Genomic DNA, 55,297 nt, shown 5'->3' with positions numbered 1-55,297 from the left:
TGCCATGTTCGAATGGCCATTCGGCGCCCGGGTTCGCCCGCACCGCCTGGTTGAGCAGCATTTCGATCTCGGGGCTGAAGGTCACGACGGGCAGGGGCATGCGGCTCGGCACGATCGTCTGGACGATCAGCGCACCGATGCGCTGGCGTACCGCCTCGACCAGATCGGCCTCGCCGAGCTGCTGCGACGCCAGCGATACCATCGCCTCGGCGATCTTGCGGAAATCGCGCAGCGGAACGCGTTCGATGAGCAGTGATTTGCACAGGCTGGCGATGCGCGGCAGCGCATAATTTTGCGGGCTGAGATTCTGGGCAAGTTGCGGATAGTGAATCTTCAGATTGTCGATCAGCGCCTGCGCATCGTCGATGCCGAACAGGTCTGATGCCGATCCGACGATGCTGTTGTTGAGGTGGGTCGCGACGACGGTCGCCGGATCGACGACGGTATAGCCCGCCGCGATCGCGTCATTTTGCAACGCCTTGGAAATCCACAGCGCGTCGAGTCCGAAGGTCGGATCCTTGCACGCCCGTCCGGCGACCTTGGTGACGAGGTCACCCGAATCGAGCGCGAGCATTTCATTGGGGTATACTTCGTCCTCTCCGACGATCACCCCGGCGACTGAAATGCGATAGACGTTGCCGGGCAGCGACAGATCGTCGCTCACCTTCACCGCGGGGACGACAAAGCCCAGTTCCTTCGACAATTGCTTACGGATGCCGGTGATCCGGCCCATCAGCGGCGCGCCCTTGCGTTCGTCGACGAGCGCGACGAGCGCATAGCCGATTTCGAGCTGGCAGGCGCTCGCATCGCTGACGTCGGCCCAATCGATATGATGCGGGTCGGGCGCCGCGGCGACGGGTTCTGGCGCGGCGGCGATTTCGGCGGCGGCGCGCTTGAGGTGCCAGCCAAGTCCCAGCGCAATCGCGGCGGCGGGCAGGACCAGCATCTGGGGCATTGCGGGGACGAGGCCGAGGATGAACAGGATCGCACCGACCGCCATCCACACCTGCGGCGAGGCGAACTGGCTGCCGATCTGATCGCTGAGGTTCAGCGGTGAGGTGACGCGGGTGACGATCGACGCGGCGGCGATCGACAGCAGCAATGCCGGTATCTGCGCGACGAGCGCATCGCCGATGGCGAGCGTGACATAGGTCGCGCCAGCTTCCGAAAAGCTGAGGCCGTGGCTGAAAATGCCGAGGATCAAACCGCCGACGATGTTGACGAACAGGATCAGCAGGCCCGCGATCGCGTCGCCCTTCACGAACTTCGACGCACCGTCCATCGAGCCGTAGAAATCGGCCTCGGTCGCGACTTCAACGCGGCGCGCCTTGGCTTCTTCGGGGCTGAGCAGCCCGGCGTTGAGGTCGGCGTCAATTGCCATCTGCTTGCCGGGAAGTGCGTCCAGGGTGAAGCGTGCCGACACTTCGGACACGCGCCCGGCGCCCTTGGTGATGACGACCATGTTGATGATCATCAGCACGACGAAAACGAACAGGCCGACGACATAGTCGCCGCCGATCAGCACCTGACCAAAGGCTTCGATGACGTGCCCGGCTGACGCGGTGCCTTCATGGCCATGGACGAGCACGACGCGCGTCGAGGCGACGTTGAGCGCGAGGCGAAACAGCGTCGCGAGCAGCAGCACGGTCGGAAAGGACGAGAAATCGAGCGGCTTGGCCGCCGACAGCGCGACCATCAGGATCGCGAGGCTGACCATGATATTGGCGACAAAGCTGATATCGAGGATCAGCGGCGATACCGGGATCACCATCAAGCCGACGAGAATGAGCATCCCGGCGGGCAATACCGCGGCGCCCACCATGGGGCCGAGGCTGCGGAGGTTGAAGCCTGCGGTCATGAGGCGCCTCCCGACATATTGGCAAGTCGCCGATAGGCATCTGCGGCAAAGCCCATCGACAATTTCCGTGGCATCGGCTGGATATCCATCATCTGCAGCGGCGGGCGTCCGCCGCCGACACTGCCAGCGGCGCTCGCGGTGCTGTTCGCCGCCATTTGCCAGCTAGCGGCGGGCACAATCTTGATATTCTCGGCCTTGCCGCCGTCCTCAAGCTTGACGCGAAAGCGCTCGCGGATGTCCGCGAGGCTGCGCATGCTGCCGTCGGGGGCATAGAAAACCGAACGGTTCGCCGCCGCGGCCTCGGGCATCATCGATGCGCCGGGCTGGTCGGGGTTTGCGTTCATCGCCGACAGAAATTCGACCGCGCCGCCGCTGCCGAGGAAATGGGCGAGATACAGATCGACGGGCTCGGCCGTGCGGCCGATCCGGCTTTCCAGATGGTCGCGGTTGTCGGCGGTGAGCGCGGCGGCCATGCTCGACGAGGCGGCCGGATCGTCGCGCAGGTCGAGAATCTGCTGGCGGAGCGCCGGGTCGGAAACCGACAAACGGCCCGATGCGTCGCGGCCGATCGCGTCGGCGGCCCACGCCATGCCATGATCGGCGCCGTGCTTCCGCAGCGTCGCCAGCCAGGTCTGCCGGGTGAATTGGAACAATCCGCGCGCCGACGAGGTCGCCGCTTTCGCGGTCGGATTATAGGCGCTTTCGACGCGCGCGACATCGAACAGATAGTTGAAGTCGATGCCCGATCGCGCCGACGCATTTTGCACCGCACTCAATACGGGTGCGGCGACGCGGGAGCTTTGGGCAGGGTCGTTGATTGCATACATGATTTTGGTTCCGCTGGTTCAGCAGACCAAAAGCAATCATCGTGCCATTTTTGGATTACGACACAAAAATGTCTATTATTAATAGCTTAGTGCGATGCCCCGGGGCTGGCTGCCGCGAAGGGCATGGCCTTTGTCAATCCTCTGACGCGTCCAATGCTTCAATATATTGACGCGCATCGCAGCCGCCTCGAGCTGGGCGAGCGTCTGGGTCATCAGCGCGCGGGCGCGATGTTCGGTGCCGTCGGCGATGGTCGCGCCGCGCATCAGGATGACCGCGGTCGCGAGCTCCTCGGTCGCGGCGATGATCGCGCCGGCGTCATGGCCGTCAAGCGCGCCGATCAGATGGTCGAGCTTTTGCTGCACATCGTCCATTTGCGTCAGCATCAGGCGTTGCCCCGATGGAATTGGACCATCGCCTTGGCGATGACTGCGGGATCGGCGGCATAGCTGCCATTCGCGATCGCGGTGCGCAGCGTCGCGACGCGCGACACGTCGATGGTCGGATCTTGATCGGCGAGTGCGCCGGTAAGGCCGATCAACCGCGTCGCGGGAAGGGAATCCCGTGCAGCGAGCGCTGGGGTTGGCGCGCGCATCGGCGCCGCCGCTTCCCCGGCGATCTTACGCGGCGCGCCGGTGCGGACATATCCGCTGACGGCTTGCAGCCCAATCTTGCTGTCACCCGACATTTTCGCCTCCATGTCGTGCCGTCAGAAAAGTGACGACCTTGTTCGAAGGGGTTTAACGGACGCCGCGCCGGACGATTAAGGCGAAGAGTAAGAAAAAGGTAAAAATAAGCCCGGCGGCGTCGGAAAGTCGACGGCGCCGGGCGGGCCCGCGATTAGCGGGGCAGATATTTCGTGGTTGCGGCGGGCCTAATTGTCGAGGCGCGCGCGTCCCGGGCCAACGACGGTGGCGCTCAACATGCTCTTGGCGTCGTTACCGCGCAGCGCGATGGTTTCGCCGATGCGCCCGTCCTGGGTCGCGATCGCGGCATAGCTGATTGAATAGCTGTCGGTCTCGATCGTCACGCGGACATTGTCGCCGCGGCGGATCGCCGGGGCGCCGCTGGGCTTGGCGGGGGCGGCGGCCATGGGGGCGGCGTCGGCGGATCCGGCTGCGGGTCCGGTCATCGGCACGCGCAGGCGCCAGCCGAGCGAAGGGCAACGGACCGCGAGCGCCTGACCGTCGATCGCGGTCACAGTCGCCTGTTCAGGGCAGCGAGCGAGCTTGATGCGGCGGTCGATCGGGGTTGCCGATCGCCCCATCGCCTGCGCGACCATCGTCGTCAGTGCGTCGATCCGCTGCCAATCCTCATGGCCCTGCTGGGCCTCGACGGGGATTGCGACGGCGAGCAGGCCAGCGGCGAGCCCGGCGCTTGTCTTGCGATACATGTCCATCTCCTGTGGTCCAAATAGGTCGCCCGCCGATAAGCAGGAAGCGTGCCAGTCGCGGTTGTGGGCCGATATTGCGGGCGTGGGCCGGGCGTCGTCAAACTTTTGACGAGCGGCGCAGAGGCTGTGGCGACGAGCGCGGGGCTCGTGGAAAAACCCGCTGAAAATCAACGTGCAGATCATTTTGGCACGGCGATTGCATCATTCCCTGTGTTCCGCACGCTCGGGCCGGTCAGGCCGGATCGGGCAAGCGGAAAGAAGGCCCGTCGCCGGCCAGGCGGCAAATGAAGGAATGTGATGATGGCATCCGAGAAACTCTTTGGCGTGCATGCGACGGCGCTTCAGTTGCGCAGCCAGCGCATGATGATGCTCGCGTCGAACATCGCCAACGCCGCGACGCCCAATTACAAGGCGCGCGACCTCGATTTTTCCAAGGCGCTCGATCTGGCGCGCCAGGGCGGCTCGACCGAGGGAGCGGTGCTTTATCGCGTTCCCGTCCAGTCGTCGCTCGATGGCAATACGGTCGAAATGGCGACCGAGCAGACCGCCTTCGCCGAAAATGCGCTCGCCTATCGTTCGAGCCTTTCGTTTCTCAGCGGCCGGGTCAACACGCTGACCCGCGCGATCAAGGGCGAATGACGATGAACGGTTCGTCCTTTTCTGTCTTCGACATTAGCGGCCGCGCGATGTCGGCGCAGCTCGTCCGGCTCAACACCACCGCGTCAAATCTCGCCAATGCGGGAACGGTTGCGGGTAGCGAAGCGGGCGCCTTCCGCTCGCTCAAGCCCGTGTTCCGCACCGTGATGGACGATTATGGCCGCGCGACGGTTCAGGTCGATCAGGTGACGGCGGCGAAAATGGCGCCATCGAAACGGCATGATCCGACCAATCCGCTCGCCGACAAGGACGGCAATGTCTGGGAGGCTGCGGTCGATAGCGCCGCCGAGCTGGTCGAGATGGTCGAAACCGCGCGTCAATATCAGAACAATGTCCAGGTCCTCGAAACCGCGAAGGGCCTGATCAACGAAACTCTCAGGATGGGACAATAATCATGGCCGTCAACGGCGTAACCAACACCAACCCGGTGATCCAGCCCAAGGGAAGCAGCGGCCAGATGGGCCAGCAGGATTTCCTGCGCCTGATGACCGCGCAGCTCAGCCAGCAGGACCCGTTCAACCCGGTCGATAACCAGCAGATGGTTGCGCAGATGGCGCAATTCTCGAGCCTCGCCGGGATCAACGACACCAATACGGTGCTCGCCGAAATTTCCAAGCAGATCGCGGCGCAGACCGAATTGCTCAAGGACATCAAGACCGGGGGCGCAATCCCGGTTCCCACCCCGACACCCACTCCCACGGAAGGATAATCTCATGTCATTCTACACTTCGCTTTCGGGCCTCAAGGGCGCCCAGACCGACATGTCGGTCGTCTCGAACAACATCGCCAACGCCGGTTCGGTCGGCTTCAAGCGCAGCAAGGCACAGTTCGGCGATATCTTCGCCGCGTCGCCGAACCAGTCGACCAAGACCATTGCGGGCCAGGGCACGCGCCTGAACGGCATCACCCAGCAGTTCACGCAGGGGTCGTATGAGGCGAGCGAAAAAACGCTCGACATGGCGATCGTCGGCGAGGGCATGTTCATCGTCAAGGGCGCGCCGCCGACCAATGCGGTCAGCTATTCGCGCAACGGCGCCTTCACCCCGCTGCCCGACGGCCGCGTCGTCGACACCACGGGCGCGACGCTGCAGTTGCTGCCGGTCGATGCCAATGGCGACGTCACCAACCGCACGCTCGCGGGGGCTTTCGACCTCGTCCTGCCGCCGCACGCACCGGGCCTGCCCGACGTCGCATTGATCAACATGTCGGTTGGTCTCGACGGCCTCGTCACCGCGACCTTCGCCGACGGGTCGAACCAGAAAATGGGCAAGATCGCGATGGCGACCTTCCCCGCGATGGAAGGGCTGCGCCCGACCGGCGACGCGCATTGGCAGTCGACCGGCGACAGCGGCGCCCCGAAAATCGATTCGCCCGGCAGCGGCGCAATGGGCGCGGTGCGTTCCGGCGCGCTCGAGCGCTCGAACGTCGATATCACCGAAGAACTGGTGATGCTGATGGCGGCGCAGCGCAATTTCCAGGCCAATGCCAAGGCGATCGAGGGTGCGTCACAGCTGACCCAGACGATCATCGGCATGCGCTGACGTTTCGCTGATCGCTGCCTGCCAGGAGAATTTCGATGGACCGCGTTATCTATACCAGCCTCTCCGCTATGCGGGGCAGCTCGGCCCGGCAGACGGCGATCGCCAACAATCTCGCCAATGCGCAGACGCCCGGCTTTCGCGGCGATCTGGCCGAGGCACAGACTTTGTGGCTGCACGGCGGCGGGCTCGATGCCCGTGCCGTGTCGTCCGAAGAGGTGATCGGCGCTGACATGCGTACCGGTACGATCACCGCAACCGGGCGCGACCTTGACGTCGCGATGGAGGGCGAAGCGATGCTCGTCGTCCAGGCACCCAATGGCGAAGAGGCCTATACGCGGCGCGGCGATTTGCAGCTGTCGTCGAGCGGTCTGCTCACCACCGGCGACGGTCATCCGGTTCAGGGCACCCAGGGCCCGGTGACCGTTCCGCCATCGGACTCGGTCAAGATCGATACCGAAGGGCGCATCTGGGCGGTTCCCGCTGGCGGCGATCCAGAAAATCCGATTGAGGTCGACCGGCTGCGGCTTGCGGTCACGACCGGGTCGGACATCGTCAAGGGCCTCGATAATCTGTTCCGCGTCAAGGGCGGGGGCATTTTGCCCGACGACCCCGAAGCGCGGCTCGTCACCCGTTCGATCGAAGGATCGAACGTCGCCGCCACCACCGCGCTCGTCGAGATGATCGAAGCGAGCCGGAGCTGGGACAATCAAATCAAACTCGTCAGCGACGCACGCGACATGGACAGCGCGACCGCGAACCTGATGCAGCTGCCCCGTTAAGGAGAATATGACATGAGCTTCGGTGCCTTGCACGTCGCGCGAACCGGTCTGGATGCCCAGGGCTTCCGGATGCAGGTGATCGCCAACAACCTCGCCAACGTAAACACCACGGGCTTCAAGCGCGACCGCGCCAGCTTTGAAACGCTGAGCTATCAGATGATGACCGCGCCGGGCGCGCCGTCATCGGCCGAGAACCGCTATGCGACCGGGCTCAACCTCGGCACCGGCGTCTCGCTCGGCGGCACCGCGCGGATCGACACGCAGGGCAGCTTCGCGGCGACGGGCAATGCGCTCGACATCGCGATCGACGGCGCCGGCTATTTTCAGGTCGAGCTTCCCGACGGGCGCACCGGCTATACCCGCGCCGGCAATTTCAGCCGCTCGCAGGATGGCACGATCGTGACCTCGGACGGCAAGCCGCTGACCCCCGCTATCCAGATCCCCGACGATGCCACCGGCATTTCGATCGGCGCCGACGGCACTGTTTCGGCAAGCGTTCCGGGGCAGAATGAGGTCACCGAACTGGGCCGGATCGAGATTGCACGCTTCCCCAATTCGGGCGGGTTGCAGGCGATCGGCGGCAATATGCTGGTCGAAACCGCCGCTTCGGGCGCGCCGCAGGTCGGCGCCGCCGATATGGAAGGCCGTGGCAGCCTGCGTGGCGGAATGCTCGAGGGATCAAACGTCAATGTCGTCGAGGAGCTCGTCGACATGATCGAGACCCAGCGTGCCTATGAGGTGAATTCGAAGATGATCCAGGCCACCGATGAAATGATGAAAAATGCCGCGCAGACGCTCTGATCTCGCAGGGCTGCTGATGCTGTCCGTCGCGCTGGCCCCGATGGGGGCAGCTGCGAAGGAGGCACCGGTGCCCGATGCCTTTGCCGCGACGATGCCGATGCCCTCGGCGCCGCTGCCGGCCAATGGCTCGATCTTTCAGGGCAGCTACACGCCGCTCACCTCCGGCGGGCGGGCGGGGCAGGTTGGCGATATCATCACGATCCAGCTCGTCGAACGCACCGCCGCGACCAAAAGCAACGCGGCGGGCACCCAGCGCGACGGCAGCATCGGCCTGACGCCGCCCGCCACCGGGCCGCTGTCGCTGTTCAACCCCAGCGACATCGGCATGGGCGGCGGCCAGCAGTTCAAGGGTAAGGGCGATGCCTCGCAATCGAACGCCCTGTCGGGCGAAGTCAGCGTGACCGTTGCTCAGGTTTTCCCCAACGGGACGATGCTGGTGCGCGGCGAAAAGCTGCTGACGCTCAACCGCGGTGACGAACGCGTCCAGATTTCGGGCCTGGTCCGCGCCATGGACATCACCCCCGACAATCGCGTCCTGTCGACCCGCGTCGCCAACGCCAACATTCGTTACGTCGGCAAGGGCGAAATCGCCCGTGCCAGCCAGCAAGGCTGGCTCCAGCGTTTCTTCGCGATCATCAGCCCGTTCTGAAGAGGATAATGAAGTGATCCAGCGTTCCACCTTGCTCGCGCTTCTGGCGTTGCTGCTGGCCAGCCTTGGTTTTGCGGCGCCGGCCTCGGCCGAGCGCATCAAGGACATGGGCCAGTTCCAGGGCCTGCGCGCCAACCAGCTCACCGGCTACGGCATCGTCGTCGGCCTCGCGGGTACGGGCGACGACAGCCTCGACTATTCGACATTGGGTATGAAGGGTGCGGTGTCGCGCTTTGGTCTGACTCTGCCCGCCGGGGTCAATCCGGCGCTCAAAAATGCCGCGGCGGTGATGATTACCGCCGAACTGCCGCCTTTCGCCAAGCCCGGTCAGCGTCTTGACGTCACCGTGTCGGCAATCGGCAAGTCGAAAAGCCTGCGCGGCGGGACGCTTGTCCTCGCGCCGCTTTATGGCGCCGACGGACAGATTTACGCGATGGTGCAGGGCAATCTCGTCATCGGCGGTCTCGGCATCGACAGCGCCGACGGGTCGAAGCTGACGGTCAATGTGCCGTCGAGCGGCCGGATCGCCGGCGGTGCGACGATCGAACGCGCGGTCGATACCGGCTTTGCCACCGGCGACTGGCTCACCTTCAACCTCCACCAGTTTGACGCCACCAATGCCAAGCGCGTGACCGACGCGATCAACCTCGCGATCCCGGGCAGCGCCTCGATGATCGACGGCGCCAGCATCGCGATCCGGTCCGCCGGCAATGGTGACACGCGCATGCGGCTGATGTCGCAGATCGAAAATCTGGGCGTCCAGCGTGCCGAACCGCCCGCAAAGGTGATCGTCAATGCGCGCACCGGTACGGTCGTGATCAATGGCGCGGTCCGCGTCGGCACCGCCGCGGTGACGCAGGGCAAATTGTCCGTGTCGATCAAGGAATCGCCGATGGTGGTCCAGCCCGCGCCCTTCAGCCGCGGCGAGACCGCGGTTGAACAGTCGAGCGAGATCGAGGTGAAGGAGGATTACCGTCCGGTGATGCTCGTAAAACCCACCGCGTCGCTGTCCGAACTGGTCGATGCGATCAACCGCATGGGCGTTCCCCCCGGCGATCTTGTCGCCATCCTCGAGGCGCTGAGCCAGGCCGGCGCCCTGACCGCAGAATTGGTAATCATATGACGACCCCCATTTCTTCTTCTTCCCTATCCGCCACGGCGCCCGCGCCGGGCGCGGGTGGCGGCGATGCGGGCCTCCGCAAGGCGGCCGAAGCCTTCGAAGCCGTGATCCTGCGCCAGATGATGGCGTCGATGCGTCAGGCCAAGCTTGGCGAGGATGTCTTCGGATCGAGCGCGACCGAAAATTTCCGCGAAATGGCCGATGCGCGCACCGCCGACAGCATCGCCGCGATGCGCCAGTTCGGCATCGCTGACATGGTCGACCGGCAGTTCCGCGGTCTCGCCGGAGGCAAGCCATGAGCGATCTTCTCAGCATCGGCTATAGCGGGCTCAAAGCCTATTCGCGCGCGCTGTCGACCGTCGGCGACAATATCGCCAATGCCCAGACGCCCGGATATGCGCGCCGCCGCCTCGAATTGATGGAAGCACTGGCGGGCGGCGACACGACGCTGACGCGCAGCAGCATCCGGCCGGGCGGGGTCGAGATCCGCGGCATCGACCGGTCGGTCGATGCCTGGCTGATCGAGGATTCGCGTATCTCCTTTGGCGGTGCCGAACGTTCGGCGACGCGGCTCGACTGGATGAACAAGGTCGAGGGCGCGCTGAGCGACGACACCAACGGCATCAAGACCGGGCTGACCAAGCTGTTCACCACCGCCGATCTGCTCACCGCCGATCCGTCGAACCAGACGCTGCGGACGCAGTTTCTGCAGGCCGCCGATGACGTTGCCTCTGGCTTTCGGACCGCCGCCGGCCAGCTTTCGGATATGGCCGAGGGGGTTTCCGGGGCCGCGACGAGCGAGGTTGATCAGTTCAACACCAATCTTCAGGCGCTCGAAGAAATCAACATTGGCCTTCGCAAGGCGCGGCCGGGATCGAGCAACGAGGCGAGTCTGCTCGACGAGCGGGATCGTCTCCTCGACCGTTTGTCGGCGCAGGGCGGGGTCAAGGCGAGCTTCGACGAACGCGGCGCCGTGACCCTCCGGGTCAGTGGCTCGGGCGATCTGCTCGTCGGCGGCGGTGTCGTGACGCCGATCGCGGTGACCACGGCTGCCGATGGACGTCTGTCGCTCACTGTCGGCGGCGGTGCGCCTTTCACCACCACAACCGGCTCGCTCGCGGGTCTGGCCGAGGCCGCCAATCATATCGCCGATCAGCGCGCCGGGCTCGATGCGATGGCGACGCAATTCGCGAACCAGCTCAACACCGCGCATCAGGGCGGCCTCGACGCGACGGGCAACCCCGGCGCTGCCTTGTTCACCGGCACCGGCGGAGCAGCATCGCTGACCGTCGCGCCGCTGACGGCCAATCAGGTGGCGGCCGGCAATGCGACGTCGGTGAACGGCAATATGCTGGCGTTTGGGGCACTGCGCGGGGCAAATGATCCCGAAGCCCGCTGGTCGGGCCATCTGGCGACGCAGGCGCAGGCAACGGCTTCGGCGCGGGCGCAGGATGCCGCCGCAGCGACGCGGGCCGACGCATCGGCCGCGGCGCGCGATTCGGTCAGCCAGGTCGATCTCGACAAGGAAGCCGCCGAACTGCTGCGCTTCCAGCAAGCCTATCAAGCCGCGGCGCGAACGATCCAGGTCGCGCGCGAAACCATGCAAACATTGCTCAATTCGATCTAGAAAGACAAAGATCATGATTAATGCCGTGGGCAATCGCATGACGCGCGAAATCGCGCGTCAGCAGAAACTTTCCAGCCAGCTCGAACGCACGATGGTGCAGATATCGAGCGGCAAGCTGATCCAGCGCATGTCCGACGACCCGGTCGCGGCGCGGCGCATCGCGACGATCGGCAAGACGCAGGCGAGCATGAAGACATGGTCGACCAATATCAAATCGGCCGAGGCGCTTGTCTCGCAGGCCGACGGCGTGCTGAAATCGACCGGCAATATGCTGGTCCGCGCCCGCGAATTGATGCTGTCGGCGACCAGCGATTCGGTGAATCCCGCCGACCGCGCGACGATCGCCGCCGAACTCAGCGCGATTGCCAACGAGATAGACGGGCTTGCGTCGACGCGCGATTCGAATGGCGAGCCGCTGTTCGCGGCGGGCAGTGCCAAGGTCGTGCGTTTTGATTCTGACGTCAGCTTCGCCCCAGTGCCATCGGCGGGCGACGCCTTTGTGATGGGCGGCAATAGTCTCTCGACCGGGCTGCGCGACGCTGCCGCCGCGCTCGCTTCGGGTGACAAGGTCGCGATGGGTGCCTCGCTCACCACGCTCAATGCGGCGATCGGCCATGTCGCCGACCAGAATGCGGCGCTTGGCCTTTCGGCGGGGCGTCTCGAGCGGATCGGCGACGGGCTGGAGAGTCGGGGGATTGCGCTGGCGGACGAACGTTCGGCGGTCGAGGACACGAATTTGTCGGTCGCGATCGCGCAGCTCAACGCGCAGGATTTGACGCTGAACGCCGCGCAGGCGGCCTTTGCGAAGATCAACCGGCAGAGTTTGTTCGATCTTTTGAACTGATCGACTCAACTTCGCGGCATCGCTGCCGTTAAGCATCAAGACGCACCTGAATTTTGCGGGCCCCGGTTCCAGAAACCGGGTGCCCGAATGGAGTTGACCCTGCATGTTTCCCGTTGTCGGCATCGTCGTATTGATCCTGCTGGTCTTCGGGGGCTTTGCGCTCACCGGCGGCAACCTCGGCCCCGTTATGCACGCGCTGCCGCACGAAATGCTGATCATCGGTGGTGCCGCTATCGGCTCGCTGATCATCGGCAATTCGGGCAAGGAACTGAAAGCGCTCGCCGGCGGGCTCGGCAAGGTGTTCAAGGGGCCAACCTATCAGAAGGCCGACTATCTCGACTGCATCCTGCTCGTCTCGACGCTCATGAAGATGATGCGCACCGACGGCCCTGTCGCGGTCGAGCCGCATATCGAGGATCCGGCGAATTCGCCGATCTTCCAGCAATATCCGAAGCTCCTGAAAGACCAGACGCTGGTCCATCTGATCTGCGACACGCTGCGCCTCGTCGTCGTGTCGTCGGGCACGCTCGACCCGCACGCGGTCGAGGAAGTGATGGATAGCGCGCTGAAGAGTCACCACCATCACGCAATCAAGCCTGCCGATGGTTTGCAAGGCCTTGCCGACGCGCTGCCCGCGCTCGGGATCGTTGCTGCGGTGCTCGGCGTCGTCAAGACGATGGGCTCGATCGACCAGCCGCCGGCGGTGCTTGGCGGGATGATCGGTTCGGCGCTGGTCGGTACCTTTCTGGGCGTGTTGCTTGCCTATGGCCTTGTTGGTCCGTTCGCGACGCGCGCGCGCACCGTGATCGAAAGCGATGCCGCCATCTATCATACGGTGAAGCAGTTGATCATCGCCTCTCTCCACGGCCATCCGCAGCCGCTGGTGATCGAGGCCGCGCGGTCCGGCGTCGACCATGCCAATCAGCCGAGCTTTGCTGAGGTATTTGACGGAATGCGCGGTCGCTGATGGCCGCGCGTCCCAACATGCCGCGGCCGATCATCGTCAAGAAGATCATCGAGGCCCCCCACGCCGGACATCACGGCGGCGCGTGGAAGGTGGCTTATGCCGACTTCGTCACCGCGATGATGGCATTCTTTCTTTTGATGTGGTTGCTCGGCGCGACTGACGAGAAACAGCGCAAGGCACTCGCCGACTATTTTGCGCCCACGATCGTTCAGACCAAGACCGACAGTGCCGGGTCGACCGGCATGTTCGGCGGCGACTCACTTGTTGCGGCCGACAAATATCCGCACGGCGCCGCGCAGACCGGAACGCGTTCGATGACCATCCCGCGCGATGCCGTGGGCGGGCCGAGAGAGGCTTCGGGGCGCGAGCGCGTGAAGGAAAATATGCGTTTTCGCCAGCTCGCCCAGTCGCTGGTCGATCGCGTGCAGGCCAAAGCCGATCTCAAACGCCTGGCGCGCAATCTGCGCTTCACCGAAACCGCCGAGGGGCTCCGCATCGATATCATCGACGACGCCGATTTCTCGATGTTCGTGATCGGCACCAGCCAGCTGACCCCCGAAGGCGCGCGTCTGTTCCGTGAGGTCGCGGCACCGATCGCGGCCGCGCCAAACCAGCTGATGATCCGTGGTCACACCGACGCGGCGCCCTGGTCGGCAAAGTCGGGAACGAACAATTGGCGCCTGTCGGTCGACCGTGCCGAGGTGGTGCGTAACTTTCTCGAGTATCGCGGAATCGTCTCGAACCGCTTTTCGCGCATCGAAGGGGTCGCCGATCGCGAGCCCTATTTCCCCACCAACCGATTCGATCCGCGCAACCGGCGCATCTCGATCACCCTGGGCTGGGGCGATGGTGGCGGCAACTAGTGCCAGTTTGGCCGTATCCAAAACCATTAAGAACGCAATGGAGCCGTCATTGCTGCCAGTTTGGCAATAACCCTTTGTTTTGAAAGGGTTATGATTCAATGGATAATCTTTTGTTTACCAATTTCGTCAATCTCTGGGGCATCGAAAAGACGCCCGGGGGGGCGATGGAGACAAAGATGATCGAGGGCGGGCACAACAACGCAATGACGGCGCTTGAGGCGTTGATCATCGGGCATAGCCCGGCGGCGCAGCATCTGCGCGAGATGATCCGGCGCGTCGCTCGCTCGAACGCCTCGGTCATGCTCTGTGGCCCGTCGGGTTCGGGCAAGGAACTGGTTGCCCGCGCGATCCACGACGAGGGCGTCCGTTCGGGCAAGCCCTTTGCCGCAATCAACTGCGGCGCTATCCCCGGCGAGCTCATCGAATCCGAACTGTTCGGTCATGAAAAGGGCTCGTTCACCGGCGCCACCGCCCGTCGCCTCGGTCATTTCGAGGCCAGCGAGGGTGGCACCATCTTTCTCGACGAAATCGGCGACATGCGCTTTGACATGCAGGTCAAACTGCTCCGCGTGCTCGAAGACCGGACGATCGTCCGCGTCGGCAGCAGCGAAGTGCGCGGCGTCGATGTTCGTGTCATCTCGGCGACGCACCAGGATCTGGATAGCGCGATTGCCGACGGCAAGTTCCGCGAAGACCTGTTCTTCCGGCTCGGCGTGGTTGTGTTGCAGGTCCCCAGCCTTGCCAGCCGCGTCGAGGATATTCCCGCGCTGATCCGTCACTTTCAGCGGAAGATGCCCGGCGAAGCCAAATGCCGTTTCGAGGACGCCGCGATGGCGCTGTTGATGCAGCATCGCTGGCCCGGAAATGTGCGCGAACTGCGCAATTTCGTCGAACGCGCCAGCGTATTGCACGGTGGCGAGACGCTTGGCGCCGACGATGTCGCGATGCTTTTGAATCCTACCGCAGCTTTTGCCCCGCGCTATGCCGCGCCCATCAGCTTTGTCCCGACGCCGACTGGTTTGGAAGAATCGGCTGCTCCGGCCGCCGCGCATGGCAAGGCACCGGCGCCGGGCCGCCCGATCGACCTCAAGCGCGAGATCGAAACGATCGAACTCGAACAGATCCACGTCGCGCTCGATCTCGCCGACGGCATTATTTCGGAAGCGGCGCGCCTGCTCACTTTGAAGCGCACGACGTTGATTGAAAAGATGCGCAAATATGGGGTTCATCAACAGGCTGCCTGACCGGTCCTGTTTCAGAGTTTCAGCACCCGCTGAAAAAATGGGGACTCTGGTCCGTCCCTATCACCCGGCTGCCCATCCCCACTGGGCGGCCGGGTAACCAGCGGGGACTTTTCCTGCCTTGCCCTAAAGACATCGGCCCGCGCCGCCATTCCCAGGCGGCGCGGGCCGATGTCTTTTTCTATGTTCTGGACGAACGCTAGCCCAATTGCCGCCAGGCGGAGCTGATCGTCAAAATTCCTTCGAGCAGGTCCGCCAGCGCTTCTTCGCTGTTCGCCGCGACGGCTTCGTCGAGCTTGCGGCGCATGCTGCGATAGACGCGCGAGAGGGCCCCTGCGACATCGCCGCCTGCCTCATGATCGAGCCCGGCGTCGAGCCCGATCAGGATCGCGCGCGCGCGGTGCGCGGGATCGGTCGCTGAAATGCGTTGACCCTGGCGCACCATCGCGCCGAGAACGCCGATCGCGGTTTCCAGCTCGTCATAGAGCATCGTCACCAGCTCGACGGGGCTTGCGGTCGCGGCACGGCTTTCATGCTGCAATCGGCGATAAAGCCCGGTCGCCCGGACGGTTGAAGCGGTAGCTGCCACGGTCAAAGCCCTTAGTCGTTACGCGAGTTGGTCCAGAGTTTGATCTGCTGCTCGAGATAGGTTTGCGTCGCCTTGATCGTTGCGAGCCGCGCCTCGAGCGAGCCATATTGCTTCTCGAGCCGCTTGCGATAGGCGTCCTCGCGCACCTCGATCTTTTCGAGCGTCTCGGTCAGCGTTTCGCGGCTTTCGGTCAGGGATTTCGACACGCGGTCGATGACACCGTCGGTGGCGACCGCCTTGTCGCGGATCGCATCGAGAGCGAAGGCGATGCCGGGATCGGTCGCCTCGGTGTGGGTCGCGTCGCGTCGCGGGTTGAACAGCGCCTCGACCGCGCCGGCATCGGATGCCAGCACTGCGTCCAGCTTTTTGCTGTCGATGGAAAGAAGGCCTTCCTTCGTCGTCGAAATGCCGATGTCGGTCAGCTTGTTGATGCTGGGATGGCTTGAGAGGACCTTACTGACCAGACTCGCCAGCTCGCGCTCGAGTTCCTGCAGCGACTTTGTCGGCCCCGACATTTTGGACGCCGACTCCAGGCTCTTTTTCATCTGGTTATAGACCGAGACGAAATCGCCGACCGTCTGTTTGATCATGTCGAGCGGGCGGCTGGCGCCAATGTCGACCGGCTGTCCGGGGGCCGCCTTTTTCAGCGTCAGCGACATGCCCGGAACGACGTCGTCGATGATATTGCTCGCGCGGCTGAACGCCACGCCGTCGATGGTGAACTGGGCGTTGGCGGCGCCCTGGCCCAGCGTCATGCCGCCGCCGGGACCATAGCCAAGGGTCGCCAGTCCGGGCTCTGCGCCGGCGTCGGCGGTCAGCGTGAAGGCGTTCGCTTCGCCCGAGGCGCCTTTCAGGATCATGCGATGTCCGCCTTCGTCGGCGATGATCGACGCGGTCACGCCGCTGCCGCTGGCGTTGATTGCATTGGCCAGGCCGTCGAGGCTGTTGTTCGCGGCGTCGATGGTGATCGTTTTGGCGACGCCCCCGACCGTCAGCGTCATTGTGCCGGTGCCGATGGCGGCGGTACGGTCGGCGACGACGCCGGTATAGGTGCTCTGCGCGCGGGCAAGCTGGTTGACAACAACGGTCGCGGCAAAGCTGTCGGCATGAATGCCGGCGCGTGCGGTCGCGCCGAGAATGCTGTCATCGGACACTGTCGGGGTGCTGCGCAATGTACCGTCGGCGACCATCTGGCCCAGCGAATCGGCGAAGCCGTCAAGGTCCGATCGCGCCTGTGCGACGGCGCTGATGCGCGCCTGATTTTGCTGCGCCAAGGTCGAAATACGCGCCACTTTGGGCGCGCGCGACGCGTTGGACAGGTCGGTGACCAGCTGCTTGATATCGATCCCGGATCCGGCACCGAGGCTGTTGATGATTGAGCTCATGGCAATTTCCTTCGCACCTCTTAACGGCAGCGCGAGGACGGCATTAAGCGAATTTAGCTTTGACGGCGCCCGTCGGGATCGAAGCGGTGCGACGCGGGTACATCGACGCTGGGCGGCGGCGTGCCTTCGGCGACGGCGCGTTCGAGGCGGAAGACGAAGGCGAGGACGGTCGCCACCGCGACGAACAATTCTTCGGGGATCACCCGCCCGGCGCGCGCGGTGAAATAAATCGCACGGGCGAGCTGCGGATATTCGAGGATCGGGACATCGACCGCGCGCGCGAGTTCGCGGATCGCCAGTGCGACGTCGCCGCGTCCGCGCGCGACGACGACCGGCGCGGCATCGACCCCGGGGCGATAGCGCAGCGCGACCGAGAAATGGGCGGGGTTGGTCAGGATGACGGTGGCGTCGGACACCGCCTTGCGTGCTGACCCGCTCATCATCTCGTGGGCGCGCTGGCGCTGGGCCTGTTTGAGTTCGGGCGCGCCGTCGGACTGGCGCATCTCTTCCTTGATTTCCTGCTTGCTCATCATCAGCCGCTTGTTGCGCTGGAACCATTGCACCGGCACGTCGATCAACGCGATGACGACCAACCCGCCCGAAAGGGTGAGCATCGCATGGCCGAGCGCCTGTCCGGCGAGGCCGATCGCGGAGGAGAGGTCGCTCGCGGCCATCGACATGATCGCGGGCAGGCTGCGCGCGATGAGCCAGTAACCGATGAGGCCCAGAAGCAGGACCTTGGCGATCGCCTTGCCCAGTTCGGCCAGCCCCTGCGTTCCGAACATGCGCTTGAGCCCGGTCATCGGGTTGAGGCGGTTGCCCTTGAACGCCAGCGCCTTGCCGCGCCAGCCGAACGAGCCGAGCAGCGCCGGTCCTGCGATCGCGGCGCCCAGCGCCAGCGCAAACAGACTGGCGAGCGGCAGCAATATCTCGACCCCGTTGCGCAGCAGCGCCTCGGCCGGGGCGAAATCGGCGACATCGGCGGCGGTCAGCGTCAGCCCGCGGCGCACCAGGTCGCCAGCCGACTGGACGAACCAGCCGCCGGCAGCGATGATCCACCCGGCTGCGGCGAGCATCATCAGCGCGGTCGCGAGTTCGCGCGACATCAGCACATCGCCTTCGCGCGTCGAATCGGCGCGCTTCTTCGGCGTCGCCTGTTCGGTTTTCTGGTCTTTTTCGGTCTGCCCCGCCATGGCTCAGCCGCCAGAGATCCGGCGCGCGGCTTCGAGCGCGTCCGACAATATGCGCGCGATCGCCTCGGCCATCACCGGCGTCCCGATCGCAAGCAGGATGACGCCCGCGAGAAGCGTCGCGGGGATGCCGACCGCGAACAGGTTGAGCGCGGGCGCCGAACGGCCGATCACGCCCATGATGATCTGCACCATGATCAGGACGAAGCCGACCGGCAGCGCGATCGTCAGCCCGGCGGCGAACATCAGGCTGCCGAAGCGCAGGATGCCGCCGATCGCCTCGAAAGACAGGCCGCCGCCACCGGGAGGTAGCGCGGTATAGCTCTCCACGACAATGTCGATCAGCAGCAGATGGCCATCGGCGGCGAGGAAGAGCGCGGTCGCGAGCATCGAGAGGAATTGTCCGATCGCCGAGCTCATCTGCCCGCTCATCGGATCGGCCATCGCCGCGAAACCAAGCCCCATCGCGTTGCTGATCGCCTCGCCGCCGAGCAAGGCGGCGGCCAGCCCCATTTGCAGCACGAAACCGATGCCGAGCCCGATCATCACCTCACCGATGATGAACAGCAGTCCGGGGACGGAAACGATGCCTTCGGGCGGCAGCGCCATCCCCGACGCCGCGACCGCGGGCACGCCGACCGCGAGCGCGATCACGAGGCGTAGCTGCACCGGGACATTGGCGGCACCGAACACAGGCGCGGCCAGAAAGGCGGCGCCGGGGCGGATCATCCCCAGCATCCACAGCTGAAGCATCGCCTCGACATTCGGGATGTCGGCGGGATTCATCCCCGGCTTACTTCACCAGGGCAGGAATTTGCGCGAAGATCTCGCGCGTGAAATCGGTGAGCAGCACGAGGATGCTGCTGCCGAAAATCGCGAGGCAGATTGCGGCGACGATCAGTTTGGGGACGAAGGTCAGCGTCTGTTCGTTGATCGAGGTCGCGGCCTGCACCATGCCGAGCAGCACGCCGATGACGAGCACGGGCAGCAGCAGTGGCGCCGAGGCGAGGGCGAGGATCCACAGCGACTGCTGCGCGACCCCGATAAAATAGTCGGCCTCCATCGCGCTAACTCACGAAGGAGGAAGCGAGCGAGCCCATCGTCAGCGCCCAGCCGTCGACGAGGACGAAGAGCAGTAACTTGAAGGGCATCGATATGATCATCGGCGATAGCATCATCATACCCAGCGACATCAGCGCCGAGGCGACGATCAAATCGATGACGAGGAAGGGCAGGAAGATCAGAAAGCCGATCTGGAAAGCGGTCTTGAGTTCGCTGGTGACGAAGGCGGGCAGCAGGATCGAGAAGGGCACGTCCTTCGGGCTCGCATAGCTTGGCGCCTTGGCGATCTTGGCGAACATCATCAGGTCCGACTTGCGCGTCTGTTTCATCATGAAGCCATGGAGCGCGACCCCCGAGCGTGATACAGCCTCGCCAATGTCGATCTGTTCCTGGCCATAGGGTTCGATCGCGACGCGGTTCACTTCGCTGATCACAGGTTGCATGATAAACAGCGAGAGAAAGAGGCTGAGCCCGACGAGCACCTGGTTCGGCGGAGTCTGCTGCAACCCCAGCGCGTGGCGCAGGATCGACAGCACGATGATGATGCGGGTGAAGCTGGTCATCATGAGCAGGAGCGACGGCAGCACCGTCAGCAGGCTCATCATCACCAGAATTTGCAGCGACAGCGACAGCGGGCGGCCATCGCCACCAATGTCGGCGACCGCGCGGTTCAGCCCGTCGGCCGCCTGCGCATAGGCAGCAGGCGCGGCGGCGAGCAACGCGAGGCCGCCCACCAGCGCCGCACCCCGCAGCCAGCGGCTGCGATCAGTCGACATGAAAGTCGCCCTGGCTGTCGTCGGCCAGGCGGGTGATGCCATTCCGCGATACCGCGATCAAAATCTGTTGCCCGCCGAATTCGACCACCGCGAGCTTCGCCCCCGGGCCGAGCGGCAGCACGTCGACCATCTGGATTGCACGGGCCTTGGCGGTGCCGCCGGTCAGCGGCACGCCCATCTGGACGCGCTTCCACAGCCACAGGCTGCCCCAGGCCAGCCCGCCGATCATCGGCAGCAGGATCAGCAGGCGGAGGATATATTCGAACATTATTTCCTCCGATCGAGGCCGCCCAGACCGCGGTCGGGAGCGACGACTTCGGCGACCTGGATGCCATAGCGGCCGTCGACGCTGACGATCTCGCCCTTCGCGATCAGGGTGCCGTTCGCATAAATGTCGAGCAGGTCGGTCGCCGCGCGGTCGAGTTCGATCACGCTGCCTTCCGACAAGGCGAGCAGCTCGGCGAGGGTCATCGATGTCGATCCGACCTCGACCGACACGCGCAGCGATACGCCGGCGAGCAGGTCGAAATTGGGCGACGATGCGATGTCCTTATTATCGCGGCGTTCGCGGCGCGCGGCCGCGGGGGCTTCGCTGATGTCAGTCATGGTCCGGTCCTTCTTCGATATGTTCGATCATGATGGCGGCGTTGCCATTGGCCTCGCCGATGCTGCCGACGGCAAAGTTACGGCCCGCGACGGTCACCGGTACATGGCGCGGCATGGTGAAGGGGATGACGTCGCCCACTTCGAGACCAAGCAATTTCACCAGGCTGATTTCGGGGCGCGCAAGCACCGATCGGACGGGCAGGCGGATATCGCGGAGTGCCTTATTCAGCGTCGCGCTCCATACCGGGTCGGCCGAATGCGTTTCGCGCACCTCGGGAACGGGTTCGGCGCCGGCGATCCCGCGCAGCGCCGCAAGCGGATAGGCGCACAGGACCGTGCGGCCCTCGAACGGCGCACCACGGAGGGTGAAGCGCTGGACGAGCAATTCGTCGTCGGCGCGCACCGCGGCGAGCTTCGCGCTGTCGCAGGTGACACAGTCGAGTTCGGGTTCGATCGGCAGCTTGTCGCCCCAGGCGGCGGCGAGCTGGATTCCCATGTCGCGGCCGAGCCGCGCGGCAAAGCGTTCCTCGGCATCGGTCAGGTCTTCGCGTTCGCCCGAAAGCTTGCCCTTGCCGCCATAGAAAATGTCGACCAGCTGAAGGATCAGCGGCCGCGCGGCGGAAAGCAGCACGGGGCCTTTCAGCGGCGGTGCGTGGTAGCGCCAGAAGATCGCCGGCGCGGCTACGCCGCACCAGTCAGCAAAGCTCATCTGCTCCGCCCCGGCGCGCTCGACCTGAATGGCCGTTGCGCCGAGCGCGCGCAACAGGTCGCGCAAGGATCGGCCAAACTGGTTAGCGACGGTATCAAGCGCCGGAAAGGCATAGCTGCCCTCCGTCTTGCGCAGCAGCAGCGACGCCTTGGCGTCGGACGCGTCCGACGCCGGCTGCTTCGCTGCCGGCGCCTTGACCGCCTTGACCGGTTTGGCGTCAGCTTTCACTGGACGACCAGGCTCGTGAAATAGACATTATCGATACCCCCAAAGCCTTCCTTTTCGCGCAGAACCCCATTGACTGCGCCGGTCAGCTGACGCTGTAATCGCTGTTTTCCTTGCGATGTCGAGAGCAAAACCGGATCCTGTTCGGCGAGTACCATAAGCACAACCGAGCGGATCGGCACCGCCTGACGTTTGATATTATTGATAACCTTGCCGTCATAAAAGGTGGAAAGGCTGATCCCCACCTGCAGGAAACCCGACCCGTCGGCAAGGTTTGTCGTAAACGCATCGGTAATCGGATAATATGTGATTTCATATTTGCGCGGATCGACCTTGAAACGGTCGTTGGGGACCGCGACGGTGCCGACCTTCGGTGGCGCCTCTTCCTTTTTGTCCTCGGCCGGGGGCGGTTCGTCCTTACTGCTGCGTACCACCAGCTTGGGATAGCTATCCTCGGGCTTGGCGGCATGCGCGGCCATGCCGACGCCGAAATACATGCCCGCACCGGCGCCTGCGCCGATCAGAACCGCGGCGCCGATGACGATCATCATCAGCTTCTTGAACTTGCCCTTTTTGGGCTCGGCTTCGATTTTATCCTTGGTCATGGTCGGATCTTTCCTGATCAGGCGAAGCGGCCGCGGCGGTCGGCGGCGCGGTCTTCGTCACGCGATTCTGCGTGTTCGGTGGCGGTTTCGATAAGATGTACGGCGTCCTGTGCGGCGCCGCGGCCCTGGCCCTGCTGCGACTGACGACCGGTTTCGCCCGGCGTGCAGGTCACTTCGGCGCCCGCAACGCGGACGCCCTGCTGGCGCAGGTCTTCGACGAGGCGGGTTTGCGCGGCGGTGACGATGACTGCGGTCGCTTCATGCTGGGTGTCGAGCTTCAGCGACACGCCCTCGTCGCCCATTTGCATCGCGACATCGAGACGGCCGAGGTGGCGCGGCATCAGGCGAAAGCTGACGTCACCGGTCGTCGATTTGGCCGCCGCAATGTCGTGCGCCAGCTGGTCGATCCAGGCGTCGTCGCTGCCAATATCAAGCGTGCGCTCGGTCACGATCGCGGGTTGCACCGCTTCGCCGAGGGCGGCTGGACCCTGCGTACCCGGCTGGGTGAACAGGACGGTCATTGACGCTTCGGCAGGCGCGGCTTTGGCGGCCTGCGGTTCGGTCGGAAGCGCGGCGAGCGTCGCGAGCGGAGCGGAAGCCTGTTTCGCGGCAACCGGGATAGATGACGTCATGTCGTCGGACGAAGCTGCGGCGGTACCCGTCGGCTTGGCGGATTTGCCGGCAGTCGGCGATGCTGCGACGATCGGCGACCAGGCAGCCACCGGTACGGCGGGTTCGGCGCTGGCGAGGGTGATCGCGGCCGCAGGTTCGGCGCTCGCTTCGGCGTCAGTCTCCGGCGTGGTTCCGGCGGGCTGGGTCGACGCCGGTTTCGTTCCAGGGACAGCGCCCGCGCCTGCGATCGCGATCAGCAGGCTGGCGGCCGTCGCGGCCGCGGTGTCGGCGGGTACGGCGTCTTTCGCGACCGCCGGCTTTGCGGCGGCTTCGACGTCGATCGCTTCGGCGGGGGGCAGGGTTATGCCTTCGCCGCCCTGCGGCAGTTCGAGCTTGGTGATGACCGGGATCGGGCCATCGCCAAGCATTGGCTGGGGCGTAGCGGCGAGCAGCTGGCTAAAGCTGCCGCCTTCGCCGCCGGTGGCAGGCGCCTGCCCGATCGCCGCGAGAAAGGTCGCGAGCGCCGGGGAGGTCGCGGGCTGGGGCAGAGCGCTCATCATGCCGCACCGCCTTCGATCAGGCGCAGGCGCATGCCGACGCCGGCGCGGTGCGGGCGGTTGGCATCGCTGCGCCGTTCCTGTTCGACTTCGGCTGCCTTGCGGCTGCGTTCGTAAAGGCGGACCGCCGATTCTTCTTTGACCATCGCGCTCTGGGCGAGCACGCCCATATGGTCGCGGCGCGCGCTGGCGTTGCTGAGCGGTGCGGTCAGATTTTCCTGCGCGATGTCGAGCCGCATCGCGAGCTCGCCGATCGTGTTGAGTGCGCCGGCCGCAACTGCGCCCTTGGCCATGGCCAGATCGACGCGCAGCGTTTCGAGACGCCGGGCGAGTTCGACCAGACTCGCAAGTTCGCCATTGGCGCGTGCGAGATTGGCTTCGGCCATCTGATGTTCGACGGAGCGCACGCGAATGATCCGTTTGCGGCGTTCGGTGCGGGCGTTCATGCGGTATATCCTTCGATCAGTATTTGGCGCGAGGCCTGGAAATCGACCTGCGCGGCGGCGGGTTGCGAAACGAAAGCGAGCTGGTCGGCGCGCCGGGAGATGGCTTCGTCGAGCACCGGATCGGTGCCGGCGACATAGGCGCCCATCAGCATCAGATCGCGGTTCTCTTCATAGGCCGACCACAGCTGGCGAAAGCGTGCGGCGGCGGCGGCATGGGGGGCGTCGACCGAATCGACCATCGTGCGCGACAGCGAACGCGCGACGTCGATAGCGGGATAGACGCCCTGTTCGGCCATGGTGCGTGACAGGATGATATGGCCGTCGACGATCGCGCGGGCGCTGTCGACGACGGGATCGTCAATGTCGCCGCCATCGGCGAGGACGGTGTAGAGCGCGGTGACCGAGCCGCCGGTTTCGCGGTCGATACCGGCGCGCTCGCACAGCGAGGGGATCAGCGCGAAGACCGAGGGCGGATAGCCCTTCATCGTCGGCGGTTCGCCCAGCGTCAGACCGATCTCGCGCTGCGCATGGGCGACGCGGGTCAGGCTGTCGATCAGCAGCAGCACCTTTTTGCCGTCGGCGCGGAAGGCTTCGGCAATCGCGGTCGCGCGCATCGCGGCGCGCAGACGTAGCAGCGGCGGATGGTCGGCGGGAACCGCGACGACGACGGCCTTTTTGCGGACTTCGGGGGGCAGCTTGGTTTCGACGAAATCGCTGACCTCGCGACTGCGTTCGCCGATCAGCCCGACGACGATGACATCGCATTCGGTACCAGCGATCATCTGACCCATCAGCACCGACTTGCCGACGCCCGAGCCCGCGATGATCGCGACGCGTTGGCCTTCGCCGACGGTGAGCAGGCCGTTGATCGCGCGGACGCCCATGTTGAGCGGCTTGGTCACGCGGCCGCGGCGCAGCGGATTGGTCTTGCGCCCGGCGAGCGGCCACTGGAATTGCGATTTGATCGGTGGGCGGCCGTCGAGCGGGTTGCCCTGCGCGTCGATGATGCGGCCGAGCAGCGCCTTGCCGCACGCGACCATGCCCGACGCGCCATGCGGTTCAACGGGTGCCCCCGTGACGAGCGGCATGTTGGCGTCGAACGGCAGGACGAGGCTGCGGTGGCCGCGAAAGCCGACGACTTCGCCGTTCACATATTCATTGTTCGCCGACTTGATGCGGACATTGCTGCCGAGCGGCTGGGGAAAGCCCGACACTTCGAGCATAATGCCTTCGTGCGAGACGAGCGTGCCGATGCGGCGCGGACTCGCGTCGGTGAGATCGATCGGATCGAGCAACTGGCGCGCCGACAGGGACAGGCGGCGGGTCATGCACCGTCTCCGGCGCCGCCGAGCGCGGCGCGCAGTTCGTCGAGATAGACGGCGCGGCCATGTTCGATCCAGCCCGCCGAGGTTTCGATGCGGACGGTGCCGCGCTTCATCGTGGCGTCGGCTTCGACGGGCAGGCGGAAGGGGCAATCGACGAGCAGCGCGGCGTCGGCGGGGTTGACCCACAGGGTGCGTGCCTTGTCGGCTTCGGCGACGAGCGCCGCAGCGGTTTCGGCCTGCGCCTGGAGCCAGGCGGCGTCGATCGGCGCGGTGTCGACGATCTGGCGAACCAGCCGTTCCACGGTTTCGGCGATCAGCTGCGCCAGTTCCTCGCTCGGTTCGTCCTGCAGCGCCTCGGCACCGGCGAGCAAGGCGAGCAGCTGGTGGCGTTCGGCGGCATAGGAGGATTCGGCGAGCCGCTGGCCTTCGGCGAGGCCGAGGGCATAGGGATCGTCGGCTACGATGATATCGGCCATTTCATGGTCCATATCGGCGTCGGGGGTTTCGGGTGCGAAGTTCAGCGGCCGGAAACCGCCCTTGCGCGCCATTGCATCACCGAGCGCGCCGGCGGCGAAGCCGGTTTCGGGAAAACGATCAGACATAATCGTCGCCTCCGCCTGCGATCATGATTTCGCCCGCGGCGGCCATCTGGCGCACGACCATCATGATCGCCTTTTGCGCTTCGTCGACGTCGGTGCGCTTGACCATCGTCATTTCGGCCATTTCGTCGCGGATCGTTTCCGACGCGCGCTGCGACATGGTGGCGAGGCACAGGTCGACCATCTCTTCGTCGGTGCCCTTGAGCGCGATCGCGAGTTCGGCGGCTTCGACTGCGCGCAGCACTGTGCTGAGGCTCTTTTTGTCGAGATCGCGGAGGTTCTCGAAGATGAACATTTCTTCCTCGATCGCCTGCGCAAGCAGCTTGTCGGTCTTTTTGAGCGCGCGGATCGTGCGTTCCGAAAGCTGCTTCGGCATTTTCTTCATGATCTTGGCGACGTCGCTCGGGCCGCCGATCGTCTGCTTGGCAACGCGCTGGCCGTCGGCATTGGCGCTGGCGAGCACCGATTCCAGATCCTCGATCGCCGCGGCGGGGACCGAGGTCAGCTGCGCGGCGCGCAGCACCAGATCGGCCTGCAGCACTTCGTCGAGGGTTTCGATCGCGCGGGCGGCGACATCGGGGATCAGCACCGACAGGATCAGCGCGCCGACCTGCGGATGTTCGCTGGCGAGCAGCCCGCTGATCGCCTCGACGTCCATCCAGCGCAGCATTTCGAGCGACGCGGCGCTCGACTGCGGCGCGACGGCGGCGAGGATATTGTCGGCGCGGACATTGCCGACCGCTTCGTGGATCACGGTGCGGATGCGGCTGTCTGCGCCGATCGCGAGTGCGCTGACGTCGCGGCTGCGGAGCACGAAGCGGTCGAGCGCCTGTTCGATCTGATGTTCGCTGGCGTTGGCCGTATCGAACATCGCCTTGGCGAGGTGGCGGACTTCTTCGGGGTCGAGTTGTTTCAGGATCGTTGCCGCTTCGCTTTCGTCGAGCAGCATCAGGAGGATGGCGGCGGCGGCCGATCCTTCGATCGCGGGTTTGGCTTTGGCGGGCATGCCCAATAGGGTGTCGGCGGCGTCAGGCACGGGCGCCCTCCTGCATCAGCTGGCGAACGACCAGCGCGGCGCGAGCCGAATCCTGGCGGACAAAGGCACGAACGAGGTTGGCGCGGGCTTCATAGCTCGGCGCGGCTTCGATCATGTCGAGGGTGATTTCGCGGCGGCCGTTTTCGAGCGCAGGACGGCCGCTGGTCGCGGTGAGCAAGGTTTCCTCGATCGCGGCGGTCTGTTCGGCGCGGGCTGCGGCACGCGCTTTGGCGGCGCGGATCAGCGGGCGGCCGATGAACAGGAAGACGAGCAGTGCGGCAAGGATGGCGCCGACCTGCGTGATCAACGGCATGAACCAAGGGGCATCGTAGAATGCCGGGGTGGTGTCTTCGACTTTCACGAACGGGCGCTGGCTGATCGCGATCAGGTCGCCGCGTGCGACGTCGAAACCCACTGCGCCCTTTACCAGGCTGTCGATCTTCATCATGTCGGCCTGCGTCAGCGCCTTCGTACCCTGATTGAGCGCAACGGCGACCGAGACGCGGCGAACGCGACCCTGCGGCTGATGGGTCACCGAAATCTCGCGGCCGACTTCATAGGCACGCTGGGCATTTTCATTGCTCTGCGTTTCGGGCGCACCGGCGGGCGCCGGAACCGGGGCCGTCGCCCCGATCGTCGTCGCCTGCGGCGGCTGGTTCGACAGCGCGCCCGGGATGCCGACGGCGGGGGGCGGAGCCTGACCGCTGACCTGCCGAGTGATTTGTTCGCTGGTGAGCGCGCGATCATTTTCGGGGAAGCTTTCGCGTGTCGCCTGGCTTTCCGACATGTCGACGTCGGCATGGACCTCGACGCTGAAATTTCCGGCGCCGAGCATCGGGCTGAGCAACGTGTCGAGCGCGCGGCGGAAGCGGTCCTCAATCTGGGTCTGGAGCTGGAACGCTTTCATGTCGGTCGATGTCGCAGTGTCGGACAACAGCGCGCCGCGCTGGTCGATCACCGACACCTGATCGGCGTTCATGCCGGGAACCGACGAAGCGACGAGGAAGCGGATTGCCTGCACCTGACCTTCGCTGAGCGATCGGCCGTTTTGCAGCGTCAGCATGACCGACGCGGTAGCGGGTTTGTCCTCACGGACGAACAGGCTGGGTTCGGCGGCGGCGACATGGACGCGGGCGCTTTTCACGGAATCGATGGCTTCGATTGTGCGCGACAGTTCGGCTTCGCGCGCGGCGCGGAGCGTTTCTCCCTCGATCGCGCGGCTCGACCCCATCGGCAGCGCCGCGATCAGGCTGTCGCCGTCGGGCTGCGCCTTGGGCAGGCCCTGACCGGCAAGCGCGATACGTGCCTGATGGAGCTTGTCGGCATCGACAGTCAGCGCGCCCGTCACCGGATCGATGCTGTGCGCGATGCCGGAGGTCTGGAGCGCGTCGGCGACCGCAGATTTGTCGGCGTCGGCCAGACCGGCAAACAACTGGGCCTGCGGCGCCGACTGGCTGAGGAAATAGGCGAAGGCAGCGATGCCGATCGCGGTGGTGGTGGCGATGGCGGGCAGCGCACGCTGCACCGCCGGTTGCTGCGCGAACTGGCGCAGCGGCGCGAGGCGATCGCCAAGCGTCGCGCCGATCAGGCGGTTCGCATGTCCGGCATCGATCGGGGTGAGCATCTGTGCGTCGGCCATCGGATTATACCGGCATGTTCATGATGTCGCGGTAAGCGGAGAGCAGCTTGTTGCGCACCTGCAGCGTGGTTTCGAAACCAAGCGAGGCTTTCTGCCGTTCGATCATCACGCTGACGATGTCATGCGTGTCGCCGCGCTCATAGGATTCGGTCAGCTCGCTCGCCTTGGTCTGCTGGGCGTTGACCTGTTGCAGTGCATTGTTGATCGCGGTGCTGAAATCGGCGCCTCCCTCGGCGCCTTCGGCTCCACCCGCCGCGCCGCGGCCGGCGGCGCGTTGCAGCGCTACATTCTGATTGAGGATCGAACTGCGCATCAACAACAGCCGGCTCTGGTCAATCGTGCTCATTATCTTTTCATCCGTTCTGGGGTGCAGCTGTGCGCCGCTCGCAAAGAACAATGCAAAGGCCGTGCCAGAATGTTTAATGACGCATTTTCAACGGTATGTGCGAAACCTCTCTCAACTTGCGCGGACGCATGGCATTTTTTTGACGGGGCGGGCTTAAGCGCTGCCACCGATCGCCGTTACTGACTTTCGTGACCGCTCCTCGAGCCCTCACATTACGGGAATGGCCATCGAGGCCGGAAAGGATCATTATGACCGTCATCAACACCAATGTGAGCGCGCTTCGCGCCCAGAACAACTCGCGTGTTGCCAACAAGATGCAGTCGCAGGCGATGGAACGCCTGTCGAGCGGCAAGCGCATCAACAGCGCGAAGGACGACGCCGCCGGCCTCGCCATCGCAACCCGCATGGACGCCAATGTTCGCGGCCTGAACCAGGCTGTGCGCAACGCCAACGACGGCATTTCGCTGTCGCAGACCGCCGAAGGCGCGATGGGCAATATCTCGAACATCCTCGTCCGCATGCGCGAACTGGCTGTCCAGGCGGCCAACGGTACCAACGGCGACGACGATCGCGATGCGGTGCAGACCGAAATCACGGCGCTGATCGCGCAGATTGGGGACATTACGGACCGCACCACCTTCAACGGCACCAAGCTGCTCGATGGCAGCGCGACGACGACACCGATCGACATCCAGACGGGCGTCAACTCGGGTGAGAAGGTAACGATCACAATCGCCGACCTCAGCGCCTCCGCTCTGGGCCGTGCGGCCGCTGCGGGCCCGCCGGCCGTCACCGCCTTGCTGGTTGAGGATATCGACCTTTCGGATGTCGCGGGTGCTTCGGATGCGCTCAGCGCTCTCGATGCGGCGATCCAGACGGTTGCCACGCAGCGCGCCAACCTCGGTGCGCAGCAGAACCGCCTTGAGGCGACTGTCGACAATCTGACGTCGACCGTCACCAATTTGGCAGACGCCAAGTCGCGCATCGAAGACGCCGATTTCTCGGCCGAATCGACGAAGCTTGCCGCCGCTGGCATCCTGTCGCAGGCATCGACCGCGATGCTCGCTCAGGCAAACCAGAGCCAGCAGGGCGTGATGAACCTGCTCCGCGGCTAAGCCGAGCCACTCCAATTCAGGCTATATCTGGTTGATCCCTTTGATAGCCTGATCCGACGCCCCGGTCCCCCACGACCGGGGCATCTTTGGGGCCGTGTCTTGCAGATTTGGGCGAAGAGAGGGTTCTGCGGCTTTTTATGCGTGCCGCTTAATCGCTGCCGCTGTCTGCCGTTACTGGACGGCAGAAGCGTACCCACTCGCACGCCATGCGAATGGCCTTCGGGCCGGAAAGGAACATCATGACCGTTATCAACACCAATGTGAGCGCGCTTCGCGCCCAGAATAACTCGCGCGTTGCCAACAAGATGCAGTCGCAGGCGATGGAACGCCTGTCGAGCGGCAAGCGCATCAACAGCGCGAAGGACGACGCCGCCGGCCTCGCCATCGCAACCCGCATGGACGCCAATGTCCGCGGCCTGAACCAGGCCGTGCGCAACGCCAACGACGGCATTTCGCTGTCGCAGACCGCCGAAGGCGCGATGGGCAATATCTCGAACATCCTCGTTCGCATGCGCGAACTGGCGGTTCAGGCCTCGACCGGTACCAATGGCACGGAAGATAAAGAGGCGATCCAGGTCGAAGTGGATGCGCTGGTAGCGCAAATCGGCGACATCGCCACTCGCACAACCTTCAATGGTACCAGCCTGCTCAACGGCACGACCGATCTTGACGGCGCCGGCGCCGGTACCACCCTCGGTACCGTGGTCTCGATCCAGACGGGTCTCGACACGGGCCAGACGGTCGAAATCGGTATCGCCGATCTTCGGGCGACGGCGCTCGGTGTCAATGCGCTCGACTTCGAAACCAACGCCTCGGGCGCGCTGGCAACGCTTGATCTGGCGATCCAGACGGTTGCCACGCAGCGCGCCAACCTCGGTGCGCAGCAGAACCGCCTTGAGGCGACTGTCGACAATCTGACGTCGACCGTCACCAATCTGGCAGACGCCAAGTCGCGCATCGAAGACGCCGATTTCTCGGCCGAATCGACGAAGCTTGCCGCCGCTGGCATCCTGTCGCAGGCATCGACCGCGATGCTGGCTCAGGCAAACCAGAGCCAGCAGGGCGTGATGAACCTGCTCCGCGGCTAAGCCGAGCCACTCCAATTCAGGCTAAATTTGGCTGGTCCCTTTGATAGCCTGATCCGACACCCCGGTCCCCCACGACCGGGGTGTCTTTTTTTGCGTCTGGCATCGGGCGGCAAATGGCCCTTCAATGAAAATCGCGTGACTTGGGCAGGATGCGGACGTCGCGCGGATGGCCGTGACGTTGCGCATGCCCGCGCGGCGCCTGTGGACGCGCGATCTCGTCGGCGTGGGCCAGTTCCGGGCGCACGGGTACTCCGTCGCCCAGACCGTCGAGCATATGGGTGCGATCGACGATCCGCGTCGCCATCAGATGGACGACGCCCTCCTTGCTCCGCTGCACCTCGCCCTCCGCCAGCATCAGCCGCGACGCCATGACGGCGCGGCGATAGCGTTCGAAATGGCGCGCCCAGAGCAGGATGTTGACGATCCCGCCCTCATCCTCGATCGTGATGAAGACCGCATTGCCCTTGCCGGGCCGCTGGCGGATCAGCACGACGCCAGCGGTGCGGACGATCGAACCATTTTTCGCCGCCGAGGCCGCGGTGCAACTCAACACGCCTTCCGCCGCGAAGGCAGGGCGCAGGAACGCCATCGGATGCCCTTTCAGCGACAGGCGCGTCATTTGATAATCGGTCAGCACCTGTTCGACGAGCGGGGTGGCGGGTAACTGCGCGTCGACCTCGATGCCCAGTTCGTCGGCTTCGGCGGCGCCGAACAGGGGTAACACCCCTTGCTGTACCCGCCGCGCATCCCAGAGCGCGGGGCGCCGATCGAGCCCCATCGAGCGGCAGGCATCGGCATCGGCGAGCAGGCGCAGCGCGCGCGAAGGGAGGTTCGCGCGGCGGGCGAGTTCCTCGACACTGGCGAAGGGGACGGTGCGAGCGGCGACGATCTGCGTCGCCCAAAGCTCGCGAAACCCGTCGATCTGGCGAAATCCGAGCCGCAGCGCGAGCGCGCCGTCATCGCGGCGCTCAAGACTATTATCCCAACCGCTGGCATTGACGTCGACCTCGCGCACCTCGACCCCATGCTCCTGCGCATCGCGAACGAGCTGCGCGGGGGCGTAAAAGCCCATCGGCTGCGAATTGAGCAGGCCGCAGGCGAAGACGGCGGGGTGGTAATGCTTGATCCATGACGACACATAGACGAGCCGCGCAAAGGATTGGGCGTGGCTTTCGGGAAAGCCGTAGCTGCCGAACCCCTCGATCTGCTTGAAACAGCGCTGTGCAAAATCCTGTTTATATCCGCGCGCGACCATGCCGCCGACCATCTTGTCGCGGAAATTCTCGATTGTGCCGACGTTGCGGAAAGTCGCCATCGCGCGGCGCAAGCCGTTCGCTTCCTCAGGGGTAAAGCCCGCCGCGACGATCGCGAGCTTCATCGCCTGTTCCTGAAACAGCGGAACGCCAAAGGTGTCGCCTAGAACTTCGACCAACTCATCCTGGGGATATTGCGGAGCGGGCGAGGGATATTCGATCTCTTCCTCTCCATTCCGCCGGCGCAGATAGGGATGCACCATGTCACCCTCGATCGGGCCGGGGCGAACGATCGCGACCTGAACGACCAGATCGTAGAATATCTTCGGGCGCAGACGCGGCAACATATTGATCTGCGCGCGGCTCTCGACCTGAAACACGCCGATACTGTCGCCCCGCTGAAGCATCCCGTAAACGGCAGGATCCTTGGCATCGATGTCGAGCTCCAACGTCTTGTCGCCCAATCCATGGTCGCGCATCAGGTCGAAGCATTTGCGGATGCAGGTGAGCATGCCGAGCGCGAGCACATCGACCTTCATCAACCCCAACGCGTCGATATCGTCCTTGTCCCACTCGATGAAGGTGCGGTCGTCCATCGCGGCATTGTGGATCGGCACCAGCTCGTCGAGCCGCCCTTCGGTAAGGACAAAGCCGCCGACATGCTGCGACAGGTGGCGCGGCGCTTCCAGTAATTCACCGACGAAGCGGTGCAATCGCTGGACCTCGCCATTGTGCGGGTTGAGCCCTGCTTCGATGAAGCGCTCGACCGGCACCTCATCACCCCAACTCCCCCAGCTCGTATCGGCGAGCCGCGCGGTGACATCTTCGCTGAAGCCCAGCGCCTTGCCGACCTCGCGGATCGTGCTGCGCGGGCGATAATGGATGACGGTCGCGGCGATCGCGGCGCGGTCGCGGCCATAACGCGCATAGATATACTGGATCACTTCCTCGCGCCGCTCATGTTCGAAATCGACGTCGATATCGGGCGGCTCGTCGCGTTCGGCCGAGACGAAGCGTGAAAAGAGCAGCTTATGTTCGATCGGATCGACCGAAGTCACGCCGAGCAGAAAGCAGACGATCGAATTGGCCGCCGAACCGCGTCCCTGGCACAGGATCGGCGGCTCCTGCGCGCGGGCGAAGCGGACGAGATCGTGGACGGTGAGGAAATAATAAGCATAGCGCCGCTTGTGGATCAGTCGAATTTCGTCGGCGATCAGCTTGCGGGCCTTGGTGGGCAGCGGTGTGCCATAGCGTTTCTCTGCCGCCGTTTTCACGAGATGGAGGAGATAGGGGGTGGGTTTCCACCCCGGCGGCACCGGCTCGTGCGGATATTCATAGCGCAGGTCGTCGAGCCGAAAGCCGATGCGCGCGAGCAGCTTCGCGCTTTCCTTGATCGGTTTTGGATGACCCTCGAACAGCCGCTTCATTTCGGCGGGCGTCTTCAGATAGCGTTCGGCATTGGCGCGAAGCAGTTTGCCGGCTTTCTGGATCGTCGTCCCTTCGCGGATACTGGTCATGATGTCGTGCAAGGGGCGCTGCGCGATCGTCGCATAGAGCGCATCGTTGGTGGCAAGCAGCGGAACGCCTGTTGCGGCGGACAACTTCTCAAGTTCGATCAGTCGCCGCGCATCGGCTCCTGACCGTGACATGGTTGCCGCCAGCCACACCGACTTGCGCCGCGCCTGTTTGAGCTTGCGGAGCAGGGCGGCATCGCCGCCCGTCGCAATCAGCAGCAAGTCGTCACAATGTTCGAGAAGATCTTCCAGATGCAGGATGCAATCGCCCTTTTGCGCGCGCAAATTTCCGGTCGAGAGCAGGCGGGTCAGCCGTCCCCAGCCATGGCGACTGGTCGGATAGGCGATGATGTCGGGGGTGCCGTCGGCAAAGACGAGCCGTGCCCCGGTCACCAGCTGAAAGTCCGGCATCGTATCGCCCAGCTTCACCTGCTGTTCCTTCAGAAAGGCCCACGCCCGCACCACCCCTGCGACGCTGTTCCGGTCGGCGATGCCGATGCCTGCCATGCCGAGGCGCATCGCTTCGGCGACCATGTCCGCGGGATGCGATGCGCCGCGCAGGAAGCTGTAATTGGTCGCGGCGACCAGTTCGGCGAACGCCGGTTCGGGGGCGGGGGTGTCGGTCATGCGAACAGCCCGTGGATATACCAGCGCGGATCGTCCTTTTCCTCGTACAGCCCGTGGCGGAACAGCCAGTAACGGCGGCCCTGCACATCCTCGACGCGATAATAGTCGCGCGTCAGCCCGCCATTGTCGCGGCGCCGCCACCATTCGGCGGCGATGCGTTCGGGGCCTTCGAAACGGCGGATCGCGTGGGTCGCGCGGCGCCAGCGGAAACGGTGTGGGGGGCCGTCGGGAACTTCGGCGATCACCTCGATCGGCTGCGGCGGGTCGAAAAGATAGATGGGGCGCGTCGGCGGCTCGCCAGCTTCGGGTCTGGGCCAGGGTGATGGAGGTGCGGCGTCGATCGCGGGCAGCTCGAGCTGCGCCTGCTCGGGGATATGGGTGTCGGCGGGCCGAAACTGCCGTACCCGCCCGCGCCCGAGCCGCGTCGCCAGCCGGTCGACGAGCGCGTCCACCGCCGCATCCTGCACCGCGCCGCCTTCGAGCTTGAGCTGCGTTGCGCCCAGTGCCTCAATCCGCGGGACGGCAAGGCGGATCATGTCGAAACCGAAACCGGGGTCGAGCGGGTCGCGCAGTACGTCCATCCGTTCGGCAAACAGTCGCATCGCGAGCGCGACATCGCGCGTCGGGTGGCCGGTCTCGATCTCGATTCCGCGCGCGAGGCCGTCGCTGCGAAAGAAGGTCGCGCGGAAATGGCGCCCGCCCTTGCCGCGCCGGGTGAGTTCCTCACCCACTTCGCCGACCAGCTCGCCCAGGATTTTCGTGGCATGGGGCATGCTCGCGATGGGCTCGGCGAAGCGGCGTTCGGCGGCCACCGGCGGCAGCGCCTGGCGCGGGTCGAGCGGGCTGGCGGCATCGCCGAGAATACGGCGCAGCGCGGTCGCGGCGTCGGCGCCGAAGCGTGCGGCGATATTCGCCATCGGTCGCGCGCCAAGGTCGCCGATCGTCTTCAGTCCCGCGCGGACGAGCCCTGTCGTCGCCTCGTCATCGAGTTCGAGCGCTGCGACGGGCAGGCGCCGGATCGCCGCCGCTTCGTCGGGGGCGGGTAGCATCTGGTAACGTGCAAGCGCGCGCGCTGCATCGGGGTTGCCTGCGCTTGCATGGCGCAATGTCATGCCGAGCCCGGTGATGCGGGCCTCAAGATCGGCGACCAGCCCCGCTTCGCCGCCGAACAGATGCGCGGCGCCGCCGATGTCGAGGATCAGCCCGTCGGGATGATCGAGCGCGACCAGCGGAGTGTAACGGCCGCATCCTTGCGCCAGCCGGTCGAGCCACTGCTCGTCGGCGGCGGGCTCGTGCGGTACGGCGAGAAGTTCCTGCACGCGCGCCCGCGCATCGGCAAAGGCCATTCCGACGCCAAGGCCAAGCGCCTGCGCGCGCGCGTCGACGCTCGCGAGGCGAAGCGCGCCACGCTGTTTTTCGACAAAGACGAGCGGGGCGTCAGGCGGCTGCGGCGCCGCGCGGCACCATCGCTCGGCGGGCAGATAGGGGAAGAACAGCGCCAGATAGCGCCGCTTCCCGGAAGATTTGTTCATCACCATTCCACTCCAGCCGCCAGCGCATCCCCGCAGGGCCCGCACGCCAGCGGAGCAATTCCAGATCAAAGGCGGGCGCCCCCGGCGCGGCGGCCTCCATCTCGCGCGATTCGGCTGCGGCGATGCTCCAGCGTGTTTCGGCGGCGCTCGGCACCGGCTCGGCATCGATCCGCAGGAAGAACAAGGTCACCCCGGCATCGCGCGCGCCGAGCGCGAGCCGCCGGCCCGCGGTCAGATCGAGCGCGGGGAGCCGTCCCCAGCTTTCGACGACGACGGCGGCCGATCCGGGGCAGCGCGCGGCATCGTTGGCGCAGGCGAGCAAGGCTTTTGCGTCGCTGACCTCGACCAGCAGCAATCGGTCGGGGTCGCTGCCCAGATCGGCAATCCCCGGCGCATAAAGCTGTCCCGCACGCCGCCCGGCATCGCTGGTGCGCAGCCACAGCAGCGGCGCCGTGCCGCCGCCGCGCAGCACGAGCAGCGCGGCAAAGGCTGCGGCGTTTGCGGCATCGAGGGGGTCGGTAGCGAAAAATTCATGCACCCGTCCCGCCGCGAGACCGCCGCCAAGCGCCGCATCGAGCGCGTCATGCCCGGTCGCCAGCCAGCCGTCGGCGCGGTGGCTTTCCGGGCCGCCACTGGCGGCCAGCCGGGCGACGCGTTGCCGCAGCCCGGCGAGTAGGGGAGACGACTCGCGCATGATTTTGTTCCTGATATGTTCCATTAGCGCTTTTGGGGTGGCGCTTGTCAAGAAGAGTCAGGTCGGGTTCGTCACCCCGGACTCGATCCGGCATCCACAGCCGCCGCGCCGCATGGACGCCGGATCAAGTCCGGGATGACGAAGGGAGTTAGGGCGCTTGCGTCCCCGCGCCGCTATCGCCGCCGAGTGCGCGGAACAGCGCGACGCGCGTCTGGACAAGCAACAATTGGGTCGCAATCTCGCTGCGCCGCGCGGCATAGAGGCTGCGCTGGGCGTCGAGGCTGGAAAGGAAGCTGTCGACTCCGCCCTTGTAGCGCGCGTCGGTGAGCATCGCGGTGTCGGCGGCGGCTTCGCTGTTTGCCGCCGCGGCGCGCACGCGTTCGGAAATCGTTCCCTGCACCGCGAGTGCGTCGGCGACTTCGCGAAATGCGGTCTGGATTGCGCCCTCATAACCCGCGAGCGCGGCGTCGCGCTGCGCTTCGCTGACCGCGACCCCGGCGCGGCGGCCGCCGGCGTCGAAGAGGGTGGCGGTGGCGTCGCCGCCCGCCGACCAGTTGAACGCCCCGCCGTCGAACAGTCCGCCGAGCGCGTCGCTGGCGAAACCGAGCAGCCCGGTCAGCGAAATCGAAGGGAACAGCCGCGCGCGCGCGACGCCGATATTCGCATTGGCCGCGCGCAGCCCATATTCGGCCTCGATCACATCGGGGCGGCGGAGCAATATGTCGGAGCGGACCCCGGCAGGAAGCGAAACGATCGACGGCGTCACTTCGGCGAGCCCGGCGGGGAGCAGCGCCCGATCGACGTCTCCGCCGACGAGCAGGCGGATGAGATTTTCATCCTGTGCGAGCGCGCTCGTCTGCTGGGCGATCGCATCCTCGGCGGTTGCCAAAATCTGCTCGGCCTGACGCAGGTCGGTGCGCGGCGCGACGCCGCCGTCGAGCCGGGCGCGGGTCAACCGGACATTCTCGCGGGCGTTGGCCGCGGTCTGCTGCGCGATGGCGAGCAGGTCGCGGTCGGCGCCATAGCTCGCCCACGCCTGCGCCAGATCGGCGATCAACCCGATCCGCACCGTGCGAGATGCGGCCTCGGTGCCCAGCGCGCGATTGCGGTCGGCCTCGGTTGCGTTGGCGAGCTTGCCGAACAAGTCGAGTTCGAACGCGGTGATGCCGCCGCGCAGCGAGAAATCGCCGCTACCGCTGCTCGCGCCGGTGCTTTCGCCATAACCCGCGCCCGCGCTGACGCCGACAACGGGAAACTGCCCCGACCGCGTAACGCGCACCTGCGCGCGCGCCGCGGCAACATTGGCAAAGGCGATCCGCAGATCGCGATTGTTGATGAGCGCCTGTTCGGTCAGCGCCTGCAGGCGCGGGTCGGTGAACACCTGCTTGTAGGAGAGGATCGGCAGCATCGCTTCGCTTTGCAGCAGATAGGCGTCACCGACCGGCCATGATTCCGCCACCGGCGGGGGCGGCAGCACCGTCTTGGGCGCGAGCGAACAGCCCGCGAGAGTCAGCGGGCCGGCGAGCAGCAGGATGCGAAGGGGCGTCACGTCAGTGCCTCCCGATCATCCTTCTTTTTTCCGAACCGGTCGCGCACGGCAGCGAGCCCATCGCGCACACCGCGGCGGACAAGGACGAAGAAAAGCGGGATGAAGAAGATGGCGAGGAACGCTGCGGTCAGCATACCGCCGATCACCGACGTGCCGATCGCGACGCGACTGTTCGCGCCGGCGCCGGTCGCGATGGCGAGCGGCAGCACGCCGAAGATGAAGGCGAAACTCGTCATCAAAATCGGGCGCAGACGGATGCGCGCGGCGGTAATCGCCGCCTCGATCACGCGCTTGCCCTTGCGCTCTTCCTGCTCGGCGAACTCGATCATCAGGATCGCATTTTTCGCCGCGAGTCCCATCGTCGTGAGCAGGCCGATCTGCAGATAGACGTCATTTTCCAGCCCACGCAGCGTTACGGCAAAGATCGCGCCGATCAGGCCAAGGGGAATGACCAGGATCACGGCAAACGGGATCGACCAGCTTTCGTAAAGCGCCGCGAGGCAGAGGAAGACGACGAGCAGCGAAATCCCGTAGAGCAGGGGGGCCTGCCCCGATGACAACCGCTCCTGATAGGAGGAGCCCGACCAGGCGACGCTGGTGCCGGGGATTTGAGCCGCCAACGCTTCCATTTCATCCATCGCCTGGCCCGAACTGGTGCCGGGCGCGGGCTGGCCGGAGATTTCGAAGGCGGACACGCCCTGAAAGCGCGAGGTGGTGGAGGGGGTCGTTGACCAGCCGATTTGCGAGAAAGCGGAGAAAGGCGACATGTCCCCCGCCGACGAGCGGACATACCATTGCGCGAGGTCTTCGGGTTTGGCGCGATAGGGCGCGTCGCCCTGGACATAGACGCGTTTGACGCGGCCCTTGTCGATGAAGTCGTTGACGTATCGCCCGCCCCATGCGGTCGCGAGCGTGTTGTTCACGTCGCTGTTGCTGAGGCCATAGGCGGTCAGCCGCTGGGTATTGATATCGACCTTCAGCGTCGCGACGTCGGGCAGGTCGCTCAGGCGCACCGACGTCAGCCGGGGACTGGTATTGGCCATGGCGAGCAGGCGGTCGCGCGCTTCGACAAATTGGTCGCGCGACAGGCCGCCGCGATTCTGCAATTCCATCGTAAAGCCCGACGTGTCGCCAAGCCCGCGCACCGCCCCGGGAACCAGCGCAAAAATCTGGGCGTCGCGGAGACCGCTGAACGCCTTGCGCGCGCGGTCGACGATGGCGTCGGCGGTGTTCTCCTTCCCCGGCCGGTCGTCCCAATGGGTGAGGTTGACGAAGCCCTGACCTGTATTCTGACCCGCCGCCCCGCCGCCGCCGCCGCCGGCGATCAGGAACAGCGCCTGCGTGTTGGCCTTTTCATGGGTCATGAAGTAATTTTCGATCGCGTCGCGCACCTCGAGCGTGCGCTGCTGCGTCGCGCCCGCGGGCAAGCGGAACTGGACCTGGACGCGCCCCTGATCCTCATTGGGCAGAAATCCGCTTGGCAGGCGCAGGAAAAGAACGGCGAGCAGAACCAGTATGACGGCATAAATGCCAAGGAAGATCCACTTGCGGTCGACGACTGCACTGACGCTGCCCACATAACGGTTCACCATGTCGTCGAAGCGGGTGTTGAAGCCGTTCTTCGCGCGTTCGAGCAGCGCGCGCGCACCCGCAAAACGGCCGTCCGGGGAAGCAACCTCGCCATGCGTCTTTGGCTTGAGCAGGCTGGAGGTCAGCGCAGGGCTCAGGATCAGCGCGACGAGCACCGACAGCGCCATTGCCGAGACAATGGTGATCGAGAATTGCCGATAAATGACGCCGGTCGATCCACCGAAAAAGGCCATCGGAAGGAACACCGCCGACAGGACGAGCGCGATCGCGATCAGCGCAACCTGCAATTCCTGCATCGACTGGATTGTCGCTTCGCGCGCCGACATCTCAGGATTTTCTTCCATCAGCCGCTCGACATTTTCGACGACGACGATGGCATCGTCGACGAGCAGGCCAATGGCCAGCGTCAGGCCGAACAGGGTCAGTGTGTTGATGCTGAATCCTGCCATATAGAAAATGCCGAAGGTGCCGAGCAACACGACAGGCACCGCGATCGCCGGGATCAGGACTGCGCGCCAGCTTTGTAGAAAGACGAACATGACGAGGATGACGAGCAGGATCGCCTCGAACAGCGATTTCTGCACCTCGCTGACGGACAATTTGATGAAGGTGGTCGCGTCATTGGCATAGCTATAGGTCAGGCCGTCGGGAAAGTCGGCGGCGAGTTCCGCCATGCGTGCTTTGACCCGGTCGGCGGTTTCGAGCGCGTCGGACCCCGGTGACAGTGAGATCGACATGCCTGCGCCGGGATGGCCGTTGATGCGGCTGACGACGGCATAGCTTTCGGCGCCGATCTCGACGCGCGCCACATCCTTTATCCGCACGCTCGACCCGTCGGAGAGCGTCTTGAGGATGATATTCTCGAACTCTTCGACAGTTTGCATCCGCGACTGGGCCGTCACCGTCGCGTTGAGCATCTGGCCCTGCGGTGCCGGGAGGCCACCGACATCGCCGGCTGCGACTTCGCTGTTCTGCGCGGTGATCGCCGAAATGACATCGCCTGGCATCAGCGATACGGCGGCGAGCCGCTGGGGATTCAGCCAGATACGCATCGCGTGCGGGGCACCGAAGATATTGACTTCGCCGACCCCCTCGACACGCGATAGCGGGTCCTGAATGTTCGACGCCATATAGTCGGAGACGTCCTGATTCACCCGGGTATTGGTCGAATCATAGACACCGACGAGCAGCAGCGTGTCCGAATTGGACTTGGTGACGCGTATGCCCTGTTGCTGTACCTGCTGCGGCAGACGCGAGATCGCTGCCTGAATCTTGTTCTGGACCTGCACCTGCGCGATGTCGGGGTCGGTGCCCTTTTCGAAGATTGCGGTGATGCTCGCCTGTCCGCGCGAGCTCGACTGCGAACTGAAATAGAGCAGCCCGTCGATCCCGGTCAGCTGCTGCTCGAGAATCTGGGTGACGCTATTCTCGATCGTTTCGGCCGAGGCGCCCGGATAGGAGGCGCGGATATTGACCTGCGCCGGGGCGATATCGGGATATTGTTCGACCGGCAGCGAGAAAAGCGCGCCTGCGCCCCCCAGCATGACGATGATGGCGAGGACCCATGCAAAGATCGGCCGGTCGATGAAAAGGCGCGACATTGCGGGCTATTTACCCTTTGCAGTCTGGCCCGCCGGCGGCGGTCCCACGCGTTGCGCGCTGGCCGCTGGAACGGGTCGGATCGGTGCGCCCTGCTTCAGATTGGCGAGGCCCTGGGTGATGACATGCTCGCCCGCTTTCAGCCCGTCGGTGACTACCCAATTGGGGCCGACGGTCCGCGCCGCGGTGACCTTACGCCGCACCGCCTTATTGTCCTTGCCCGCCAGATAGACGAAGGCCGACCCGTCGAAATCGCGCTGCACCGCCGCCTGGGGGATCAGGATCGCGGCGGGATTGACTGCCTGCTCGAACAGGGCGGTCACGAACATGCCGGGCAGCAGCAGGCCTTGCGGATTGGGAAAGCGCGCGCGCAGCGTCACGGTGCCGGTGGCTTCGTTGACGGTGATTTCGGAAAACTGGACGGTGCCGGCAAAGCCATAGGCGCTGCCATCTTCCAGCCGCAGGCGCACCGACGTGCTCCCCGCCGTCGTGCCGCCGCTGGCGATTGCCTGGCGCAGTGTGGTCAGTTCGGCGCTCGATTGCTGCATGTCGACATACATCGGATCGGTCTGCTGGATGACCGCGAGCGGGGTCGCCTGACTGGCGCTGACGAGCGCGCCGGGGGTGGCGAGCGAGCGGCCGATGCGCCCGCTGATCGGTGCCGACAGGTTGGTGTAGCGCAGGTTGATGCGCGCGGTTTCCAGCATCGCGGCATTTTGCGCGACTGCGGCGCGCGCGACGCGGGCCTGCGCCAGCGCATCGGTATAATCCTGTTCGGCGATCGCCTGCATCTTGGCGAGCGGTGCAAAGCGGCGCGCCTTTTCCTCGGCGGCCTGCGCGCTGGCACGGGCGCTCGCGAGGTTTGCCGCCGCCTGATCGACCGCCGCCTGATAGAGGCTGGCGTCGATCTGATACAACGGCTGGCCGGCGCGGACGAGGCCGCCTTCGGTAAACAGGCGGCGGCGGATCAGGCCGCTGACCTGCGGCCGGATTTCGCTGGTTTCAAAGGCGACGGTGCGCGCGCCCAATTCGGTGGTGACCGGCACGGCCCCGACTGCGGCGACGACATAGCCGACCTGCGGTGCCCCGCGATCGCGGCCACCCTGCTCATCCTTGTTCGCACAGGCACCCAAGGCCAGCGTTGCAGCGCTCAGGGCTCCGGTCAGCCACAGCGACCTTTTTTTCAGCATAGTCGATATTCTCGTGTCGGTCCGCCGGGGGATGGGCGGAATGGCGCCTATTCAACCGATTGATATGGCGCATGCAAGCGCAATGCACCGCTTGCGACAAATTACGACAAATTTGCCCCGTCTTCGCCATTTCGATCGATTGACACCGGTTACCATTCACGCTAGCCGAAGATTCTGCAAAAAAGTCTATCGCGAGGATGCCGCCATGTTTGCCAAAACCTATCACGCCACCCACCCCGACATGATGGAATGCGCCGGCAATGACGCGCTGCGCGACCGCTATCTGGTGACGGGCATGTTCGCGGACGGCCAGATCAACCTCAACTATTCGCACAATGAGCGCTTCGTGATCGGCGGCGCGGTGCCGAAGGGCGCGGCGTTAAAGTTGCCCGAACAGAGCGTCCCGGCGTCAGCCGCGGGCCACCCCTTCCTCGAACGCCGCGAGATGGCGGCGGTCAATATCGGCGGCCCCGGCGCGATCAGCGTCGACGGCCAGCGTTTCGAGATGAAGAATAAGGAGTGCCTCTATATCCCGATGGGATCGACCGAGGTGCTGTTCGAGGGCGATGGTGCGCGCTTCTATCTGGCGTCGCTTCCCGCGCACAAAGTCTGCCCGATCAAGCATATCACGCTCGACCAGGCGAATCCGCTCGCGCGCGGCGACCTTGCCAATTCGAACCAGCGGACGATCTACCAGCTCGTCATCCCCGGCGTGTGCGAAAGCGCGCAATTGCTGCTCGGGCTGACCGTGCTCGAGGAAGGCAGCGTATGGAACACGATGCCGCCGCACCTCCACGACCGGCGCAGCGAAATCTACCTCTATTTCGAACTGCCCGAAGAGAATGACCGCATCTTCCATTATATGGGTGAGCCGGACAGCATGCGGCATATCGTGATCGCGAATGAGGAAGCGGTGATCAGCCCGCCCTGGTCGATCCACATGGGGTCGGGAACCAAGAAATATGCCTTCATCTGGGCGATGGGCGGCGAGAATCTCGACTATACCGACATGAATGTCCTCGACATCTGCCAGCTGAAGTAAACGCGATCATGCGTCCTTCGTCACCCCGGACTTGATCCGGGATCCATTTGGCGAAGAACTGCGCGCGAGATCATGGACTCCGGATCAAGTCCGGCGTGACGAGAGGATAAAGCGAACCATGAAGCCATTCGACCTGACAGCAAAAGTGGCGCTGGTCACCGGCGCCAACACCGGCATCGGGCAGGGGATTGCGCTTGCGCTCGCGGAAGCCGGGGCCGACATTGCGGCCGCGGGCCGCTCACCCGCCGACGAGACCGTCGGCAAGGTGCGCGCACTCGGCCGCCGGGGTGAAAATTTCGCCGCCGACCTGTCGAGCGTCGGCGCGGTGCAGCCGCTCGTCGATGCCGTGCTGGCGGACTATGGCCGCATCGACATCCTCGTCAACAATGCCGGCATCATCCGCCGCGCCGACGCGGTCGATTTCACCGAGGCCGATTGGGACGCGGTGATGGACACCAATCTCAAGACGCTTTTCTTCCTCTGCCAGTCCGTGGGCCGCCATATGATTGCGCGCGGCAGCGGCAAGATCATCAACATCGCCTCGATGCTGACCTTTCAGGGCGGCATCCGCGTGCCAAGCTACACCGCGTCGAAATCGGGCGTCGGCGGTCTCACCAAGCTGCTCGCCAATGAATGGGCGGCGAAGGGCGTCAATGTAAACGCGATCGCGCCCGGCTATATCGCGACGAACAACACCGCAGCGCTACAGGGCGATGAAACACGCAATCGCCAGATCGTCGAACGCATCCCCGCAGGCCGCTGGGGCGACCCCGCCGACATCGGCGGCGCGGCGGTATTTCTGGCGTCGTCGGCGTCGGATTATGTCCAGGGCCATATCCTCGCCGTCGATGGCGGATGGCTGGCGCGCTGAATTAACGACCCGGCGGCGCGACCGACTGGCGCTCGATGAAGGTCGAGACGAGCGCGGCCGGATCTTCCTCATCGGCGGCTTTGCCGACGGGGCCGAGGAAGTCGGGAACCAGCAGCTGCGCGGCGCGCACCCCCATCTCGCGGATCGGCCAGCGCACCGTGCTCAGCGCAGGCCAGATATGCGTCGCGGTCGGCGAATCGTCGAAACCGATGATCGACAGCTGGCCGGGCACGGAAATGCCCTTTTCATGCGCGACGCGCATCACCCCCGCCGCCATTTCGTCGTTCGAACAGAAGATTGCGGTCGGCGGCTTGGCGAGCGACAGCAATTTCTCGCCCGCCTCGACCCCGGCGGCATAGCGGTAATTGCCCGGCGCATAATATGCGTCGTCGAGCTTCAACCCGGCTTCGGCAAGCGCTTCATGGAATCCCTTTTCGCGTTCGGCGGCGGAACGGAAGCCGGCGGGGCCGCGAACGAAGCCGATGTCGCGGTGGCCGAGCGCGATCAGCTTGCGGCACACCTCGACGACGACGTCATGGTCGTTCGACGAGATGCAATGCTGCGCATCGTCGAGCGGCGCCGATCCGATGCGGACATAACGCACGCCGAGTTGGTCGCAGAGTGCGGCGAGATCGTCATTCTCCGAAATCGGCGGCAGCAGCATCGCGCCGATCGGGCGCTGCTTTTCCAGAAAGGTGCGGACATCGTCGAGCATCTGGTCTGATCCGCGATCGACCGGACGGACGAGCAGCGCAAGGTCGCTGTCCTTGATCGCGTCGAGCACGCCCTGCTGAAAATTGAGCACCGTCTGCGCGTTCGGATTGTCGTGGAGCAATGCGATCAGGAAGTTGCGACGAAAGGCGAGCGCGCGCGCCTGCGGATTGGGAACGAAACCCAGCGTCTCGATCGCCTCCAGAACCGCAGTGCGCGTCTTTTCGCTGATGAATTCGGACCGGTTGATGACCCGGCTGACCGTCTTTTTCGATACACCCGCCAGTGCCGCCACATCGTTGATCGTCGGCTGCTTCGCCCCGGGCCCCGTCATCTGTGCCGCCATAAACTCCAGCTTTCCCCTGCAAGCCGTGCGCCTCGGGCGCGATGTCCCGACCATGCCGGTCCCGCTCTTGTCCTGATGGGCGTTCGAGCCACCAAAATCAACCATATCGAGCGCTATTCGCTTGCGTTTGACACCGGTGTCTTTTAGGTCTGTCGCCGGACGAGGATAAAGGCATACAAATGGCAGCGACCATCGATCAGCAAAATGTCGCCAAAGCGTTTCTCGCCGCGCGCGCCGAAAAGACACCGCTTACCCAATATCCCGGCACAATGCCGCGGACGATGGGCGAGGCCTATGCGATCCAGGACGCCGCGATCGCCCTCGATGGCCGCCCCGTCGGCGGCTGGAAGGTCGGGCGCATCGCCCCCGACCTGGCCGATCAATATGGCGGCAACCGCCTGACCGGTCCGATCTTTACCGATGAAATTGTCGATACCGCAGCGGGCGAAGCCCCGGCGATGCCCGTCTATGGCCGGGGTTTTGCTGCGGCCGAGGCCGAAATCCTGCTCTGCTTCGGCACGGTCGGCGACCGTGACTATGATCTCGATAGCGTGCGTGAAGCGATTGCCGAGGTGCGCACGGGGATCGAGATCGCCAGTTCGCCCTTCGCCGACATTAATCGCCACGGCCCCGCGGTGACCGCGTCCGACTATGGCAACAACAAGGGGCTGGTGCTCGGCCCCGCAGTTCCCGACTGGCGGAACGCCGACCTCATCGGCATGCCGGTGAAGTTCGCGATCGACGGCGAAACCATCGGGGCGGCGACGATGGAAACGATGCTCGATGGCCCCTTCGGCTCGGCGCTGTTCCTGATTCACATATTGCGCGCGCGCGGCATCGCGATCGCTCCCGGGACCTGGGTGTCGGCGGGCGCGATCACCGGCGTCCATGAAATTCGTCCGGGCCAGCGCGCGGAGGCGGTGTTCGACGGCCGCTTCCGGGTTGGATGCACGGTGACAAACCTCTAAAAACCATAATCAGGGAGAGACATATGGCGCAGGCAATCACAGCAAGTGGGGCGGCGCCACCGACGCCCCGTGCCGGCCATTATCGATGGCTGATCGTCGCGCTGCTCTTCATCGCGACAACGGTCAATTATATCGACCGCACGATGCTCGGCTTGCTCGCCCCCGTCCTTGGCGACGAAATGGGGTGGAGCGAGAATGATTATGGCAACATCGTCACCGCCTTTCAGGCCGCCTATGCTTTTGGTTTCCTGATCATGGGCTGGTTGATCGACCGTTTCGGGCCGAAGATCGGTTACAGCATTGCGATCAGCATCTGGACGATCGGCCATATCGCGCATGGTTTCGCCGGTTCGATCGCCTCCTTCATGGCGGCGCGCGTCATCCTTGGCGTCGGCGAGGCGGGGCATTTCCCGTCGGTCGTGCGCGCGTCGAGCGAATGGTTTCCGCAAAAGGAGCGCGCTTTCGCGATCGGCTGGGTCAACAGCGCGACGACGATCGGCGTTATCCTGACCGCGCCGACGATCTGGCTGTTCATGACGTGGGCGGGCTTCGATTGGCGCCAGACCTTTCTCTACACCGGCGCTTTCGGCGCTATCCTGCTCATCCTGTGGCTCTGGCTCTACAGCAACCCGCGCGAAAGCGGGAAGGTGGGCGAAGGCGAACTCGCGTGGATCGAGCATGACCCGCCCGAAAAGGTCGAGCGCATCGGCTGGGCCAAAATCGTCACCAAGCGTGAAGCCTGGGCGTTCGCGGTCGCCAAATTCCTCACCGATCCGGTGTGGTTCCTGATGCTCTTCTGGCTGCCGAAATATTTCGCCAGCACCTATGGCGTCGATCTCAAAATCGTGCTGCTGCCGATGATCGCCATGTATCTTCTGTCCGACGTCGGCAGCATCGCGGGCGGATGGCTGTCGTCGAAACTGATCCAGCGTGGTCACACCGCCAATTATGCGCGCAAGCTGGCGATGCTGATTGCGGGCTGTTGCGTGCTGCCGCTGCTGTTCGTCACCGGGGTTGAAAATATGTGGCTTGCCGTCGTGCTGATCGGCATCGCGCTCGCGGGGCATCAGGCCTTTTCGTCGAACCTGCTGTCGATCCCGCCCGACATGTTCCCGAAACGCGCGGTCGGGTCGGTGATCGGGCTCGGCGGGTTCATGGGCGGCATCGGCGGGATGATCATGGCGAAGTCGACCGGGCTGGTGCTCGATGCGACCGCGGGCAACTACACGATCATCTTCGCGATCTGCACGACCGTCTATTTCCTCGCCGTTCTCGCGATCCACTGGCTGAGCCCGCGCCTTGCGCCGGTCACGGTCGAGAATGGCGCGGTTGCCGCGTGACGGACGCTAGGCCGGAACGAACAGCCCCCGGCTTTTCTGCACCTCAGCATCGAGCCAGTCGATGAAGGCGCGGATACGCGGTTGCGGCGCAACGTCGCGGTGGAGCGCGAGCCAGAAGCTGCGTCCGATGCTCTGATCGGGGCGCACCCGCACTAGCGCGGGATCGCCCGCCGCGAGGAAGCACGGGAGGACGCCGACCCCGGCGCCGCCCGCGATCATCCGCCGCTGCGCGAGGATGCTCGATGATCGGACCCCGGCGCGCAGCCCCGGCTCGATCTCGCCCAGATAGTCGAGCTCGGGCGCGTAGAGAATGTCGGGGACATAACCGATCACGGGAATCCCCGCGCGCGACAGCGGCGCCTCGGCCACCGCCGCCTGCCAGTCGAGGCGGTCGGCGGGTGCATAAAGCCCGAGGCTGTAATCGGACAGCTTGCGCGTGATCAGCGGGCCCTTGCGCGGCCGCGCGAGCAGCACCGCCATATCGGCCTCGCGCCGCGACGGGTTCAAAAAGCCGCTCGACGCGACAAGGTCGATCTCCAACTCGGGATGCGCGGTCGTGAAGCCGCCAAGACGCGGCGCGATGAAACTGCCGCCAAAACCCTCGGACACGCTGACCCGCAGTTGTCCCGATAATGCCGACCCGCCCTCGCGCACCGAGTGGATGCGCGCCGCCGCCGCCGCCATCGCCTCGGCATGCGGGACGAGTGCGCGGCCCGCCGCGGTCAGAATGAAGCCGCCCGGCGCGCGCTCGAACAAGGTCTGCTCGAGCGCCGCCTCGAGTGCGCTCACCCGGCGGCTCACCGTCGTCGCATCGACGTGCAGCGCTTGCCCGGCGCGCGCGAGGGTGCCGTGGCGCGCGACCATCAGGAAATATTGCAGCTTGTCCCAATCCATGCACTGCAAATATGCAGCCATGTCCTGCAAGTCTATCCCTTGCAATCACGCCCGGCTTGGTCTCAACCGGCGGCAATTGTTCACGGGAGACTCGACGCATGCGACAGATTGATCACCACATCGTTGGCGGCGCCGGCGGCAAGGGCCGTCTCAGCGACATATTCGACCCCAATAATGGCGGCGTGCAGGCACAGGTCGCGCTCGGCGATCGCGCATTGCTCGACCGTGCGGTCGCGGCGGCGAAGGCGGCGCAGCCCGCATGGGCGGCGACGAACCCGCAGCGCCGCGCGCGCGTGATGTTCGAATATAAGCGCCTCGTCGAAGCCAATATGAACGAGCTCGCCGAAATGCTCTCGGCCGAACATGGCAAGGTGATCGCCGATTCAAAGGGCGATATTCAGCGCGGGCTGGAGGTCATCGAATTTTGCTGCGGCATGCCGCATGTGCTGAAGGGCGAATATACGCAGGGCGCGGGTCCGGGCATCGACGTCTATTCGATGCGCCAGCCGATCGGCATCGGCGCCGGCATCACCCCGTTCAACTTCCCCGCGATGATCCCGCTGTGGATGGGCGGCGTGGCAACTGCGGTCGGCAATGCCTTCATCCTGAAGCCCAGCGAGCGCGATCCCAGCGTGCCGGTGCGCCTTGGCGAACTCTTCCTCGAAGCGGGAATGCCCGAAGGCATTTTTCAGGTCGTCCATGGCGACAAGGAAATGGTCGACGCGATCCTCGACCATCCCGATATCGGCGCGGTGAGCTTCGTCGGCTCGTCCGACATCGCCCATTATGTCTACAATCGCGGCGTCGCCAACGGCAAGCGGGTGCAGGCGATGGGCGGCGCGAAGAACCACGGTATCGTGATGCCTGATGCCGATCTCGATCAGGTCGTTAATGACCTCACCGGTGCCGCCTTCGGCTCGGCGGGCGAACGCTGCATGGCGCTTCCGGTCGTCGTTCCCGTCGGCGAGGACACCGCGAACCGCCTGCGCGCCAAACTGATCCCCGCGATCGAAGCGCTGCGCGTCGGCGTGTCGACCGATGCCGAGGCGCATTACGGCCCGGTGGTAACGCAGGCGCATAAGGAAAAGGTCGAAGGCTGGATCCAGAAATGCGCCGATGAGGGCGCCGAGCTGGTCGTCGACGGCCGCGGCTTCACCTTGCAGGGCCACGAAAAGGGCTTCTTCGTCGGCCCGACCCTGTTCGACCATGTCACCCCCGACATGGAAAGCTATAAGGAAGAAATCTTCGGCCCCGTGCTGCAGATCGTCCGCGCCGCCGATTTCGAAACCGCGCTCGAACTGCCCAGCAAGCATCAATATGGCAATGGCGTCGCGATCTTCACGCGCAATGGTCATGCCGCGCGCGAATTCGCCGCGCGGGTCAATGTCGGCATGGTCGGGATCAACGTCCCGATCCCGGTCCCCGTCGCCTACCACAGCTTCGGCGGCTGGAAGCGTTCGGCATTCGGTGACACCAACCAGCACGGTATGGAAGGCGTGAAATTCTGGACCAAGGTCAAGACGATCACCCAGCGCTGGCCCGACGGATCGCTCGACGGCGGCAACGCCTTCGTCATCCCGACGATGGGCTGACGCCGCCTTGCTGCGGCGGCCGCTCCTGCCTCTGCTACCGGTTCGGGCCGCTGACGATCGCGGCGCGAATGAAACCTGTGCCGCACATCGGGCATTTCTCCTGCGAAGGAGAAAGGCGATGATCCGTATCATGCTCCCGGCGGCGGTGCTGATGCTCGCGGCTTGCAGCGGTGGCGAGGACGAGAAGTCGGGCCCCGAAGCCTCCGCGAACCTCACGCCGCTGCGCGAGGCTGCGCCTGCTGAACCGGCTGTTGCGCCTGAAACGGTTGCTCAGGCGGACGAGCCTGAGCCTGTCGACGCGCCGCTGAAAAAGGTCGAATCCACCGGCGATGCGGGTGGCAAGGCGATCCCCGCGACGATCCGCGGGCGCTGGGGGCTCGTTGCCGCCGACTGCACTTCTACCAAGGGTGATGCCAAGGGGTTGCTGACCATCGACGCGACCAATTTGCGCTTCTATGAATCGCACGGCGAGCTGGTCCGGGTGCGCGAACACGCCGCGAACCGGATCGTCGCCGACTATAAATTCAGCGGCGAAGGGATGGAATGGGACCAGCAGATGCTGCTCGACGTGCGCGGTGACGGCAAAACGCTGATCCGCCGCGATTATGGCGAGGGCGCTTCTGGTCTGATGCGCTACACACGCTGTGCCGCGTGACAGGCAAGAGTCGAAAGAGGAGATAGATATGGATATTCGCTGGATCGCCGCCGCTGCGCTGCTGCCGCTGGCCGCCTGTGCAAGCACCGGTTCGGACGCCGGAGCCGGCCCCGCGACCCCGCCCGCCGAAATGGCGTGCAAGGCCGATGCCGTCCAATCCTATGTCGGTCAGACCGTGACCCCTGTGCTCGGCGGCACGCTGCTCAAGGAAGCCGGCGCGCGCACCTTGCGTTGGGGCCCGCCGCGTTCTGCGATGACGATGGACTATCGCATCGACCGGCTGAACGTCATGTATGACGATGCTTACAAGATTACGCAGATCACCTGTGGCTGATAATCCGGCGGCCCTTGTTGGCCGCCAGACCCTTGCCTCCGCATCGCCCTATGAGCCGCTTTACGGTTATAGCCGGGCGGTGCGGATCGGGGACCGTATTTCGGTCGCTGGCACCGCGCCGATCGAGCCCGACGGATCGTCGACCCCCGGCGATGCCGGGGTGCAGGCGGCGCGCTGCCTGACGATCATCGCCGATGCGCTCGCCGCGCTCGGCGGCAGCCCCGCCGACGTCGTCCGCACCCGCATGTTCATCACCGACCCCGCCGACGCCGACCTCGTCGGCCGCGCCCATGGCGCGATGTTCGGCGACATTCGCCCCGCCGCGACGATGGTCGTCGTGTCCGCGCTGCTGCGGCCCGAGTGGAAAATCGAAATCGAAGCCGAAGCCCTTATCGAGAAGACAGCATGACCGATCAGTTCCAGCTTACCGAAGACCAGCTCGCGATCCAGGATATGGCGCGCAAATTCACCGCCGATGCGATCACCCCGCACGCCGCCGAATGGGACGAGAAACAGATTTTCCCGCGCGAGACGATCAAGGCGGCGGCCGAACTCGGTTTCGCGGCAATCTATGTCAGCGAGGAATCGGGTGGCATCGGCCTCGGCCGGCTCGAAGCCGCGCTGATCATGGAGGCGATGTCCTATGGCTGCCCCGCGACGAGCGCCTTTATCTCGATCCACAATATGTCGAGCTGGATGATCGACACTTTCGGCAATGCCGAGGTGAAGGCGAAATTCCTGCCCAGCCTCGTCACGATGGACAAGATCGCCAGCTATTGCCTGACCGAACCGGGCAGCGGGTCGGACGCGGCGGCGCTCAAGACCAGCGCGAAACTCGAAGGCGACCATTATGTCGTCAACGGCACCAAGCAGTTCATTTCGGGCGCCGGGGTCAACGACATCTATGTCACGATGGTTCGCACTGGTGGCCCCGGGGCAAAGGGCATCAGCTGCCTCGTCATCGACAAGGACATGCCCGGAGTCAGCTTTGGCGCCAAGGAGCGCAAACTCGGCTGGAACGCCTCGCCTACCGCGCAGGTGATGTTCGACAATGTGAAGGTGCCGGTCGAGAATCGCGTGGGCGTCGAGGGCGACGGCTTCCGCTTCGCGATGGCGGGGCTCGACGGTGGCCGCCTCAACATCGGCGCCTGCTCGCTCGGCGGTGCGCAGCGCTGCCTCGACGAAGCGGTCGCCTACACCAGGGACCGCCAGCAGTTCGGCCAACCGATCGCCGATTTCCAGAACACCCAGTTCATGCTTGCCGACATGGCGACCGACCTCGAAGCCGCGCGGGCGCTGCTCTACATGGCCGCAGCAAAGGTCACCGCGAACGCGCCCGACAAGTCGCGCTTCTCGGCGATGGCAAAGCGGCTCGCGACCGACAATGGCAGCAAGATCGTCAACGACGCGCTCCAGCTGTTCGGCGGCTACGGCTATTTGAAGGATTATCCGATCGAGCGTTTCTGGCGCGACCTGCGCGTTCATTCGATCCTCGAGGGCACCAACCAGGTGATGCGAATGATCGTCGGAAGGGACTTGTTGCGCCAATGACCGAAGATGTCTTGATCTCGACCGATGGACGTGTGGGTCGCATTTCGCTCAACCGCCCGAAGGCGATCCACGCGCTCAACCTCGGCATGTGCGAGGCGATGATCGCTGCGCTCGTGACGTGGCGGGACGATGATGCGGTCGAGGCCGTCATCATCGATCATAGCGAAGGCCGCGGTTTTTGCGCCGGCGGCGACATCCGCATGCTCGCGGAAAGCGGCGCGAAGGACGGGGTGGAGGCACGCGCCTTCTTCCACACCGAATATCGCCTCAACCATCTGCTCTTCACCTACGCCAAGCCCGTTGTCGCCTTCATGGACGGCATCACCATGGGCGGCGGGGTCGGGATTTCGCAGCCCGCCAAATATCGCGTCGCGACCGAGCATACGCGCTTCGCGATGCCCGAAACCGGGATCGGCCTGTTCCCCGACGTCGGCGGCGGCTGGTATCTGCCGCGGCTCGAAGGCCGCGTCGGGGTGTTCCTCGCGCTCACCGGTGCGCGGCTCGACGGCGCTGAATGTTTGGCGCTCGGCCTCGCGACGCATTATCTGCCGTCCGAAAAACTTGCCGAGGCGAAGGAGCGGATCGCGGCGCACCCAGACCGCATCGGCGGAATTTTGGGCGAGTTGTCGGTGACCGCGCCGCCTGCGGCGATCACCCAGCATCTCGACAAGATCAACCGGCTGTTCGCGAGCGACACCTATGAGGATATTCTCGCCGCGCTCGAAGCCGACGGCGGCGAATGGGCCGCGAAGGAACTCGCCGCGCTGCACAGCAAAAGTCCGCAAACCTGCAAGGTCGCGCTGCGCCAGCTCAAGGAAGGCGGGGCAATGCATGACTTCGCTGCCCAGATGACACAGGAATATGCGATCGGCGCCCGTGTCGTCCAAATGCACGACTTCATCGAGGGTGTCCGTGCGCTGATCATCGACAAGGACAATAGTCCCAAATGGGATCCGCCGACGCCGGAGGCCGTCACCGACGACTGGATCGACGCAATCTTCGCGCCGCTCCCCGAAAACGAGAAATGGGCGCCGCTCAGCTGATCAAGTCACCCACCCGTCGTCACCCCGGACTTGATCCGGGGGCCATGCGGTCATGGATGCCGGATCAAGTGCGGCATGACGAAAATTTGGAGATTGCCGAATGACCTACGAAACCCTCCTCGTCGAAACGCGCGGCGCCGTCACGCTGGTGACGCTCAACCGCCCGCAGGCGCTCAATGCGCTCAATTCCAAAGTGCTCGACGATCTGATCGCCGCCTTCGCTGCCTTCGAGGCCGATCCCGGCCAGCGCTGCGCCGTCCTCACCGGCTCGGGCGACAAGGCCTTTGCTGCGGGCGCCGACATCAAGGAAATGGCCGACAAGCCCGCCTCCGATTTCTACCTCGAAGATTTCTTCTCCAAATGGACGAGCGATTTCGTGAAGAAGGTCCGCAAGCCGTGGATCGCGGCGGTCAACGGCTTCGCATTGGGCGGCGGTTGTGAACTTGCCATGATGGCCGACTTCATCATCGCGTCGGACAAGGCGAAATTCGGCCAACCTGAAATCAAGCTCGGTGTCGCCCCGGGTATGGGCGGGTCGCAGCGGCTGACGCGCGCGATCGGCAAGGCGAAGGCGATGGAAATGTGCCTGACCGGCCGGATGATGGACGGTGCGGAAGCCGAACGCTCGGGCCTCGTCGCGCGCGTCGTCGCGCATGAAAGCCTGCTCGACGAAGCGCTCAAGACCGCGACCGCAATCGCCGCCATGCCGCCGATGGCCGCGATGGTGAACAAGGATATGGTCAACGCCGCGTTCGAAACCACGCTCGATCAGGGGCTGGTCTACGAACGCCGCCTGTTCCAGATCCTCGCCGCAACCGAGGATAAGGCCGAGGGCATGGCTGCCTTCATCGAGAAACGCGAGGGCGTGTGGAAGGGTCGATAAGCCCAGTCCCCCTCCCGCTTGCGGGAGGGGTTAGGGGAGGGCGTGTCGTCCTCACCCAATATCCATTATCGGGACAGGCCCTCCCCCGGCCCCTCCCGCAAGCGGGAGGGGAGAATATATGAAAATCGCATTCATCGGACTTGGCAATATGGGCGGCGGCATGGCCGCTAACCTCGCGAAGGCCGGGCACGAAGTCCGTGCTTTCGACCTTAGCGAAGACGCGCTCGCACGCGCGGTCGAGGCGGGCTGCGTCCGCGCTGCCTCAGCAGCCGAAGCCGTCACCGGCGCCGAAGCCGTGGTGACGATGCTCCCCGCGGGCAAGCATGTTGCGTCGGTCTATGAAGCCGATGTCTTCCCCAACGCCGCACCCGGCACCTTGCTCCTTGATTGCTCGACGATCGACGTCGCAACCGCGCGCTCGAATATCGAAGCCGCAACGGCGAA

58 protein-coding genes (2 of these 58 only partly in view) are annotated in these 55,297 nt (G+C 64.8%); 28 read left to right on the top strand and 30 right to left on the bottom strand.

Translation table 11 applies throughout. The features are described 5' to 3' along the window. The 5 genes from flhA to CDQ91_RS06125 all read right to left on the bottom strand — a co-directional run. Window positions 1-1,858 carry the 5' portion of a flagellar biosynthesis protein FlhA gene (gene flhA / locus CDQ91_RS06145; protein ID WP_088471817.1) on the bottom strand. It extends 266 nt beyond the left edge of the window, so the window shows 1,858 of its 2,124 coding nt (coding positions 1-1,858); it begins with the start codon at window positions 1,856-1,858; its stop codon lies beyond the left edge, outside the window. Continuing rightward, the gene (locus CDQ91_RS06140; protein WP_088471816.1) at window positions 1,855-2,685 is read right to left on the bottom strand and encodes a transglycosylase SLT domain-containing protein; all 831 of its coding nucleotides are present in this window, start codon (window positions 2,683-2,685) and stop codon (window positions 1,855-1,857) included. Before CDQ91_RS06140 ends, flhA begins: the two co-directional genes overlap by 4 nt. A gap of 78 nt (window positions 2,686-2,763) precedes the next feature. After that, window positions 2,764-3,069, bottom strand: coding sequence for a hypothetical protein (locus CDQ91_RS06135; protein WP_088471815.1), 306 nt, complete (start codon window positions 3,067-3,069; stop codon window positions 2,764-2,766). Continuing rightward, a complete protein-coding gene (locus CDQ91_RS06130; RefSeq protein ID WP_158213623.1) occupies window positions 3,069-3,371 on the bottom strand; it encodes a flagellar biosynthesis anti-sigma factor FlgM in 303 nt (100 codons plus the stop codon). The genes CDQ91_RS06135 and CDQ91_RS06130 overlap by 1 nt, the downstream gene beginning before the upstream one ends. 186 nt (window positions 3,372-3,557) lie before the next feature. After that, entirely contained in the window at window positions 3,558-4,076 is a 519-nt protein-coding gene (locus tag CDQ91_RS06125) for a flagella basal body P-ring formation protein FlgA (RefSeq protein ID WP_088471813.1), read from the bottom strand. Between the two features lie 300 nt (window positions 4,077-4,376). On the opposite strand from CDQ91_RS06125, the gene CDQ91_RS06120 reads away from it, so the two are divergent. The 14 genes from CDQ91_RS06120 to CDQ91_RS06055 all read left to right on the top strand — a co-directional run bounded on the left by CDQ91_RS06120 (window position 4,377) and on the right by CDQ91_RS06055 (window position 15,168). After that, complete coding sequence (locus tag CDQ91_RS06120; RefSeq protein WP_419722549.1) at window positions 4,377-4,715, top strand: flagellar basal body rod protein FlgB; 339 nt, start codon at window positions 4,377-4,379, stop codon at window positions 4,713-4,715. A gap of 2 nt (window positions 4,716-4,717) precedes the next feature. Beyond that, on the top strand, window positions 4,718-5,125 hold the full coding sequence (gene flgC / locus CDQ91_RS06115; protein ID WP_088471811.1) for a flagellar basal body rod protein FlgC: 408 nt from the start codon (window positions 4,718-4,720) through the stop codon (window positions 5,123-5,125). Window positions 5,126-5,127: 2 nt separating this feature from the next. Beyond that, a complete protein-coding gene (locus tag CDQ91_RS06110; RefSeq protein ID WP_088471810.1) occupies window positions 5,128-5,442 on the top strand; it encodes a flagellar hook assembly protein FlgD in 315 nt (104 codons plus the stop codon). Window positions 5,443-5,446: 4 nt separating this feature from the next. Next, window positions 5,447-6,274: a flagellar hook-basal body complex protein gene (locus tag CDQ91_RS06105; protein ID WP_088471809.1), complete on the top strand. Its 828-nt coding sequence runs from the start codon at window positions 5,447-5,449 to the stop codon at window positions 6,272-6,274. 35 nt (window positions 6,275-6,309) lie between these two features. Continuing rightward, entirely contained in the window at window positions 6,310-7,053 is a 744-nt protein-coding gene (locus CDQ91_RS06100; RefSeq protein WP_088471808.1) for a flagellar basal body rod protein FlgF, read from the top strand. Window positions 7,054-7,065: 12 nt separating this feature from the next. Further along, the gene (gene flgG, locus CDQ91_RS06095) at window positions 7,066-7,854 is read left to right on the top strand and encodes a flagellar basal-body rod protein FlgG (protein ID WP_088471807.1); all 789 of its coding nucleotides are present in this window, start codon (window positions 7,066-7,068) and stop codon (window positions 7,852-7,854) included. Next, on the top strand, window positions 7,835-8,503 hold the full coding sequence (locus CDQ91_RS06090; RefSeq protein WP_088471806.1) for a flagellar basal body L-ring protein FlgH: 669 nt from the start codon (window positions 7,835-7,837) through the stop codon (window positions 8,501-8,503). The genes flgG and CDQ91_RS06090 overlap by 20 nt, the downstream gene beginning before the upstream one ends. Before the next feature lie 16 nt (window positions 8,504-8,519). Next, window positions 8,520-9,626, top strand: a complete 1,107-nt coding sequence (locus tag CDQ91_RS06085) for a flagellar basal body P-ring protein FlgI (RefSeq protein ID WP_419722548.1) — start codon at window positions 8,520-8,522, stop codon at window positions 9,624-9,626. Continuing rightward, window positions 9,623-9,922 (top strand): rod-binding protein, encoded by a 300-nt coding sequence (locus tag CDQ91_RS06080; protein ID WP_088471804.1) that lies wholly within the window; start codon window positions 9,623-9,625, stop codon window positions 9,920-9,922. Before CDQ91_RS06085 ends, CDQ91_RS06080 begins: the two co-directional genes overlap by 4 nt. Beyond that, the gene (gene flgK / locus CDQ91_RS06075) at window positions 9,919-11,250 is read left to right on the top strand and encodes a flagellar hook-associated protein FlgK (RefSeq protein WP_088471803.1); all 1,332 of its coding nucleotides are present in this window, start codon (window positions 9,919-9,921) and stop codon (window positions 11,248-11,250) included. The genes CDQ91_RS06080 and flgK overlap by 4 nt, the downstream gene beginning before the upstream one ends. Before the next feature lie 13 nt (window positions 11,251-11,263). After that, window positions 11,264-12,094 carry a flagellin gene (locus CDQ91_RS06070; RefSeq protein ID WP_088471802.1) on the top strand — a complete coding sequence of 277 codons (831 nt, stop codon included), beginning with the start codon at window positions 11,264-11,266 and terminating at the stop codon, window positions 12,092-12,094. A gap of 103 nt (window positions 12,095-12,197) precedes the next feature. Further along, entirely contained in the window at window positions 12,198-13,061 is an 864-nt protein-coding gene (motA, locus tag CDQ91_RS06065; RefSeq protein ID WP_088471801.1) for a flagellar motor stator protein MotA, read from the top strand. Next, window positions 13,061-13,924: a flagellar motor protein MotB gene (locus CDQ91_RS06060; RefSeq protein WP_088471800.1), complete on the top strand. Its 864-nt coding sequence runs from the start codon at window positions 13,061-13,063 to the stop codon at window positions 13,922-13,924. The genes motA and CDQ91_RS06060 overlap by 1 nt, the downstream gene beginning before the upstream one ends. 98 nt (window positions 13,925-14,022) lie before the next feature. Continuing rightward, window positions 14,023-15,168 carry a sigma-54 interaction domain-containing protein gene (locus tag CDQ91_RS06055; RefSeq protein ID WP_237245840.1) on the top strand — a complete coding sequence of 382 codons (1,146 nt, stop codon included), beginning with the start codon at window positions 14,023-14,025 and terminating at the stop codon, window positions 15,166-15,168. Window positions 15,169-15,364: 196 nt separating this feature from the next. Here CDQ91_RS06055 and CDQ91_RS06050 read toward each other — a convergent pair whose 3' ends face one another. From CDQ91_RS06050 to fliE, 17 genes are read right to left on the bottom strand one after another with little or no spacing between them, the layout of a single operon-like run. Beyond that, the gene (locus CDQ91_RS06050; RefSeq protein WP_088471939.1) at window positions 15,365-15,754 is read right to left on the bottom strand and encodes a flagellar export chaperone FliS; all 390 of its coding nucleotides are present in this window, start codon (window positions 15,752-15,754) and stop codon (window positions 15,365-15,367) included. An 11-nt stretch (window positions 15,755-15,765) separates the two neighbouring features. Further along, window positions 15,766-17,139: a flagellar filament capping protein FliD gene (gene fliD / locus CDQ91_RS06045; RefSeq protein WP_088471799.1), complete on the bottom strand. Its 1,374-nt coding sequence runs from the start codon at window positions 17,137-17,139 to the stop codon at window positions 15,766-15,768. 53 nt (window positions 17,140-17,192) lie between these two features. Beyond that, window positions 17,193-18,332, bottom strand: coding sequence for an EscU/YscU/HrcU family type III secretion system export apparatus switch protein (locus tag CDQ91_RS06040; protein ID WP_088471798.1), 1,140 nt, complete (start codon window positions 18,330-18,332; stop codon window positions 17,193-17,195). 3 nt (window positions 18,333-18,335) lie between these two features. Then, window positions 18,336-19,115, bottom strand: a complete 780-nt coding sequence (fliR, locus tag CDQ91_RS06035) for a flagellar biosynthetic protein FliR (protein ID WP_088471797.1) — start codon at window positions 19,113-19,115, stop codon at window positions 18,336-18,338. Window positions 19,116-19,122: 7 nt separating this feature from the next. After that, on the bottom strand, window positions 19,123-19,392 hold the full coding sequence (locus tag CDQ91_RS06030) for a flagellar biosynthetic protein FliQ (protein WP_088471796.1): 270 nt from the start codon (window positions 19,390-19,392) through the stop codon (window positions 19,123-19,125). Between the two features lie 4 nt (window positions 19,393-19,396). Next, on the bottom strand, window positions 19,397-20,167 hold the full coding sequence (gene fliP, locus CDQ91_RS06025) for a flagellar type III secretion system pore protein FliP (RefSeq protein ID WP_088471795.1): 771 nt from the start codon (window positions 20,165-20,167) through the stop codon (window positions 19,397-19,399). After that, window positions 20,157-20,435, bottom strand: a complete 279-nt coding sequence (locus tag CDQ91_RS06020; protein WP_088471794.1) for a FliO/MopB family protein — start codon at window positions 20,433-20,435, stop codon at window positions 20,157-20,159. Before CDQ91_RS06020 ends, fliP begins: the two co-directional genes overlap by 11 nt. After that, window positions 20,435-20,773: a flagellar motor switch protein FliN gene (gene fliN / locus CDQ91_RS06015; RefSeq protein ID WP_088471793.1), complete on the bottom strand. Its 339-nt coding sequence runs from the start codon at window positions 20,771-20,773 to the stop codon at window positions 20,435-20,437. The genes CDQ91_RS06020 and fliN overlap by 1 nt, the downstream gene beginning before the upstream one ends. Beyond that, window positions 20,766-21,710 carry a flagellar motor switch protein FliM gene (locus CDQ91_RS06010; protein ID WP_088471792.1) on the bottom strand — a complete coding sequence of 315 codons (945 nt, stop codon included), beginning with the start codon at window positions 21,708-21,710 and terminating at the stop codon, window positions 20,766-20,768. The genes fliN and CDQ91_RS06010 overlap by 8 nt, the downstream gene beginning before the upstream one ends. Then, a complete protein-coding gene (locus tag CDQ91_RS06005) occupies window positions 21,707-22,312 on the bottom strand; it encodes a flagellar basal body-associated FliL family protein (protein WP_088471791.1) in 606 nt (201 codons plus the stop codon). The genes CDQ91_RS06010 and CDQ91_RS06005 overlap by 4 nt, the downstream gene beginning before the upstream one ends. A 17-nt stretch (window positions 22,313-22,329) precedes the next feature. Then, entirely contained in the window at window positions 22,330-23,484 is a 1,155-nt protein-coding gene (locus CDQ91_RS06000) for a flagellar hook-length control protein FliK (RefSeq protein ID WP_088471790.1), read from the bottom strand. Then, the gene (locus tag CDQ91_RS05995) at window positions 23,481-23,927 is read right to left on the bottom strand and encodes a hypothetical protein (protein ID WP_088471789.1); all 447 of its coding nucleotides are present in this window, start codon (window positions 23,925-23,927) and stop codon (window positions 23,481-23,483) included. Before CDQ91_RS05995 ends, CDQ91_RS06000 begins: the two co-directional genes overlap by 4 nt. Further along, on the bottom strand, window positions 23,924-25,255 hold the full coding sequence (locus CDQ91_RS05990) for a FliI/YscN family ATPase (RefSeq protein ID WP_088471788.1): 1,332 nt from the start codon (window positions 25,253-25,255) through the stop codon (window positions 23,924-23,926). Before CDQ91_RS05990 ends, CDQ91_RS05995 begins: the two co-directional genes overlap by 4 nt. After that, on the bottom strand, window positions 25,252-25,854 hold the full coding sequence (locus CDQ91_RS05985; RefSeq protein ID WP_088471787.1) for a FliH/SctL family protein: 603 nt from the start codon (window positions 25,852-25,854) through the stop codon (window positions 25,252-25,254). Before CDQ91_RS05985 ends, CDQ91_RS05990 begins: the two co-directional genes overlap by 4 nt. Then, window positions 25,847-26,887: a flagellar motor switch protein FliG gene (gene fliG / locus CDQ91_RS05980; protein ID WP_237245839.1), complete on the bottom strand. Its 1,041-nt coding sequence runs from the start codon at window positions 26,885-26,887 to the stop codon at window positions 25,847-25,849. The genes CDQ91_RS05985 and fliG overlap by 8 nt, the downstream gene beginning before the upstream one ends. Next, window positions 26,880-28,526, bottom strand: coding sequence for a flagellar basal-body MS-ring/collar protein FliF (gene fliF, locus CDQ91_RS05975; RefSeq protein WP_088471786.1), 1,647 nt, complete (start codon window positions 28,524-28,526; stop codon window positions 26,880-26,882). Before fliF ends, fliG begins: the two co-directional genes overlap by 8 nt. A 4-nt stretch (window positions 28,527-28,530) precedes the next feature. Further along, entirely contained in the window at window positions 28,531-28,872 is a 342-nt protein-coding gene (gene fliE / locus CDQ91_RS05970) for a flagellar hook-basal body complex protein FliE (protein ID WP_088471785.1), read from the bottom strand. A gap of 248 nt (window positions 28,873-29,120) precedes the next feature. On the opposite strand from fliE, the gene CDQ91_RS05965 reads away from it, so the two are divergent. Together CDQ91_RS05965 and CDQ91_RS05960 are read left to right on the top strand one after the other, a co-directional pair. Further along, on the top strand, window positions 29,121-29,987 hold the full coding sequence (locus CDQ91_RS05965; RefSeq protein ID WP_088471784.1) for a flagellin N-terminal helical domain-containing protein: 867 nt from the start codon (window positions 29,121-29,123) through the stop codon (window positions 29,985-29,987). A gap of 239 nt (window positions 29,988-30,226) precedes the next feature. After that, window positions 30,227-31,075, top strand: coding sequence for a flagellin N-terminal helical domain-containing protein (locus CDQ91_RS05960; RefSeq protein ID WP_088471937.1), 849 nt, complete (start codon window positions 30,227-30,229; stop codon window positions 31,073-31,075). Between the two features lie 121 nt (window positions 31,076-31,196). On the opposite strand, the gene CDQ91_RS05955 is transcribed toward CDQ91_RS05960, so the two are convergent. From CDQ91_RS05955 to CDQ91_RS05930, 6 genes are all read right to left on the bottom strand, one after another. Then, complete coding sequence (locus CDQ91_RS05955) at window positions 31,197-34,469, bottom strand: error-prone DNA polymerase (protein WP_088471783.1); 3,273 nt, start codon at window positions 34,467-34,469, stop codon at window positions 31,197-31,199. Next, the gene (locus CDQ91_RS05950; protein ID WP_144036699.1) at window positions 34,466-36,001 is read right to left on the bottom strand and encodes a Y-family DNA polymerase; all 1,536 of its coding nucleotides are present in this window, start codon (window positions 35,999-36,001) and stop codon (window positions 34,466-34,468) included. Before CDQ91_RS05950 ends, CDQ91_RS05955 begins: the two co-directional genes overlap by 4 nt. Then, a complete protein-coding gene (locus CDQ91_RS05945) occupies window positions 35,907-36,695 on the bottom strand; it encodes an ImuA family protein (RefSeq protein WP_088471936.1) in 789 nt (262 codons plus the stop codon). The genes CDQ91_RS05950 and CDQ91_RS05945 overlap by 95 nt, the downstream gene beginning before the upstream one ends. Before the next feature lie 148 nt (window positions 36,696-36,843). Beyond that, window positions 36,844-38,244 (bottom strand): efflux transporter outer membrane subunit, encoded by a 1,401-nt coding sequence (locus tag CDQ91_RS05940; RefSeq protein WP_088471782.1) that lies wholly within the window; start codon window positions 38,242-38,244, stop codon window positions 36,844-36,846. Beyond that, window positions 38,241-41,435 carry an efflux RND transporter permease subunit gene (locus CDQ91_RS05935; protein WP_088471781.1) on the bottom strand — a complete coding sequence of 1,065 codons (3,195 nt, stop codon included), beginning with the start codon at window positions 41,433-41,435 and terminating at the stop codon, window positions 38,241-38,243. Before CDQ91_RS05935 ends, CDQ91_RS05940 begins: the two co-directional genes overlap by 4 nt. Before the next feature lie 6 nt (window positions 41,436-41,441). Then, window positions 41,442-42,623 (bottom strand): efflux RND transporter periplasmic adaptor subunit, encoded by a 1,182-nt coding sequence (locus CDQ91_RS05930; RefSeq protein ID WP_174688470.1) that lies wholly within the window; start codon window positions 42,621-42,623, stop codon window positions 41,442-41,444. A 205-nt stretch (window positions 42,624-42,828) separates the two neighbouring features. Here CDQ91_RS05930 and kduI point away from each other — a divergent pair, with 205 nt between their 5' ends. Together kduI and kduD are read left to right on the top strand one after the other, a co-directional pair. Next, the gene (gene kduI, locus CDQ91_RS05925; RefSeq protein WP_088471780.1) at window positions 42,829-43,665 is read left to right on the top strand and encodes a 5-dehydro-4-deoxy-D-glucuronate isomerase; all 837 of its coding nucleotides are present in this window, start codon (window positions 42,829-42,831) and stop codon (window positions 43,663-43,665) included. A gap of 118 nt (window positions 43,666-43,783) precedes the next feature. After that, window positions 43,784-44,536 (top strand): 2-dehydro-3-deoxy-D-gluconate 5-dehydrogenase KduD, encoded by a 753-nt coding sequence (gene kduD / locus CDQ91_RS05920; RefSeq protein WP_088471779.1) that lies wholly within the window; start codon window positions 43,784-43,786, stop codon window positions 44,534-44,536. A gap of 1 nt (window position 44,537) precedes the next feature. Here the strand turns inward: kduD and CDQ91_RS05915 are convergent, their stop codons facing one another. Beyond that, window positions 44,538-45,581 carry a LacI family DNA-binding transcriptional regulator gene (locus CDQ91_RS05915; RefSeq protein WP_237245838.1) on the bottom strand — a complete coding sequence of 348 codons (1,044 nt, stop codon included), beginning with the start codon at window positions 45,579-45,581 and terminating at the stop codon, window positions 44,538-44,540. A 191-nt stretch (window positions 45,582-45,772) separates the two neighbouring features. Between CDQ91_RS05915 and CDQ91_RS05910 the strand changes: the two genes are divergently transcribed. After that, window positions 45,773-46,561, top strand: a complete 789-nt coding sequence (locus tag CDQ91_RS05910; RefSeq protein WP_088471777.1) for a 2-keto-4-pentenoate hydratase — start codon at window positions 45,773-45,775, stop codon at window positions 46,559-46,561. 23 nt (window positions 46,562-46,584) lie between these two features. Then, window positions 46,585-47,901 (top strand): MFS transporter, encoded by a 1,317-nt coding sequence (locus CDQ91_RS05905; RefSeq protein ID WP_088471776.1) that lies wholly within the window; start codon window positions 46,585-46,587, stop codon window positions 47,899-47,901. 6 nt (window positions 47,902-47,907) lie between these two features. On the opposite strand, the gene CDQ91_RS05900 is transcribed toward CDQ91_RS05905, so the two are convergent. Then, window positions 47,908-48,816, bottom strand: a complete 909-nt coding sequence (locus CDQ91_RS05900; RefSeq protein ID WP_237245837.1) for a LysR family transcriptional regulator — start codon at window positions 48,814-48,816, stop codon at window positions 47,908-47,910. Window positions 48,817-48,893: 77 nt separating this feature from the next. Between CDQ91_RS05900 and CDQ91_RS05895 the strand changes: the two genes are divergently transcribed. The 8 genes from CDQ91_RS05895 to mmsB form a co-directional block, all read left to right on the top strand. After that, window positions 48,894-50,387: a CoA-acylating methylmalonate-semialdehyde dehydrogenase gene (locus CDQ91_RS05895; RefSeq protein ID WP_088471774.1), complete on the top strand. Its 1,494-nt coding sequence runs from the start codon at window positions 48,894-48,896 to the stop codon at window positions 50,385-50,387. A 118-nt stretch (window positions 50,388-50,505) separates the two neighbouring features. Next, window positions 50,506-51,042, top strand: coding sequence for a hypothetical protein (locus tag CDQ91_RS05890; RefSeq protein WP_088471773.1), 537 nt, complete (start codon window positions 50,506-50,508; stop codon window positions 51,040-51,042). A gap of 28 nt (window positions 51,043-51,070) precedes the next feature. Next, window positions 51,071-51,376 carry an I78 family peptidase inhibitor gene (locus CDQ91_RS05885; protein WP_088471772.1) on the top strand — a complete coding sequence of 102 codons (306 nt, stop codon included), beginning with the start codon at window positions 51,071-51,073 and terminating at the stop codon, window positions 51,374-51,376. Beyond that, on the top strand, window positions 51,369-51,785 hold the full coding sequence (locus CDQ91_RS05880; RefSeq protein WP_237245836.1) for a RidA family protein: 417 nt from the start codon (window positions 51,369-51,371) through the stop codon (window positions 51,783-51,785). Before CDQ91_RS05885 ends, CDQ91_RS05880 begins: the two co-directional genes overlap by 8 nt. Further along, the gene (locus tag CDQ91_RS05875; RefSeq protein ID WP_088471771.1) at window positions 51,782-52,927 is read left to right on the top strand and encodes an acyl-CoA dehydrogenase family protein; all 1,146 of its coding nucleotides are present in this window, start codon (window positions 51,782-51,784) and stop codon (window positions 52,925-52,927) included. The genes CDQ91_RS05880 and CDQ91_RS05875 overlap by 4 nt, the downstream gene beginning before the upstream one ends. Next, window positions 52,924-53,970 carry an enoyl-CoA hydratase/isomerase family protein gene (locus tag CDQ91_RS05870; protein WP_088471770.1) on the top strand — a complete coding sequence of 349 codons (1,047 nt, stop codon included), beginning with the start codon at window positions 52,924-52,926 and terminating at the stop codon, window positions 53,968-53,970. The genes CDQ91_RS05875 and CDQ91_RS05870 overlap by 4 nt, the downstream gene beginning before the upstream one ends. Before the next feature lie 100 nt (window positions 53,971-54,070). Then, on the top strand, window positions 54,071-54,853 hold the full coding sequence (locus CDQ91_RS05865) for an enoyl-CoA hydratase-related protein (protein WP_088471769.1): 783 nt from the start codon (window positions 54,071-54,073) through the stop codon (window positions 54,851-54,853). A gap of 118 nt (window positions 54,854-54,971) precedes the next feature. Then, window positions 54,972-55,297, top strand: partial view of a 3-hydroxyisobutyrate dehydrogenase gene (mmsB, locus tag CDQ91_RS05860; RefSeq protein WP_088471768.1) — the start only. The gene runs 550 nt beyond the window's last position; the window shows 326 of its 876 coding nt (coding positions 1-326); the start codon lies at window positions 54,972-54,974; its stop codon lies off the right edge, out of view.

Source organism: Sphingopyxis witflariensis (assembly GCF_002205635.1).
GTDB lineage: Bacteria > Pseudomonadota > Alphaproteobacteria > Sphingomonadales > Sphingomonadaceae > Sphingopyxis > Sphingopyxis witflariensis.
This window is presented reverse-complemented; position numbering and strand designations above follow the sequence as displayed.

Bases quoted from the DNA above. Each gene is read 5' to 3' on its own strand.
- CDQ91_RS06125 (WP_088471813.1), bottom strand. From the start codon at position 4,076: ATGTATCGCAAGACAAGCGCCGGGCTCGCCGCTGGCCTGCTCGCCGTC.
- CDQ91_RS05895 (WP_088471774.1), top strand. From the start codon at position 48,894: ATGCGACAGATTGATCACCACATCGTTGGCGGCGCCGGCGGCAAGGGC.
- CDQ91_RS06135 (WP_088471815.1), bottom strand. From the start codon at position 3,069: ATGCTGACGCAAATGGACGATGTGCAGCAAAAGCTCGACCATCTGATC.
- CDQ91_RS06055 (WP_237245840.1), top strand. From the start codon at position 14,023: ATGGATAATCTTTTGTTTACCAATTTCGTCAATCTCTGGGGCATCGAA.
- CDQ91_RS05910 (WP_088471777.1), top strand. From the start codon at position 45,773: ATGGCAGCGACCATCGATCAGCAAAATGTCGCCAAAGCGTTTCTCGCC.
- CDQ91_RS06130 (WP_158213623.1), bottom strand. From the start codon at position 3,371: ATGTCGGGTGACAGCAAGATTGGGCTGCAAGCCGTCAGCGGATATGTC.
- CDQ91_RS06000 (WP_088471790.1), bottom strand. From the start codon at position 23,484: ATGATGAGCGCTCTGCCCCAGCCCGCGACCTCCCCGGCGCTCGCGACC.
- CDQ91_RS05955 (WP_088471783.1), bottom strand. From the start codon at position 34,469: ATGACCGACACCCCCGCCCCCGAACCGGCGTTCGCCGAACTGGTCGCC.
- CDQ91_RS05960 (WP_088471937.1), top strand. From the start codon at position 30,227: ATGACCGTTATCAACACCAATGTGAGCGCGCTTCGCGCCCAGAATAAC.
- CDQ91_RS05945 (WP_088471936.1), bottom strand. From the start codon at position 36,695: ATGCGCGAGTCGTCTCCCCTACTCGCCGGGCTGCGGCAACGCGTCGCC.
- flgK (WP_088471803.1), top strand. From the start codon at position 9,919: ATGAGCGATCTTCTCAGCATCGGCTATAGCGGGCTCAAAGCCTATTCG.
- flgC (WP_088471811.1), top strand. From the start codon at position 4,718: ATGAACGGTTCGTCCTTTTCTGTCTTCGACATTAGCGGCCGCGCGATG.
- CDQ91_RS06020 (WP_088471794.1), bottom strand. From the start codon at position 20,435: ATGTTCGAATATATCCTCCGCCTGCTGATCCTGCTGCCGATGATCGGC.
- CDQ91_RS05870 (WP_088471770.1), top strand. From the start codon at position 52,924: ATGACCGAAGATGTCTTGATCTCGACCGATGGACGTGTGGGTCGCATT.
- CDQ91_RS06040 (WP_088471798.1), bottom strand. From the start codon at position 18,332: ATGGCGGGGCAGACCGAAAAAGACCAGAAAACCGAACAGGCGACGCCG.
- kduI (WP_088471780.1), top strand. From the start codon at position 42,829: ATGTTTGCCAAAACCTATCACGCCACCCACCCCGACATGATGGAATGC.
- fliP (WP_088471795.1), bottom strand. From the start codon at position 20,167: ATGTCGACTGATCGCAGCCGCTGGCTGCGGGGTGCGGCGCTGGTGGGC.
- CDQ91_RS06140 (WP_088471816.1), bottom strand. From the start codon at position 2,685: ATGTATGCAATCAACGACCCTGCCCAAAGCTCCCGCGTCGCCGCACCC.
- kduD (WP_088471779.1), top strand. From the start codon at position 43,784: ATGAAGCCATTCGACCTGACAGCAAAAGTGGCGCTGGTCACCGGCGCC.
- CDQ91_RS05900 (WP_237245837.1), bottom strand. From the start codon at position 48,816: ATGGCTGCATATTTGCAGTGCATGGATTGGGACAAGCTGCAATATTTC.
- fliR (WP_088471797.1), bottom strand. From the start codon at position 19,115: ATGAATCCCGCCGACATCCCGAATGTCGAGGCGATGCTTCAGCTGTGG.
- fliF (WP_088471786.1), bottom strand. From the start codon at position 28,526: ATGGCCGACGCACAGATGCTCACCCCGATCGATGCCGGACATGCGAAC.
- CDQ91_RS05965 (WP_088471784.1), top strand. From the start codon at position 29,121: ATGACCGTCATCAACACCAATGTGAGCGCGCTTCGCGCCCAGAACAAC.
- CDQ91_RS05935 (WP_088471781.1), bottom strand. From the start codon at position 41,435: ATGTCGCGCCTTTTCATCGACCGGCCGATCTTTGCATGGGTCCTCGCC.
- fliE (WP_088471785.1), bottom strand. From the start codon at position 28,872: ATGAGCACGATTGACCAGAGCCGGCTGTTGTTGATGCGCAGTTCGATC.
- fliD (WP_088471799.1), bottom strand. From the start codon at position 17,139: ATGAGCTCAATCATCAACAGCCTCGGTGCCGGATCCGGGATCGATATC.
- CDQ91_RS06105 (WP_088471809.1), top strand. From the start codon at position 5,447: ATGTCATTCTACACTTCGCTTTCGGGCCTCAAGGGCGCCCAGACCGAC.
- CDQ91_RS06005 (WP_088471791.1), bottom strand. From the start codon at position 22,312: ATGACCAAGGATAAAATCGAAGCCGAGCCCAAAAAGGGCAAGTTCAAG.
- CDQ91_RS05875 (WP_088471771.1), top strand. From the start codon at position 51,782: ATGACCGATCAGTTCCAGCTTACCGAAGACCAGCTCGCGATCCAGGAT.
- CDQ91_RS05890 (WP_088471773.1), top strand. From the start codon at position 50,506: ATGATCCGTATCATGCTCCCGGCGGCGGTGCTGATGCTCGCGGCTTGC.
- motA (WP_088471801.1), top strand. From the start codon at position 12,198: ATGTTTCCCGTTGTCGGCATCGTCGTATTGATCCTGCTGGTCTTCGGG.
- CDQ91_RS06030 (WP_088471796.1), bottom strand. From the start codon at position 19,392: ATGGAGGCCGACTATTTTATCGGGGTCGCGCAGCAGTCGCTGTGGATC.
- CDQ91_RS05885 (WP_088471772.1), top strand. From the start codon at position 51,071: ATGGATATTCGCTGGATCGCCGCCGCTGCGCTGCTGCCGCTGGCCGCC.
- CDQ91_RS06110 (WP_088471810.1), top strand. From the start codon at position 5,128: ATGGCCGTCAACGGCGTAACCAACACCAACCCGGTGATCCAGCCCAAG.
- flgG (WP_088471807.1), top strand. From the start codon at position 7,066: ATGAGCTTCGGTGCCTTGCACGTCGCGCGAACCGGTCTGGATGCCCAG.
- CDQ91_RS06080 (WP_088471804.1), top strand. From the start codon at position 9,623: ATGACGACCCCCATTTCTTCTTCTTCCCTATCCGCCACGGCGCCCGCG.
- CDQ91_RS05930 (WP_174688470.1), bottom strand. From the start codon at position 42,623: ATGCTGAAAAAAAGGTCGCTGTGGCTGACCGGAGCCCTGAGCGCTGCA.
- CDQ91_RS05950 (WP_144036699.1), bottom strand. From the start codon at position 36,001: ATGAACAAATCTTCCGGGAAGCGGCGCTATCTGGCGCTGTTCTTCCCC.
- CDQ91_RS05905 (WP_088471776.1), top strand. From the start codon at position 46,585: ATGGCGCAGGCAATCACAGCAAGTGGGGCGGCGCCACCGACGCCCCGT.
- CDQ91_RS05915 (WP_237245838.1), bottom strand. From the start codon at position 45,581: ATGACGGGGCCCGGGGCGAAGCAGCCGACGATCAACGATGTGGCGGCA.
- CDQ91_RS06100 (WP_088471808.1), top strand. From the start codon at position 6,310: ATGGACCGCGTTATCTATACCAGCCTCTCCGCTATGCGGGGCAGCTCG.
- CDQ91_RS06070 (WP_088471802.1), top strand. From the start codon at position 11,264: ATGATTAATGCCGTGGGCAATCGCATGACGCGCGAAATCGCGCGTCAG.
- CDQ91_RS06120 (WP_419722549.1), top strand. From the start codon at position 4,377: ATGGCATCCGAGAAACTCTTTGGCGTGCATGCGACGGCGCTTCAGTTG.
- CDQ91_RS05990 (WP_088471788.1), bottom strand. From the start codon at position 25,255: ATGACCCGCCGCCTGTCCCTGTCGGCGCGCCAGTTGCTCGATCCGATC.
- CDQ91_RS05995 (WP_088471789.1), bottom strand. From the start codon at position 23,927: ATGAACGCCCGCACCGAACGCCGCAAACGGATCATTCGCGTGCGCTCC.
- CDQ91_RS05985 (WP_088471787.1), bottom strand. From the start codon at position 25,854: ATGTCTGATCGTTTTCCCGAAACCGGCTTCGCCGCCGGCGCGCTCGGT.
- CDQ91_RS06090 (WP_088471806.1), top strand. From the start codon at position 7,835: ATGCCGCGCAGACGCTCTGATCTCGCAGGGCTGCTGATGCTGTCCGTC.
- fliN (WP_088471793.1), bottom strand. From the start codon at position 20,773: ATGACTGACATCAGCGAAGCCCCCGCGGCCGCGCGCCGCGAACGCCGC.
- CDQ91_RS06060 (WP_088471800.1), top strand. From the start codon at position 13,061: ATGGCCGCGCGTCCCAACATGCCGCGGCCGATCATCGTCAAGAAGATC.
- CDQ91_RS05865 (WP_088471769.1), top strand. From the start codon at position 54,071: ATGACCTACGAAACCCTCCTCGTCGAAACGCGCGGCGCCGTCACGCTG.